This window comes from Paractinoplanes atraurantiacus (assembly GCF_900215205.1).
Taxonomy (GTDB): domain Bacteria; phylum Actinomycetota; class Actinomycetes; order Mycobacteriales; family Micromonosporaceae; genus Actinoplanes; species Actinoplanes atraurantiacus.
The window spans coordinates 166211-220752 of record NZ_OBDY01000003.1; the positions used below are offsets into that span (position 1 = coordinate 166211).

The 54542-nt window shown below is 70.6% G+C and carries 61 protein-coding genes and 1 tRNA gene (2 of these 62 running past the window's edge); 25 read left to right on the plus strand and 37 right to left on the minus strand.

The genetic code is table 11. The annotated features are described in order from the left end of the window. The 6 genes in view from CRP55_RS52890 to CRP55_RS10030 are tightly spaced (at most 13 nt apart) and all read left to right on the plus strand, a layout consistent with a single transcriptional unit that may run on beyond the window. On the plus strand, positions 1-1210 hold the 3' portion of the coding sequence (locus CRP55_RS52890) for a phage tail family protein (RefSeq protein WP_097319409.1). 878 nt of this gene lie to the left of the window's left edge; only the last 1210 of its 2088 coding nucleotides appear in the window; its start codon lies off the left edge, out of view; its stop codon occupies positions 1208-1210. 10 nt (positions 1211-1220) lie between these two features. Then, positions 1221-3926 (plus strand): hypothetical protein, encoded by a 2706-nt coding sequence (locus tag CRP55_RS10010; RefSeq protein ID WP_097319410.1) that lies wholly within the window; start codon positions 1221-1223, stop codon positions 3924-3926. Then, on the plus strand, positions 3923-4411 hold the full coding sequence (locus tag CRP55_RS10015; protein ID WP_097319411.1) for a hypothetical protein: 489 nt from the start codon (positions 3923-3925) through the stop codon (positions 4409-4411). The genes CRP55_RS10010 and CRP55_RS10015 overlap by 4 nt, the downstream gene beginning before the upstream one ends. Before the next feature lie 9 nt (positions 4412-4420). Beyond that, complete coding sequence (locus tag CRP55_RS52030) at positions 4421-5161, plus strand: hypothetical protein (RefSeq protein WP_097319412.1); 741 nt, start codon at positions 4421-4423, stop codon at positions 5159-5161. A gap of 13 nt (positions 5162-5174) precedes the next feature. After that, positions 5175-5462 (plus strand): hypothetical protein, encoded by a 288-nt coding sequence (locus CRP55_RS10025; RefSeq protein ID WP_097319413.1) that lies wholly within the window; start codon positions 5175-5177, stop codon positions 5460-5462. A gap of 4 nt (positions 5463-5466) precedes the next feature. Next, positions 5467-5745 carry a hypothetical protein gene (locus CRP55_RS10030; protein ID WP_097319414.1) on the plus strand — a complete coding sequence of 93 codons (279 nt, stop codon included), beginning with the start codon at positions 5467-5469 and terminating at the stop codon, positions 5743-5745. A gap of 75 nt (positions 5746-5820) precedes the next feature. On the opposite strand, the gene CRP55_RS10035 is transcribed toward CRP55_RS10030, so the two are convergent. From CRP55_RS10035 to CRP55_RS10045, 4 genes are all read right to left on the minus strand, one after another. Beyond that, a complete protein-coding gene (locus tag CRP55_RS10035) occupies positions 5821-6069 on the minus strand; it encodes a hypothetical protein (protein WP_097319415.1) in 249 nt (82 codons plus the stop codon). 92 nt (positions 6070-6161) lie between these two features. After that, positions 6162-6353 (minus strand): hypothetical protein, encoded by a 192-nt coding sequence (locus CRP55_RS10040; protein WP_097319416.1) that lies wholly within the window; start codon positions 6351-6353, stop codon positions 6162-6164. Continuing rightward, positions 6350-6514 (minus strand): hypothetical protein, encoded by a 165-nt coding sequence (locus CRP55_RS52895; RefSeq protein WP_179855114.1) that lies wholly within the window; start codon positions 6512-6514, stop codon positions 6350-6352. Before CRP55_RS52895 ends, CRP55_RS10040 begins: the two co-directional genes overlap by 4 nt. A 33-nt stretch (positions 6515-6547) precedes the next feature. After that, positions 6548-6892 (minus strand): hypothetical protein, encoded by a 345-nt coding sequence (locus CRP55_RS10045; RefSeq protein ID WP_097319417.1) that lies wholly within the window; start codon positions 6890-6892, stop codon positions 6548-6550. A gap of 18 nt (positions 6893-6910) precedes the next feature. Here CRP55_RS10045 and CRP55_RS10050 point away from each other — a divergent pair, with 18 nt between their 5' ends. Together CRP55_RS10050 and CRP55_RS10055 are read left to right on the plus strand one after the other, a co-directional pair. After that, positions 6911-7147: a holin gene (locus tag CRP55_RS10050; RefSeq protein WP_245922903.1), complete on the plus strand. Its 237-nt coding sequence runs from the start codon at positions 6911-6913 to the stop codon at positions 7145-7147. Continuing rightward, positions 7144-7743, plus strand: coding sequence for a DUF5662 family protein (locus tag CRP55_RS10055; RefSeq protein ID WP_218854275.1), 600 nt, complete (start codon positions 7144-7146; stop codon positions 7741-7743). Before CRP55_RS10050 ends, CRP55_RS10055 begins: the two co-directional genes overlap by 4 nt. Before the next feature lie 154 nt (positions 7744-7897). On the opposite strand, the gene CRP55_RS10060 is transcribed toward CRP55_RS10055, so the two are convergent. Continuing rightward, positions 7898-8122, minus strand: coding sequence for a hypothetical protein (locus tag CRP55_RS10060; RefSeq protein WP_097319418.1), 225 nt, complete (start codon positions 8120-8122; stop codon positions 7898-7900). Positions 8123-8295: 173 nt separating this feature from the next. Continuing rightward, positions 8296-8517, minus strand: coding sequence for a DNA-binding protein (locus CRP55_RS10065; protein ID WP_097319419.1), 222 nt, complete (start codon positions 8515-8517; stop codon positions 8296-8298). 160 nt (positions 8518-8677) lie between these two features. Between CRP55_RS10065 and CRP55_RS10070 the strand changes: the two genes are divergently transcribed. Together CRP55_RS10070 and CRP55_RS10075 are read left to right on the plus strand one after the other, a co-directional pair. Beyond that, a complete protein-coding gene (locus CRP55_RS10070; protein ID WP_097319420.1) occupies positions 8678-8920 on the plus strand; it encodes a hypothetical protein in 243 nt (80 codons plus the stop codon). Then, positions 8917-9264 (plus strand): hypothetical protein, encoded by a 348-nt coding sequence (locus CRP55_RS10075; protein WP_143234523.1) that lies wholly within the window; start codon positions 8917-8919, stop codon positions 9262-9264. The genes CRP55_RS10070 and CRP55_RS10075 overlap by 4 nt, the downstream gene beginning before the upstream one ends. 68 nt (positions 9265-9332) lie before the next feature. On the opposite strand, the gene CRP55_RS10080 is transcribed toward CRP55_RS10075, so the two are convergent. Continuing rightward, positions 9333-9548, minus strand: a complete 216-nt coding sequence (locus CRP55_RS10080; RefSeq protein ID WP_097319422.1) for a DNA-binding protein — start codon at positions 9546-9548, stop codon at positions 9333-9335. A gap of 267 nt (positions 9549-9815) precedes the next feature. On the opposite strand from CRP55_RS10080, the gene CRP55_RS10085 reads away from it, so the two are divergent. Further along, on the plus strand, positions 9816-10166 hold the full coding sequence (locus CRP55_RS10085) for a hypothetical protein (protein WP_097319423.1): 351 nt from the start codon (positions 9816-9818) through the stop codon (positions 10164-10166). On the opposite strand, the gene CRP55_RS10090 is transcribed toward CRP55_RS10085, so the two are convergent. Beyond that, positions 10141-10965, minus strand: a complete 825-nt coding sequence (locus tag CRP55_RS10090; protein ID WP_097319424.1) for a tyrosine-type recombinase/integrase — start codon at positions 10963-10965, stop codon at positions 10141-10143. The two genes, CRP55_RS10085 and CRP55_RS10090, sit on opposite strands and share 26 nt — an antisense overlap. Next, positions 10962-11228: a hypothetical protein gene (locus CRP55_RS10095; protein ID WP_097319425.1), complete on the minus strand. Its 267-nt coding sequence runs from the start codon at positions 11226-11228 to the stop codon at positions 10962-10964. Before CRP55_RS10095 ends, CRP55_RS10090 begins: the two co-directional genes overlap by 4 nt. Positions 11229-11608: 380 nt before the next feature. Between CRP55_RS10095 and CRP55_RS10100 the strand changes: the two genes are divergently transcribed. Beyond that, positions 11609-12166 (plus strand): YqgE/AlgH family protein, encoded by a 558-nt coding sequence (locus tag CRP55_RS10100; RefSeq protein ID WP_097319426.1) that lies wholly within the window; start codon positions 11609-11611, stop codon positions 12164-12166. Positions 12167-12246: 80 nt separating this feature from the next. Further along, positions 12247-12319 (plus strand) — tRNA-Ala (locus CRP55_RS10105). A 43-nt stretch (positions 12320-12362) separates the two neighbouring features. On the opposite strand, the gene CRP55_RS10110 is transcribed toward CRP55_RS10105, so the two are convergent. The 5 genes from CRP55_RS10110 to CRP55_RS10130 all read right to left on the minus strand — a co-directional run bounded on the left by CRP55_RS10110 (position 12363) and on the right by CRP55_RS10130 (position 16048). Beyond that, entirely contained in the window at positions 12363-13640 is a 1278-nt protein-coding gene (locus CRP55_RS10110; RefSeq protein ID WP_218854278.1) for an ATP-binding protein, read from the minus strand. Positions 13641-13762: 122 nt separating this feature from the next. Continuing rightward, on the minus strand, positions 13763-14374 hold the full coding sequence (locus CRP55_RS10115; protein WP_097319427.1) for a TetR/AcrR family transcriptional regulator: 612 nt from the start codon (positions 14372-14374) through the stop codon (positions 13763-13765). Beyond that, entirely contained in the window at positions 14371-15057 is a 687-nt protein-coding gene (locus tag CRP55_RS10120) for a DsbA family oxidoreductase (protein ID WP_218854281.1), read from the minus strand. Before CRP55_RS10120 ends, CRP55_RS10115 begins: the two co-directional genes overlap by 4 nt. Positions 15058-15224: 167 nt before the next feature. Then, on the minus strand, positions 15225-15665 hold the full coding sequence (locus CRP55_RS10125; protein WP_097319429.1) for a response regulator: 441 nt from the start codon (positions 15663-15665) through the stop codon (positions 15225-15227). Next, positions 15662-16048, minus strand: coding sequence for a response regulator (locus CRP55_RS10130; RefSeq protein ID WP_097319430.1), 387 nt, complete (start codon positions 16046-16048; stop codon positions 15662-15664). The genes CRP55_RS10125 and CRP55_RS10130 overlap by 4 nt, the downstream gene beginning before the upstream one ends. Positions 16049-16194: 146 nt before the next feature. On the opposite strand from CRP55_RS10130, the gene CRP55_RS10135 reads away from it, so the two are divergent. After that, entirely contained in the window at positions 16195-17028 is an 834-nt protein-coding gene (locus CRP55_RS10135; protein ID WP_097319431.1) for an LLM class flavin-dependent oxidoreductase, read from the plus strand. On the opposite strand, the gene CRP55_RS10140 is transcribed toward CRP55_RS10135, so the two are convergent. The 10 genes from CRP55_RS10140 to CRP55_RS10185 all read right to left on the minus strand — a co-directional run bounded on the left by CRP55_RS10140 (position 17025) and on the right by CRP55_RS10185 (position 26731). Then, positions 17025-17672 carry a GntR family transcriptional regulator gene (locus CRP55_RS10140; protein ID WP_097319432.1) on the minus strand — a complete coding sequence of 216 codons (648 nt, stop codon included), beginning with the start codon at positions 17670-17672 and terminating at the stop codon, positions 17025-17027. The two genes, CRP55_RS10135 and CRP55_RS10140, sit on opposite strands and share 4 nt — an antisense overlap. A 76-nt stretch (positions 17673-17748) precedes the next feature. Continuing rightward, positions 17749-18366, minus strand: a complete 618-nt coding sequence (locus CRP55_RS10145) for a type 4a pilus biogenesis protein PilO (protein ID WP_097319433.1) — start codon at positions 18364-18366, stop codon at positions 17749-17751. After that, entirely contained in the window at positions 18366-19055 is a 690-nt protein-coding gene (locus CRP55_RS10150) for a hypothetical protein (protein WP_097319434.1), read from the minus strand. The genes CRP55_RS10145 and CRP55_RS10150 overlap by 1 nt, the downstream gene beginning before the upstream one ends. After that, positions 19055-20080, minus strand: a complete 1026-nt coding sequence (pilM, locus tag CRP55_RS10155) for a type IV pilus assembly protein PilM (protein ID WP_097319435.1) — start codon at positions 20078-20080, stop codon at positions 19055-19057. Before pilM ends, CRP55_RS10150 begins: the two co-directional genes overlap by 1 nt. Before the next feature lie 10 nt (positions 20081-20090). Further along, positions 20091-20873, minus strand: coding sequence for a prepilin peptidase (locus tag CRP55_RS10160; protein WP_097319436.1), 783 nt, complete (start codon positions 20871-20873; stop codon positions 20091-20093). A gap of 37 nt (positions 20874-20910) precedes the next feature. Beyond that, a complete protein-coding gene (locus CRP55_RS10165; RefSeq protein WP_342751535.1) occupies positions 20911-21438 on the minus strand; it encodes a type IV pilin protein in 528 nt (175 codons plus the stop codon). Between the two features lie 36 nt (positions 21439-21474). Beyond that, complete coding sequence (locus CRP55_RS10170) at positions 21475-22707, minus strand: type II secretion system F family protein (protein ID WP_097319438.1); 1233 nt, start codon at positions 22705-22707, stop codon at positions 21475-21477. 4 nt (positions 22708-22711) lie between these two features. Further along, positions 22712-23845 carry a type IV pilus twitching motility protein PilT gene (locus CRP55_RS10175; RefSeq protein WP_097319886.1) on the minus strand — a complete coding sequence of 378 codons (1134 nt, stop codon included), beginning with the start codon at positions 23843-23845 and terminating at the stop codon, positions 22712-22714. 111 nt (positions 23846-23956) lie between these two features. Then, positions 23957-25621: a GspE/PulE family protein gene (locus CRP55_RS10180; RefSeq protein WP_097319439.1), complete on the minus strand. Its 1665-nt coding sequence runs from the start codon at positions 25619-25621 to the stop codon at positions 23957-23959. A 75-nt stretch (positions 25622-25696) separates the two neighbouring features. Further along, positions 25697-26731 carry a GlxA family transcriptional regulator gene (locus CRP55_RS10185; protein ID WP_438865776.1) on the minus strand — a complete coding sequence of 345 codons (1035 nt, stop codon included), beginning with the start codon at positions 26729-26731 and terminating at the stop codon, positions 25697-25699. Position 26732: 1 nt separating this feature from the next. Between CRP55_RS10185 and CRP55_RS10190 the strand changes: the two genes are divergently transcribed. Next, positions 26733-28073 carry an MFS transporter gene (locus CRP55_RS10190; RefSeq protein WP_179855130.1) on the plus strand — a complete coding sequence of 447 codons (1341 nt, stop codon included), beginning with the start codon at positions 26733-26735 and terminating at the stop codon, positions 28071-28073. A gap of 54 nt (positions 28074-28127) precedes the next feature. On the opposite strand, the gene CRP55_RS10195 is transcribed toward CRP55_RS10190, so the two are convergent. Then, positions 28128-29822, minus strand: a complete 1695-nt coding sequence (locus CRP55_RS10195; protein ID WP_245922904.1) for a putative bifunctional diguanylate cyclase/phosphodiesterase — start codon at positions 29820-29822, stop codon at positions 28128-28130. 213 nt (positions 29823-30035) lie between these two features. Between CRP55_RS10195 and CRP55_RS10200 the strand changes: the two genes are divergently transcribed. Both CRP55_RS10200 and CRP55_RS10205 read left to right on the plus strand, forming a co-directional pair. Further along, positions 30036-30461 carry a YbaB/EbfC family nucleoid-associated protein gene (locus CRP55_RS10200; RefSeq protein ID WP_097319442.1) on the plus strand — a complete coding sequence of 142 codons (426 nt, stop codon included), beginning with the start codon at positions 30036-30038 and terminating at the stop codon, positions 30459-30461. Further along, positions 30442-30840: a hypothetical protein gene (locus tag CRP55_RS10205; RefSeq protein WP_245922905.1), complete on the plus strand. Its 399-nt coding sequence runs from the start codon at positions 30442-30444 to the stop codon at positions 30838-30840. Before CRP55_RS10200 ends, CRP55_RS10205 begins: the two co-directional genes overlap by 20 nt. 21 nt (positions 30841-30861) lie before the next feature. Here CRP55_RS10205 and CRP55_RS10210 read toward each other — a convergent pair whose 3' ends face one another. After that, positions 30862-31146 (minus strand): DUF427 domain-containing protein, encoded by a 285-nt coding sequence (locus CRP55_RS10210; RefSeq protein WP_097319443.1) that lies wholly within the window; start codon positions 31144-31146, stop codon positions 30862-30864. A 137-nt stretch (positions 31147-31283) separates the two neighbouring features. On the opposite strand from CRP55_RS10210, the gene CRP55_RS10215 reads away from it, so the two are divergent. From CRP55_RS10215 to CRP55_RS10230, 4 genes are read left to right on the plus strand one after another with little or no spacing between them, the layout of a single operon-like run. Further along, positions 31284-31844 carry a hypothetical protein gene (locus CRP55_RS10215; protein ID WP_097319444.1) on the plus strand — a complete coding sequence of 187 codons (561 nt, stop codon included), beginning with the start codon at positions 31284-31286 and terminating at the stop codon, positions 31842-31844. After that, entirely contained in the window at positions 31841-32872 is a 1032-nt protein-coding gene (locus CRP55_RS10220; protein ID WP_097319445.1) for a PDDEXK family nuclease, read from the plus strand. The genes CRP55_RS10215 and CRP55_RS10220 overlap by 4 nt, the downstream gene beginning before the upstream one ends. After that, positions 32869-34281: a hypothetical protein gene (locus CRP55_RS10225; RefSeq protein ID WP_097319446.1), complete on the plus strand. Its 1413-nt coding sequence runs from the start codon at positions 32869-32871 to the stop codon at positions 34279-34281. The genes CRP55_RS10220 and CRP55_RS10225 overlap by 4 nt, the downstream gene beginning before the upstream one ends. Positions 34282-34336: 55 nt before the next feature. After that, on the plus strand, positions 34337-34768 hold the full coding sequence (locus CRP55_RS10230) for a DUF6232 family protein (RefSeq protein WP_143234525.1): 432 nt from the start codon (positions 34337-34339) through the stop codon (positions 34766-34768). Here the strand turns inward: CRP55_RS10230 and CRP55_RS10235 are convergent. The 7 genes from CRP55_RS10235 to CRP55_RS10265 form a co-directional block, all read right to left on the minus strand. Beyond that, a complete protein-coding gene (locus CRP55_RS10235; protein WP_097319448.1) occupies positions 34754-35083 on the minus strand; it encodes a nucleoside triphosphate pyrophosphohydrolase family protein in 330 nt (109 codons plus the stop codon). The genes CRP55_RS10230 and CRP55_RS10235 overlap by 15 nt on opposite strands. Positions 35084-35217: 134 nt before the next feature. Then, complete coding sequence (locus CRP55_RS10240) at positions 35218-37005, minus strand: GAF domain-containing SpoIIE family protein phosphatase (RefSeq protein ID WP_245922906.1); 1788 nt, start codon at positions 37003-37005, stop codon at positions 35218-35220. A 561-nt stretch (positions 37006-37566) separates the two neighbouring features. Continuing rightward, positions 37567-38241: an SRPBCC family protein gene (locus tag CRP55_RS10245; protein WP_097319450.1), complete on the minus strand. Its 675-nt coding sequence runs from the start codon at positions 38239-38241 to the stop codon at positions 37567-37569. 81 nt (positions 38242-38322) lie between these two features. Next, positions 38323-39177, minus strand: coding sequence for a bifunctional DNA primase/polymerase (locus CRP55_RS10250; protein ID WP_097319451.1), 855 nt, complete (start codon positions 39175-39177; stop codon positions 38323-38325). Positions 39178-39199: 22 nt separating this feature from the next. After that, positions 39200-39928 (minus strand): hypothetical protein, encoded by a 729-nt coding sequence (locus tag CRP55_RS10255; RefSeq protein WP_097319452.1) that lies wholly within the window; start codon positions 39926-39928, stop codon positions 39200-39202. 10 nt (positions 39929-39938) lie between these two features. Next, entirely contained in the window at positions 39939-40943 is a 1005-nt protein-coding gene (locus tag CRP55_RS10260; protein ID WP_097319453.1) for a beta family protein, read from the minus strand. A 13-nt stretch (positions 40944-40956) separates the two neighbouring features. Further along, the gene (locus tag CRP55_RS10265) at positions 40957-42279 is read right to left on the minus strand and encodes an AAA family ATPase (protein ID WP_097319454.1); all 1323 of its coding nucleotides are present in this window, start codon (positions 42277-42279) and stop codon (positions 40957-40959) included. Between the two features lie 475 nt (positions 42280-42754). Between CRP55_RS10265 and CRP55_RS10270 the strand changes: the two genes are divergently transcribed. Beyond that, positions 42755-43423 (plus strand): hypothetical protein, encoded by a 669-nt coding sequence (locus CRP55_RS10270; RefSeq protein ID WP_097319455.1) that lies wholly within the window; start codon positions 42755-42757, stop codon positions 43421-43423. Beyond that, positions 43420-44202: an SDR family NAD(P)-dependent oxidoreductase gene (locus CRP55_RS10275; RefSeq protein WP_245922907.1), complete on the plus strand. Its 783-nt coding sequence runs from the start codon at positions 43420-43422 to the stop codon at positions 44200-44202. The genes CRP55_RS10270 and CRP55_RS10275 overlap by 4 nt, the downstream gene beginning before the upstream one ends. Here the strand turns inward: CRP55_RS10275 and CRP55_RS10280 are convergent. Next, the gene (locus CRP55_RS10280) at positions 44199-45146 is read right to left on the minus strand and encodes a hypothetical protein (protein WP_143234527.1); all 948 of its coding nucleotides are present in this window, start codon (positions 45144-45146) and stop codon (positions 44199-44201) included. The two genes, CRP55_RS10275 and CRP55_RS10280, sit on opposite strands and share 4 nt — an antisense overlap. A 117-nt stretch (positions 45147-45263) precedes the next feature. On the opposite strand from CRP55_RS10280, the gene CRP55_RS10285 reads away from it, so the two are divergent. After that, the gene (locus tag CRP55_RS10285; RefSeq protein WP_097319462.1) at positions 45264-50180 is read left to right on the plus strand and encodes an arginase family protein; all 4917 of its coding nucleotides are present in this window, start codon (positions 45264-45266) and stop codon (positions 50178-50180) included. Between the two features lie 122 nt (positions 50181-50302). Here CRP55_RS10285 and CRP55_RS10290 read toward each other — a convergent pair whose 3' ends face one another. The 3 genes from CRP55_RS10290 to CRP55_RS10300 all read right to left on the minus strand — a co-directional run bounded on the left by CRP55_RS10290 (position 50303) and on the right by CRP55_RS10300 (position 53702). After that, positions 50303-51043: an alpha/beta fold hydrolase gene (locus tag CRP55_RS10290; RefSeq protein WP_097319464.1), complete on the minus strand. Its 741-nt coding sequence runs from the start codon at positions 51041-51043 to the stop codon at positions 50303-50305. 127 nt (positions 51044-51170) lie between these two features. After that, a complete protein-coding gene (locus tag CRP55_RS10295; RefSeq protein WP_101536177.1) occupies positions 51171-51995 on the minus strand; it encodes a calcium-binding protein in 825 nt (274 codons plus the stop codon). Between the two features lie 99 nt (positions 51996-52094). Then, complete coding sequence (locus CRP55_RS10300) at positions 52095-53702, minus strand: restriction endonuclease (RefSeq protein WP_097319468.1); 1608 nt, start codon at positions 53700-53702, stop codon at positions 52095-52097. A gap of 384 nt (positions 53703-54086) precedes the next feature. Here CRP55_RS10300 and CRP55_RS10305 point away from each other — a divergent pair, with 384 nt between their 5' ends. Continuing rightward, positions 54087-54542, plus strand: the start of a protein-coding gene (locus CRP55_RS10305) for an EAL domain-containing protein (protein ID WP_097319469.1). 1239 nt of this gene lie beyond the right edge of the window; only the first 456 of its 1695 coding nucleotides appear in the window; it begins with the start codon at positions 54087-54089; the stop codon falls past the right edge of the window.

Consider the following 54542-nt stretch of genomic DNA (forward strand, 5'->3'; position numbering starts at 1 on the left):
CGACATCGCGTCGACGGGTGGGCACATCGCCCAGGCGGTCGCCCCGCTGGCGCCGATCTCACTCGCGATCGCGAAGGGCCTCGCCGCGGTGATCGCCGCGCTCCCACCGGGTGTGCTGACCGCGCTGGTCGCCGGCTGGGTGGCGTACTCGGCGGCGGTGAAGGCGTACCGCGCGTACGTGGTCGTGGCCGGCGTCGCCACGAAGGCGTGGGCGGTGGCCCAGTGGGCGCTCAAGGCGGCCCTCGTCGCCGCGAACTTCGCCCGCGCGGCGGCCCAGGTCGCCCTCTACGTCATCAAGGTGACCGCGGTGTCGGTGGCCACGAAGGCGTGGGCGGCCGCGCAGTGGATCGCGAACGGCGCCATGGTCGCGGCGAACTTCGCCCGAGCGACGGCGCAGATCGCCGCCTACCTGGTGAAGATGGCCGCCATCCAGACGGCCACCAAGATCTGGGCCGCAGTGCAGTGGGTGCTGAACCTGGCGATGTGGGCCAACCCGATCACCTGGATCATCGCGGGCATCGTCGCCTTGATCGCCGTGATTGTGTTGATCGCTACCAAGACTGACTGGTTCCAGCGCGCATGGAAGGTCGCCTGGAACCTGATCAAGACGGCGGCGATCATCGCGTGGAACGGCATCAAGGCGGCCGCGTCGGCCGTGTGGAACTTCCTGAAGATGATCGCCGGCTTCTACATCAAGGTCTACGTCGGCGCCTGGAACGTGGTCCGCAACGCCGCCGGCGCCGCCTGGAACTGGATCAAGGGCAAGATCAGCGACTTCCACAAGGGAGTCGTGATCATCGCTGGGAAGTTGTCGTCGAAGCTCGGCTCGATGTGGGACGGGATGAAGAACGGCTTCAAGAGCGCGATCAACTGGGTGATCTCGAAGTGGAACTCGATCTCCTTCAAGATCCCCAGCTTCTCCGTGTTCGGCAAGTCCTTCGGCGGTGGCACCATCGGCGTGCCGAACATCCCCTACCTCGACGTCGGCGGCCACGTCCAGCGCTCCGGCATGGCGGTCATCCACAAAGGTGAGACGGTCACTCCGGCCGCCAAGGTCACGAAGTACGAACGCGGCCGCGGCGGTGGCGGCGGTGTGCTGACGATCGACCTGCGCGGCGCCGACACCGAGTTCGGCCGTTTCTTCCTCAAGTTCCTGCGCGATCACCCGTCGGCGGCGGCGACCGCCCGGGTCACGATGCAGAAGGCCTGAGGGAGGCGCCGTGGCGTTCCCGCAGACCCCGCTGCCGATCACCGTGTGGGCGGCGCCGGGCAACAACCCGGCCGACCCGACGACCTGGGCGTGGTCGGAGATCAGCGGCGACGTCCGCGAGGCCGACGGCGTCGAGATCGTCGTCGGCCGCCAGGACGAGACCAGCAAGGTCGACGCCACCCAGGTCGGCTTGACGCTCGACAACCGCACCGGGAAGTACTCGCCGCGGAATCCGGCCGGGACCTGGTACGGGCAGCTGGCGAAGGGCACCCCGATCCAGGTGCGGGTCCGGCGCATCGCCGACACGTTCACCCGCACCACGTCGAACGGCTTCGGCACCGACCCCGACTCGGGGCTGACGTGGACCGCTCCCCAGTCCGCCTCGCTGCAATCGACGAACGGGTCCGCCGCGATCGTCGGGCTCACCGCCGCGAACCAGGCCACCCAATCGATCCTGCCGGGCGCGGCCGCCGACGACGTCGACGTGACCTCGGTGGCGTCGCTATCCGCCGTGACCACCGGTGCGGCCTGGGTCCATGGCACCCTCGTCCGCTGGGTCGACACCGGCAACTACTACCGGCTCCACACCGAATTCACCACGGCCGGCACCATCGCCTGCAAGATCGTACGGTCGGTGAATGGCTCGGGAACCGACCTGTCCGGGCTGATCTCGACCGGGCTCGCCTACTCGGCCGGTACGAAAATCCGCACCAGGGTGCAGGCGATCGGGCCGCTGCTGCGCATCAAGGTCTGGCTCGACGGCACCAACGAGCCGACTGCGTGGACGGCCCAAGTCAGCGACGCGGTACTGACTGGCCAGGCGACCGGCCTGCTCGAGTGGCGGATCTCGGGGAACACCAACGTCGGCACCCTGACCGCGACGATCGACGACGTCACCATGTCGGTGATCCGCGCGAGCACCCCGGTGCCGGAGTGGCCGGTCCGCTGGGACATGACCGCCACCAACGTCACCGCCCCGATCACCGGCAACGGCATCCTGCGCCGGCTCAGCCAGGGCCAGTCGGCGCTGCGCTCGCCGCTCTACCGGCAGCTGTCCGCCCTGAGCCCACACGGCTACTGGCCGCTCGAGGACGGGTCGGGTGCGACCTCCGGCGCCGCGACCACACCGAACACGGACCGGGCGATACAGACCGGTGTGGAGTTCGGCTCCAGCGAGGCCCCGCCGGGCAGTGCCGCGTCGGTGACCCTGTCGACGGCGGTCACCAGCCGCATCACCGCGAAGATCCGTACCCCGATCGCGACGGCCACCGGGTATGCGGGCATGGCGTTCTTCAGGTTCGGCTCGGTCCCGGCCAGCTCCCAGAACCTGATCCGCTTCTCGACGACCGGCCGGGTCCGGCTGTGGCAGCTCACCGCCACACCGACCACGATCGGCCTGGCCGGCGCCGACGACACCGGCGCCCTGGTCGTGTCCACCGCAGCCGTCCACGGCTTGGACTACACCAAGTGGTTCGCCCTGCAGCTGGAGACCGAGGAAGTCGGCGGGAACACGAACTGGGCGCTGATCTTCCACCAGGTCGGTTCCGGAGTGTTTACCGCGATCAACGGCAGCTATGCCGGGACGGCTGACACCATCTGGGGCTGGGCGGCCACCGCCCCGGTCGACGACACCAGCCTCTGCCACGTCTGGCTCGGCAGCAACGCTCTCCCGTTCGTCGACACGACGTTTTTGGCGGTCGCGAACGGCTACGCCGGCGAACTCGCGTCGGACCGCATCGCCCGCCTCGCCGCAGAGGCGGGAATCCCGATGGCCATCACCCCGGGCGCCTCGGAGTCGATGGGCGCGCAGAAGTCGGCCACCGTCCTGGATCTGCTGCGCGAGTGCGAGGACGCCGACCAGGGTGTGCTATTCGAACGCGGCGCCGGCCTAGGCTACCTGCCCCGCACGGCCCGCTACATCACCGCGAACACCACCCCGGCGATGGCCCTCGACTTCGCCAGCGGGCACATCGCGGCGCCGCCCGAGCCGACCGACGACGACCAGCAGTTGCGCAACTCGATCCGGCTGTCCCGCACCGACGGCTCCAGCGCACCCGCAGCGCAGGACGCGGCCAGCATCGCCGTGTCCGGCACGTACGAGGACGAGCTGACCGTCAACGTCCAGTACGACGCGGTGCTCGAGCAGCACGCCTACTGGCGGCTGCACCTTGGCACCCTGTCGGAGCTGCGCTGGCCGCGCATCGAGCTGAAGCTGCACCGCAACCCGTCGCTGATCGCAGCCTGGTGCAAAGTCCGGATCGGCTCCCGGATCACCATCGCGAACCCGCCGTCGGCGGTGGCCGGCGGCGCCCTGGACCTGATCGTCGAGGGCTGGACCGAGCGGCTGTCGACGTTCGCGTGGGACGTGACGCTGGTGTGCTCCCCTGCGGAGGCGTGGCGGGTCGGCGCGTACGACGACGGCGTGTCCCGCTACGACTCGGCGACCACCACCCTGAAGACCGGGGTGGCCGCCGGGGCGACGTCGCTGGTGTTCCGCACCACCAACTTGGACGTTCAGTGGTCCACGACTCACGAGCCGTACGACGTGCTGATCGCCGGCGAGCGGATGACCGTGACGAACATGGCCGCGGCGGCGCTGGTGTCCGGGGCGTGGGAGCAGACGGCCACGGTCACCCGCAGCGTGAACGGCGTCAGCAAGGCGCTCACGGCGGGCGCTGAAATCCACATCGCGACCCCAGGACGGTGGGCTCTGTGACGGTTTTCGCCGGTCAGCCGATCATGGCGGACGACCTCAACTCGATGTTGCGGACCGTCCGAAAGGGCGCCGACCAGGCCCTGCCCGCCAGCACCATCGCGCTGCAGAACGACAACGAGCTGCTGCTGTCCGTCGAGGCCAACACCACGTATTACCTCGAGGCATGGATCCGCTACACGGCCGCGTCGAACACGCCTGACCTGCGGATCAACTACACCTACCCGGCCGGCGCGACCTTCGCCCGTAGTGACTGGGGTGCGCCGTCCGCGTCGACGGTCGTTCAGGACACGATCGACACGAGCATCGCCACGACCGGTGACAACGGGCGCGGCGCCGGCACGGCCGAGCGGTCTCTGTACGTGAAGGGCGAGCTGATCGTGAGCGCGACCGCTGGCACGTTCCGCTGCCAGTTCGCGCAGGTCACCAGCTCGGTCGACGTGGTCACGATCAAGGCCGGTTCTCGGATCACCCTGCAACGACAGTAGGAGGACGTCATGGCCGACTGGAGCCTGGTGCCGTGCCTGGTCAAGCTGCGCTCCGAGTTCAACGGCATCGCGCCGAACCGCGACCGGGAGAGCGACGGCTCGAAAGGCGACGCCGCACACGCGGCCCGCGACTCCGACCACAACCCCGACCGCCGCGGCCTGGTCCACGCCATCGACGTCGACGTCGACCTGCGGCAGCCCGGCCTGGTCATGGAGGACGTGGTCCAGTTCCTCGTCGACCGCTGCCGCCGAGGCCTCGAACGGCGCCTGACCTACATCATCTCGAACCGCCGGATCTGGTCGGCCGCCTACAGCTGGCGGGAGCGGTCCTACAGCGGATCGAACGCGCACGACAAGCACACCCACTTCTCCGCCTCGGACGCCCCGGCGCTCGAGGCGTCCACCGCTAGCTGGCACCTGGAGGATCTCGTGGCGCTCACCGACGACGACATCAAGCGCATCTGGGCGTACAACATCGGCTCGGCGACCGGCACTGCCAGCCAGTCCGCCCAGGGCGCGCTGGTCACGGCGAACGTCCGCGCCGGCGGGATCGCCAATACGCAGTTGCCCGCGCTGGCCGTGCGCGTCGCCGAGCTGGCCGGCAAGGACTTCGTCGACGAGGCCGCGATCGTCAAGGCGGTGCTGGCCGGCTTCGACCCGAAGGCGCTCGCGGCCGCGGTGGCGGAGGCGCTGCCGAGGGAGCAGGCGCGGCAGGTGGCCGACGAGCTCGCGCAGCGGCTCGCGGCGTGATCGCGGATCATGAGTGAGCACACAGGACAGGCCATCACTGCCTGGAGCCTGGACGCTGGCGCGGGACATCCTGTCCTTCGCCGGCGGCTGGCTCCTGATCTTTCTAGAGGTGACGCGGCCGGAGATCCGGGAGTCGGTGCTGGTGCTGGCCGGCTCGGTGGTCGGGGTGCCCGGGGTGGCGCTGGGGGCGCGGTCGGTGGTCGACGCGGTCCGGTCCCGCGCTGGTACGCCTGGACCGTCGGAGCCGCCTCCGGCGGATCCGTCGCCCTCGTCGCCGTCGTCCTCGTCGTCCGGGGCGTGAGCGGGTGAGCGGCCGCGCCTACCGGAGCGTGCGGCTGCCGGTGTATGTGGTGCTGGTGTGGGTGGTCGTCGGCTTCGTCTCGCCGATCTTGGCGGTGGTCGCGGCGGTGAAGATCTCGTCAGCGCGGGCGGCCGATCAGCAGGCGCAGATCACCCGGGCGCTGTGCGCGGTGGTGGTGACGATGGACGACGCGTACCGGGAGACGCCGGCGTCGACGGCGGCGGGGCGAAACCTTCAGGCGTCGATCGCCGAGCTCCGGCACGGGCTCCGATGCCCCGAATGAAACGCATCAATACGATCGCGGGGAAAGCGGTTACCTGGATCAAGGAGGACGGGCCCCTTCCGGGGCCCCGCTCCCTCAGTACCAGGCGATCAGGTGCCGGTCCTCGCCGCCGATCTTGACCGCGTAGCGGCGGGACTGCTCGGTGATCCGGTGGCCGAAGGGCTGGGGCTCGGCCCGGAAGTGCTCGTCGGTGTCGACCAGCTGGCGGATCTTGTCGGCCAGCTCCCGGAAGCTGCCGCCGATCATGGCGTGGAGGGTCTCGATGCTGACCCAGTCGCTGCCGTTGTGGGCTCGGATGATGTCGTACGCCTCGCGGATCTCCATTTTGTTGCCCCTCTCTCGCTCTCCCTTATGTAGACTAGTCTACCGCAAGCGGTAGTGTTGTCTACCAGAAAGAGCAAGATTCTTTGGGCGGCCTACTTGCCCAGCAGCTTGCGCACGTACATCCGGTCAACCTGCGCCTCGGTCGCCGCCTGGCGCTCGCTCTTGCCAGCCGCCATGTCCTCGCGAATCTTGACCTCGATGCGCTCCATGAGGTCCTTCAGTTCGGCCCGCAGGGCGGCGCGGCGGGCGCCCAGCTCGGCCAGGGTGGTCTCGTTCTTGGTCACCAGGTCTCCTCGATCTGAATGCGATAGGTCTGCCCGTCCGGGGTCTCGATGTTAAAGAAGGCGAACCGGTCGTTCGGGCTGCCGTTCACCCGGGACACCCGGACGCCCTGAGTCTTGAATGCCTCGGCTGCGATCTTGGCGACCTCTTCGCTGTTCTCCATGTAGACAACACTACCGCGCGGCGGTAGACATGTCTACCCCTTATCGAGGAACCAGCTTCCGCCGCGCTTCACCCACGGCAGCCCGTCGTCGATCGGCTGGCCGTCGCTGCCGTACGCCGCCGGCTCCGGCCGCCACTCGCCCTCGCGCATCCACGAGTACGCCAGCCGCAGCGCGAGCAGGTGCCCCTGGTCGTCGGCGCCGTACACGTAGGCGTCGGTGTCGCCGTGCGCGCCGTGCCCGAGCCGGACCGCGAACCAGCGGCCGTCAGCGAGCTTCCCGAACGTCACCGACGTCCGGTCCCACGTCTGCGCCCCGCCGCGAACCCAGTGCCGTTGCCGGTCGGTGCCGTGTACGTGCGCCAGGTCGACCCGCTCCATCACCCCATCCTGCCCATCGTGGAGGTCATCATGTTCACTGCCCGGTTCTGGCGCGAGACTGCTGAGCGCGCCGTGAAGTCCAGCGCGCAGGCGCTCATCGGCCTGTGGGCCCTCGACGGCGCGTTCAACGTCCTGTCCGTCGACCTCAAGCTGGCCGGTGGCGTCGCGGCAGGCGCGGCTGTCCTGTCGGTGCTCACCTCGCTGGTGACCTCCGGCATCGGCGAGCCGAACAGCCCGAGCGCGGTCCGCGAGTGACCGACTACGACAGTACGGCCGACACCCTGAAGCACTCGCTGCGCGTCGGCGAGCTGATGGGTCAGCCGGTCAAGGAGCTGGTCGACCGGTCCGTCCGGCACGACCGGAGCAAGACCGAGGACCCCGAGCTGGCCGTCTTCAACGAGTTCACCCCGAAGCTCAAGGACTCGACGTACGGGTCCGAGGAGTACAAGGGCTTCCTCGCCTCGATGAAGGTTGGCCTCGACCATCACTACGCAAGTAACCGGCACCACCCGGAGCACTTCGCCGATGGGGTGAACGGGATGACGCTGGTCGACCTGATCGAGATGCTGGCCGACTGGCGCGCCGCGACCGAGCGGCACGCCGACGGCAGCCTCGTGAAGTCGCTGGCCATCCAGAAGGAGCGGTTCGGGATCTCCGACCAGCTCGAAGCGATCTTGTGGAACACCGCCCGGCACTTCCGGTGGCTCGACAGTCAGCCGTGCGGCGAGAAGCACACCGCCCCCGACGGCACCAAGATGGTCTGCAACACGCCGGTCACCGGGCCGAGTGGACACCCCGGCACCCGGCACTGCGACGGGCACTTCGAGCCGTACGACTGGCCGAACGAATGACCGACCGGCCGCCGCACGACGCGGACCGCCAGGCGCAGGCGACGCGGGAGATCTACCGCGAGCCGCGCGTCTCCGCCCGCATCTAGGCCGAACAGCAGGCCGCACGGGACCGGGACACCATGCACGCCCACCGCGAGCAGGCGCGGGCGGACCGCTAGAACCAGCGACGGGCCTCCTGAGCGCAGATCCGCACCACGTCGTCGACGGTCAGGATGCACGTGCCGTCGGCGCCGGTCTCGTCGAACAAACCCAACCCGCGATCGGTGACGACGCCGCGGCCGGCGCCCGCCTCCCGGTCGAGCTCGTCGTGCAGCCGAGCCTTCATGCGCTCTTCGAGCGTGGTGTCCGGCGGAACGTGCCGGGTGCCCAGTGCCTGCATGCCCTCACGGTAGACCGACCCACCGACATCCCGCTCCGGCCTGTGGATAACGCGAGAGCCCCCTCTGACCTTCGGGTCGGAGGGGGCTCTTTTCGCGTCTGCGGCTGGGAGTTGTAAACCCCTTCACCGGGGATCTAGCCCCGGAAGGCGCCGCCGGCCCGCCTGTGGACAGCCTACGCCTCGCCCTCAGGGTCCTCGGCGATCTTCGGCTGCCGGGCGAACCACGCGTCGACGTCCTCGATGAGCCAGACCTTGCCGCTGCGCAGCTCGTCGAACGGCTCGGGGAAGCCGCGCCGCCGGTCGTTGACGATGCGGTCGGCGTACTGCCGGGTCACCCCGCCGAGCATCTCGGCGATGTCCCCGATCGTGTAGAGCTTCTTCCCCCGCACGGCCATGTCGTCACGCTATGGACAGCTGTGGTTGAGATGTGACGTTTACTGATGCTGTCCACAGGTGTGGTTGCTGGGTGTAGCCTCATCGACTCAGGAGGTGGCGGGCCCAGCACGACCTGGATCCCCCGCCCCTCCGCCCATCCGTCGTGGGAAGGGGCACAGCATGGACGTCGTCGACCGGCAACCGAACCTCATCCGGCACCTGCCGAACCGGCCCGGCTGGAACTGCATCGCCTGCACCGAGCCATGGCCATGCGAGGTGGCCCGGGTCGAAGTGCCCCTCGCGATGCCCGACCCAATCCAGCTCGCCATGTTCCTGTGGGGCTACCTGGAGGAGTTCCTGTTGGAGCACCAGACCGGCGCGTTCGGCGAGGCCCACGAGCGGTTCCTGGCGTGGTCGCGATGAACGACGACCTGGTCTCACGCAACGGCCTCTGGTGGCCCAGCTACCAACTGTTCTGCCGCAACCGAGCGCTACTCGCCGAACGCTGGCACTGGCCGGACGGCACCCTCAGGGCCTGCGAGCGGCTGGAGGCCGAGCATCCCGACTGGCGGGTCATGTGGCTGCGGGAGAACACCTGCCCCGACTTCGAACGGCCCGCGTGCTTCTGGGCGGTCCGGCGCCTGGACCTCGACGAGGAGCGCGAGGTGTACGCGCCCGACGAGGCCGGGCTGACCGCCGGAATCCGGGCCACGCCGCCGCCGAGGCAATGGCGTGCCCCGCGCTCGATCAGGCCGCTGCCGTACTGACTTCACCGGGAGGGCCGGGGGAACGGGCCGCTCTGGGGTGATCCCCGCCCAGGGCGGCCCGCCTGCGTCTACTGGCCGGCGTCGCCCTCGGCCGGCTCGGCGACATCTGGCCGGTTCGCGGCGATCCACGCCTCGACCTCATCCGCGAGCCAGACGCGTCCGGTGCTCAGCTCCCAGACCGGCTCGGGGAAGCCGGGCCGCTTGACGATCACGCGTGCCCGGGTCTCGCCGACGCCCAGGCGGCCACGGATCTCCCCGATGGCCATCAAGGGGATCCGGGTCATGGCTCCCGAAGCTATGGAGTTGCGCAGTGCGGGATACCGCAGTGCGTCAGGCCGCTCTAGTCGCGCGCACCATGCCAGAAGGTATTGAAAGATTCAAGTATTAGGGATCGGTCTGACCGATCGGCCGACCTAGGTCTACCCGGATGCGCCTACCCAAGCGTGGCGCCCGTGCGTGATCAAGCCGTTACGGGGAGGTGTGCCAGGGTCGATGGGAGCAGGATCGTGAGCCTGTTTCACAGATCATCAGCGCCTAGGGGAAGGGCTCTCATGAAACCCGTAGAAGCGATCGTCTTCGTGCTGTCAGGCCACCTGCTACCCGACGCCGATCGCTGCATCCGCTACTGCCTCAGCCGCGGATACAACATGATCGGTGTCGTCCGCGACGACTGGCGAGCCGCCATGGAGATGCTCGCAGACGGCCGGGCCGAGGTCCTGGTCGTCGCCGACCCCCAGCACCTCGACCCCAACCGCACTCCTCGCGTTGAGTACGTCTCCCATGCCGAGCCAGCGGTTGCCGCCGCCGTGCCCGAGCCCGACCGCCCGGCCGGCGCGACCGCGCGTCAGCCGAAATCGCGTACCGAGCGGACCCGCGTCATTCGGCGAACCGCGGCAAGGTAGCCCGCGCCGCCCGCTGCTGCTCGTCGCTGGCGTCGACGTAGATCTGCGTCGAGGTCAGCGACGAGTGGCCCAGCATCGCCTTCGTCACCGCGATGTCCTTGTACCGGGCCTGAGCGTTCACCCCGAGCCAGTGCCGCAGCTGGTGCATCGACACCGGCACCCCGAGCTGGCGCCGGAAGTACGTCGACGCCATCGAGCTGACGTACTGCGCGGACACCCTGTCGCCGCGCTGCTGGTGGCGGGCGATCGGCCCGGCCGGCCGATCCTTCAGGATCGCCCACACCGCCTCGTCGGTGTCGTGCACCCGCGGCTTGCCGCCCTTGCCCTTGACGACGAACAGCTGCTTCTCGGTGACGTGCTCCCGGTCGAGGCGGCTGATCTCGATGCACCGCAGACCCTGGTAGGCGGCGATCGTCGCCCACGTCCGGTACGGCTCCCGCGCCCGGGTGAGGATGATCCGCAGCTGCTCGTCCGTGCACGGCCGGGCCACGCCCTTGACCGCCGACACCGGCTCAAGGTTGACCATCGGGTTCGCCGTGATCCACGGGTCGCGCGGGTCGGCCGCCCAGCCGTAGAAGTCCTTCAGCCCGGAGTAGTAGGCGAACTTCGTGTTCTGCGACCACTCGTCCCGGTAGAGCCACGCCTTCAGCTCGTCCTCGGTGACCTGCCCGATGCCGTACTCCATCTCCCGGTCGAGTCGGGTCAGCAGGTCGCGACGCGAGTCGAGCGTGGAGTCCTGCTTGCCGGCCCGGCGCAGGTGCTCCAGGTACTCGTCGATCATGTCCTGGTTGTCGCTCATCGGCCGACCGCCGCAGCCGCCTTGGCCGCATCCCGGCGGGCCTTGCGCTCGCGGCGCACCAGCCGGAGCGCGGCGATGATGTTGCGGATCTCGGCGAGCCGGTCGGAGTCGGCGTCGCCCTGCGGGTCTGCGGCGAACTGGACCTTGTCCATGGCGCAGACCTCGACGTGCAGGAAGCCCTCGTACGAGTCGTCTCCGGCCGCGATTAGGCGCAGCTCGGCTGCGTAGTCCTCAACGGTCTTGCGGGTGGTTACGGTGCTCATGGGTCGCAGGTCCTCTCTGCGGTCCGGGCTCCGGCGTGCCAGCGTCGGGGCCCTCCTTCGTTCTGGCTCGATCGTTTCCGGTCGCGACCCCGGAAGCGATCGACGAAACGGCAGCTCTTCGCGCTCGGATTAAGAGCGGTGGGCCGTTCAGGTGGTGCGGCCGCGGCGAGCTCGGGGCACCCTGGCCGTTCGGCCGGGGCCGGTCGGGGCGGCCGTCATCGGATGGCTGATCGGACGGTTGTCACGCGGGCGGGGTGCGTGATCGGTAGTACGAACGGTCACCCCGAAGTAATGTGCGTTCATGGCGTTGGTGGAAGCGTTGTGCGTGACGCTGCGGACTGCCCGTGTATAGCGAGGGTCAGCGGATCGGAGGCCGGTCGATGGAGTCCATGACCGGCCGGCTCCTCGTGGCGACACCCACTCTCAAAGACCCTAATTTCGACCGTACGGTCGTGCTGCTCGTGGCCCACGAGACGGGCGGCGCCCTGGGCGTGGTCCTCAACCGCGCGACGGAGGTGCCCGTCTCCGACGTGCTGGGCACCTGGGGCGAGCTGGCGGGCGACCCGGCGGTCCTGTTCGAGGGCGGCCCTGTGCAGCCCGAGTCGGCGATCTGCCTGGCCCGCACCCGCCCCGAGGTGAAAAAGAGGGTGTCCGGCTTCCATCAGGTGTCCGGCGCCCTGGGCACGGTCGACCTCTCCACCGACCCCGAGCGCCTGCGCGACAGCGTGGCCGGCGTCCGCGTCTTCGCCGGCTACTCCGGCTGGTCCGCGGGCCAGCTGGAGGAGGAGATCGCCTCAGGCTCGTGGTTCCTGCTCGACGCCCTCCCGGGCGACCCGTTCATCAACCGCCCGGACGACCTGTGGGCGATGGTCCTGCGCCGCCAGGGCGACATCCTGGCGGCCGTGGCCCACTTCCCACCCGACCCCGCGATGAACTGAGGGGGAGGGGGTCCCGACGGGCACCCGCCGAGGGTGTGTAGTATTTCCTCCGTGCCCGGGTGAGCCGGGGACAAAGGCAAGGGGCTGTGGCGCAGCTGGTAGCGCACCACACTGGCAGTGTGGGGGTCAGGGGTTCGAGTCCCCTCAGCTCCACCCTTGCGAAACGCCCGGACCATCGGTCCGGGCGTTTCTTGCGTCAACCCATGGGCGTCCAGAGCCGGTCGACGGGCATGACGTGGATGCGGTCCTCGTAGGTGAACGAGCGCAGACCCGTGCTGAGCGCCACACCGGCGATGAACCTGTCGCCGAGTGCGTCTCGCAGCGTCCGGAGGCCTTTGAGGTCGGGCCCTGTGACGCGTTCGTTCGCCTTGACCTCGAACGCCAGGACCTGTCCGTCCCCGAACTCGATGACGTAATCGACCTCGTCGCCGTCGTGGGTGCGCCAATGCCCTGTGGAGACCTGCTCGTCGAGCCAGGAGACCTGCTTGCGAAGTTCGCCGACGACGAAGGTCTCGAGCAGGTGCCCGAATTCCGCCAAGGCGGTCGGGTCGAGGGTGGCGAGCTTGGCGGGTGTGATGCGCATGAGCCGAGCGGCCACCCCGGTATCGATGACATGCACCTTCGGCGCTGCGGCGGCCCGCGCGCGTAGCGTCTTGCCCCATGCCGGAAGTCGGTCGACGAGGAAGAGATCTTCGAGGAGCCGGACGTAATCCTCGATGGTCCTGCGTTCACCCGTGAGGCCCTGAGATGCGTTGGTGAGATTCAGGACCTGCCCGGTTCGCCCGGCGAGCCGGCCCAGCAGCTCACGCAGCATGGTGCGCTGGCGTATCCGGACGAGCTCGACGGCATCGCGTTCCAGGGACTGGCGGATGTAGTCGTCGAACCACCGATCTCGTGCGGCGCCGATACGGCGAAGGGCCAGCGGGAATCCTCCGGCGCAGAGTCGGTTGACGTACTCCGCCCGGGCGGTCGTCGAGGACGGGCGGGCTGCTACGGCCGCAGCGGGGTCTGTTCGAAGCGCCGGCAGGAAGTCTTCGTTGACGCCGCTGATCTCGCCTTGTGACAGTGGCCAGATGGTCATGGTGTGCAGCCGGCCGGTGAGCGCCTGTGCGGTACGGGGCAACGCGTCCTGACGAGTCGAACCGGTGAGGACGGCGGTGCCCGGCAGGGTGCCTTCGCGATTGAGCCGAGCCTTCAACGCGTCGAGAATCTGCGGGGCATGCTGATATTCGTCCACGCATAGCAAGCCCTGGCCGGCGACAGCCGTCTGCGGGTTGGCCACCACGGCATCCCTGATGCCGATGTCGTCCAGATCCAGAACGGCTACTCCTCGCGCGCCGGCCAGCGCCCTCAGCACCGTGGATTTGCCGACCGAGCGCGGGCCGTGAAGAGCGATGACCGGCTCCACTTGGAGCAAGTCGTCGAGCAGCGTAGCGACGCGCCGTTCCGCGATCCTGGTGAGCGGTTCCGTCACGGCTATCCCCCGAGGTCGCGAAGTATCAAAACTCAGGACCCGGAAACTACCAAAATCAGAGGACCGCAACTACCAAAATTTGAGAGATCGAAGTGCCAAATCTTGAGGCCCCTGCGCCGGGTTCACGTGTGTGACCGGAGGCCGTGGAGGAGGAAGTCCAGGCGGCGTTCGTAGTCGGGGCGGGTCTGTTTGGCGCAGGCTCGCAGGGCGGCGCCTCGTTCCAGGATCAAGTAGGTGAGGTCGGTGGGGGTCAGGTCGGGGCGGATGACGCCGGCCGACTGGGCCTCCTCCAGGAGGTTGCGGCCGAAGCGGCTGGCCCGGTCGCACAAGGTGGTCAGCTGTTCCGAGTCGGGCAGGGCGCGGACCAGCACGTCGTTGGCGGCGGGCTCGTCGTATTGCAGGAGCCACATGCGCAGCAGGTATTCCTCGAAGCGGGCCAGCGGATCAGCCAGAGCCGAGACGGCCTCGATGATGTCGGCGATGCGCTCGGCCACCAGGTCGTCGACCACGGCGTCGATCAGGCCCCGGCGGCTGCCGAAGCGGTGGTAGATGGTGCCCTTGCTCACGCCGGCGGCCTTGGCCACCTCGTCGAGCGGGGTGGTCAGGCCGTGGACGCGGAAGACGTCGAGGGCGGCCTGGCGGATGCCCTCGACGTTGCGTCTCGCGTCGGCGCGCAGCCGTGGCTGGCCGGGGAGTGTGCCGCCGGCCGGAGCCGGCGGCTCGGAGCGGGTCATGCCGGCTGCGTCTGCCGGTCCTGCCAGGCCAGGTCGAGGGCGCGGCGGAACAGCTCGACGGGCTGGGCGCCGGAGACGGCGCGCTTGTCGTCGAAGACGAAGAACGGGACGCCGCTGATGCCCAGCTCGCGGGCGCGGCCCAGGTCGGCGCGGATGTCCTTCTCGTAGCCCTTGGTCGCCAAGGTCGTGACCGCCTCGGCGCGGTCGAGGCCAAGTTCCGCCGCGAGGTCGGCCAGCACGCCGTGGTCGGCCAGGTTGAGGCCGTCGGTGAACTCGGCCCGGAACAGGCGCTCGACCATGGCGGTCTCCTGGCCGTGTGCCTTGGCCAGGTGGATGATCCGGTGGGCGTCGAGGGTGTTGACCATCTGCGCCTTTTCGAACTGGTAGTCGAGGCCGGCGTCGGCGCCGCGGGCGGCCAGCTGGGCGTGCGAGGCCTCGATCTGGGCTTTCGGCATGCCGTGGCTCGTGGCCAGGTAGTCGTCGGCCAGGACGGCCTCGCCGGGCGCGAAGCCCGGGTTCAGCTGGAAGCTGTGGTAGCGGATCTGCACCGCCGAGCCGTGCGGGTGCTGCTCGACGGCTTCGGCGAGCACCGCGTGGCCGAGGTAGCAGAACGGGCAGACGACGTCGCTCCAGATGTCGATCACGATGGGCTCGGCCGCCCGGCCGAACACGCTGCTGGTCATCAGTCGCACCATCCATCCACGGAGCACGCGCCGGCGTCGTCCGCCGACTCCAACAAGATCAGGCCGGCCGCCGGGATGGCCGGATCCGCAACGTCATCGGGTTCTTCTATGACCTCAACCTCGGGTTCCACCAGTGAAACGTAGCTCAACTTGACCCGGCCGACAATTTAGCTCGACAGGAGCAGCCAGTTCACGCGGCGCATCATCTCGCGGGAGCTGAACGGCTTGGGCAGGAAGTCGTCGGCGCCCGCGGCCAGCAGCCGGGACGGCTCGGCGTGGCCGCTGATCATCAGGACCGGGATCTCGGCCGTGGCCGCCGAGTTGTGCAGCTCGGTGCAGACCGCGAGCCCGTCGAGCTGGGGCATCGTGACGTCGAGGATGATCACCTGCGGGCGGCGCTCGACGGCCAGGGTCAGCGCGGAACGGCCGTTGTCGGCGGTGAGCGTGCGGAAGCCGGCCACCTGGAGGCGGTACTCGATCACGTCGCGCACCTCGTCATCGTCGTCGGCGATGAGGATGCTGGGCGCCACCGGCATGGTGAACGGCCGGGAGGTCATCGCCCGGGTGAACGCGTCGGCATCCGTGGGGCGATCGAGAAGCGCGGTCATAGGTCTTTCCCTTCAAGAAGGTCGCGCAGTTCGGCGACGACCCGTTGGGGCGAGAGCGGCTTGGGCAGGTAGCGGTCGGCTCCGGCGCTGAGCCCGGCGTCGATGTCGTGTGCGTGGGTGTTGCCCGAGATCATCAAGATCGCGGTGTCGCGGCTGGCGGGGTCGAGCCGGGCTATCTGGGTCAGCTCCATTCCGTTGAGGGCGGGCATGCGGACGTCCGTGACGAGGCCGATCGGGCGGGCGACCTTGAGGATCCGCGCCGCCGTGTTGCCGTCCTTGGCGGCGACGGTGCGGAATCCGGCCGACTCCAGCGTCACCGTGAGCAGGTCACGGATGTCGCTGTCGTCCTCGGCGATGAGGATGAGGTTGTGGCGCTGAGGCATCGGGGGGAGGCCTTTCTTCTCGGACACCCGCCCCATCGGCCGCGTCGGGGTGACCTCCAGGGAGAACCAGGTTGCAGACCGGTAGCGCCTTCGCCGATCGCGAAAAAGTCTTCACGCGAGGTGTGGCCGGCGGGGAGGTTGGAGCGATGGCGACCTTCTCCCTGCAGGCACAGCCCACCACCGCCGCCGCGTGGCTCGATCTCGCCCACGAGGCCGAGCGGCTCGGCTTCGACGCACTCACCGTGGCCGACCATCCCGGCGCGTGCGCGTCGCCGTTCGTCGCCCTCGCCGCGGCCGCCGCCGTCACCTCACGGTTGCGGCTGGGCTCGTACGTCTCCAACGCCGGTGTCCGCGAGCCGATCCTGCTCGCCTCGGACGTGGCCACCCTCGACGTGGTCTCCGGCGGACGCGCGTTCCTCGGCCTCGGCGCCGGGCACACTCCGGCCGAGTGGGAGGCGATCGGCAGGACCAGGCCGGATGTACGGGGCCGGGTCGATCACTGCATCGCGGTGGCCGAGGCGACCACGCGGCTGCTGGCCGGCGACGGCCTGGACAAGCCGCGGCCGGTGCAGGGGAAGGTGCCGCTGCTGATCGGCGGCGGCAACACCCGGTTGCTGCGCTGGGCCGCGAAGAACGCCGACCGGATCGGCCTGTCCGGGCTGGGCCGCACGCTGGCCGACGGCCACACCCACGAAGCCCGCTGGAGCACCGCCGAGATCGACGCTCAGGTGGAGCTCTGCGGTGACACGCCGACCGAGGCGCTCGTCCAGCGCTTCGAGATCACTGACGACGGCGGGGCGGGCTACGCGGCGTACGCCAAGGAAATCGAGGAGAAAGAGAAAGACCTGATTGCTGGGCCGTACGCCTTCTTCGGCACCAAGAGCGAGATCTCGGCCAAGCTGGCCGAGATCGAGCGACGGTGGGGCATGACCCATTTCGCCGTACGGACGACGACGGCGGCCGAGGTTTTCGGAGGTTAGTCGAAGAGCTCGCGCTCGACCCGGGCCCGGTATTCGGCGAAGAGCTCGCGGTACCGGGTCAGGACGCCCGGGGCGTCGCCGGCGTCGAGAAGCCGCAGGATGTCGTCGTGGCCCTCGATCCACGTGCTCCAGATGTCACTCTCGGCGGTCATCGCGAGAATGCGCATCGTACGGGCGACGACGAGATCCACCATGGACTGGAGCTCTCGGTTGCCGCTGGCCAGGATCACGATGCTGCTGAAGTCGGCGCCGGCGGCGCTGGCCGCGAGCACGTTGCCGCCGCGCAGCGCCTGGACGAACTCCTTCTGCCGCTGGCGCATCAGCTCGACATGGGTGGCGGTGAGGTTCTCGACGCCCCACTCGAAGCCCGCGCAGGCGAGCACACTCATCACGTCGATCAGCTCTAATGCGTTCTTCTGGGTGACACGGGTGACGTGGCGGGTGCGGTTGGGCGCGATGTCGATCAGGCCCTCGACCGAGAGCTGGGCGATCGCCTCGCGGACCGGGGTGATGCTCACTCCGAGGCGCTGGGCCAGCTCAGCGTCCTTGATCAGGGTGCCCGGGGACAGCTCACCGGTGACTATCTCGTTGCGCAGCTGGCGGACGACCGCGGCGGTGCGGGTCGGCGGGACCGCGTAAGACATACGGGCAGGGTACTCACGGTGACAATCAGGTGTGCCGCCTACCCACCGAGTTCACCCGTTGTACCCGCCGTGAAGATCAGCTGCCGGCCTTGCAGGCATCGCTGCCGGTCGGCTTGCCGTCGCTGTCATCGATCTTCGCGGTCGTGCAGAAGGCGGTCAGGTTGAGGTCGGCGTTCAACCTGCCCGCGTTGTCGGCGTCGGTGCTGCTGGAGAGGCTGACCGACGTCACCAGGACCGCTCGGTCCTGCACGCTCTGGAGGCTGACCAGGAACTTGTCGACGTTGGACTGGGTGCCCGTCGCGGTGAGCGTGATCGGCACCTCGACGGCCGTCGGCACGGTCGCCGACGCCGCCGGGTCGCCCGCGGTGAAGTTGCTGATCGTCACGTTCGTGGCGGCGCCGGTCGTCTGGAGCATGCGCAGGAAGTCGGGCTCGCCGTAGCTCTCGGGCAGGTTGGCGGCGAGCTCGTCCACCGACGCCTGATGGGTGGCCCGTTTCTTGTCCTCCGCGGCCAGCTTGGCCACCTCCTTGTTGAGGCGCAGCAGCTGGATGTTGACGTCGTCCGCCTCGGCCTGCACCGCGTCGGTGTCCGAGAGCTTCGGCGAGATCAGCAGGAACCATGTGCCCAGGACCAGCAGGATGATGGCGGCGATACCGCCGGCCAGCCAGACCTGGTTCGCACGCCGTGCGTCCATCAGTCCCCCGTTCCGCAGGTGGTGGTGAAGCGACCGCAGAGGGCCTTGGCGGTGAGATCGACCTTCAGGGCGAAGCTGTAGTTCTCGGCGGTCGCCTCGTATGACACCGACGACGCGTACGGCCGTGTGAGCTCCTCCCGGGCGGCGAGTTTCTCGATGAACGAGGCGATCTTCTTCTTGTCCGATCCGGTTCCGCCCACCGTGATCGACGCGACCGAGGTGGCGGTCGCTGAACCGGACGACGACTCCGTCAGCGTGCCGCTGAGCTCGGTCAGGGTGACGCCGGCCGCGGCCGCGTCGGTGCGGATGTAGCCGAAGTCGGTCGACCAGGGAGTGTCGGACGCGAGCAGGGACTTGAGCTCCGCCTGCACCCGCGTCTCGTCGTTCATGAGACCGGTGACCTTGGAGTAGTCGCTCTTCCTGTCCGTTGCCTGCTCGACCATGCCGTTCGCGGTGTCGAGGTTCGTCTGCGCGTCGCTGTGCTGCTGGTAGGCGTAGGCGTACCAGCCCGCCAGCACGCCGATCACCACGACCACGGCGCCGATCAGCAGGAATCTCGTCCGGCGGGCGTTGCGGCCGGCGGTGAGCTCGCCCGGCAGCAGGTTCGCGCGGATCGGCAGGACGCGCGAGGCCTGCTCGGGCGAGACCGCGGGGTCGATCGGCATCAGGGTCGTCGTCGATGTCGCCATCAGGCTGCCGCTCCCAGGGTCAGGCCGATCGACACGGCGGCCGACGGCACGAAACTGTCGAAGCCGCGTTCGCGGCCCTTGCGCGTGTCCCGCAGGCGGCTGGCGCTGTCCGCGTACATCACGGTGATGCGCAGCTGGTCCTGCAGATGCTCGGCCAGGCCGGGCATGAGCGCGCTGCCGCCGCAGAGCGCGAGCCGGGTGACCTGCTTCTGCCGCTCGCCCGAGGCGAGATAGGTGAACGAGCTCCGCAGCTCGTTGACGAGCGGCCGGACCGCCTCGACCGCCGCCTCGACCGTCTCCGGGTTGCCGTCGCCGTGCAGGCCGAAGCGGCACTTGAGCATCTCGGCCTCGGCCGGCGGCAGGCCGAGCCGGCTCGCCATGGCGTCGGTGATCTCCTGGCCGCCGCGGGGCACGGTCCGCACGATCAGCGGCTCGCCGTCGGCGTGCACGATCACGCTGGTCACGTCGTAGCCGACGTCGACGATGGCCTCGACTTGGGTGTCGAGGCGGGAGGCGGCGCGCAGCATCGCGAACGAGGCGAGGTCGACCGCTTTCACATGCAGGCCGGCCTTCTCGACGGCGGACACCGAGCTCAGCACCGCGTCCTTGGGCATGGCGATCAGCAGTCCGCGGACGGTCTGGTTGTCGCCCGGCGCCTCGAGCGGATAGAAGTCGAGCAGCGAGCGCTCGACGGCCAGCGGCAGCGCGTCCTTCACCTGGAACGGCAGCGCCAGCTTCATCTCCTTGGGCGGCAGGTTCTGCAGGCTCATCTCGCGGACCACGAGCTGCGGGCTGGTCACCGCGATGCTGACGTTCTTGGAGCCGAACTTGCAGGCCGCCCAGAGCTGCTTGACGGCCGAGGTGACCATCATCGGGTCCTGCACGACGCCGCCGGTGACCGCGCCCGGCGGCAGCGGCACCTGGCCGAAGTTGGTCAGCGAGTAGTCGTCCTTGCCGCGCCGGACCTCGACGGCCCGGATGGAGGACGAGCCGATGTCCAGCCCGATCGGCGGTGCGCCTGCCATCGGAGTCCTTTCAGGCGGAGGGTACGAGGAGGGAGGAGTACCAGTCGGCGATCGGCGCACCCGCGAAGACCGCGAGGAAGGCGCCGGCCAGCATGTACGGCCCGAACGGGATCCGGGACTTGCGGCCGGCCCGGTGCATCGCCATGAGCGCGGCGCCGACCACGCCGCCGAGCAGGAACGCGGCGAACGCGCCGATCAGCACCGAGCTCCACCCCAGCCAGCCGAGGTAGAAGCCGAGCAGCGGGGCCAGCTTCACATCGCCGCCGCCCATGCCGCTGGGCAGCATGGCGAAGACGAAGTAGACCGCGTAGAGGACGGCCGCCGCGATCAGGCCACGGCCGGCCTGGGCCCAGCTGTGGTGCGCGATCACGGCCGGCGCGATCAGGACCAGGGCCACCACGTACGACGGCAGCACGATCTTGTCGGGCAGGCGCATCACGTCGAGGTCGATCGCGGCGAGAGCCACCGCGATCGCCGCGAGGTAGAGGTAGGCCGGCAGTTCCCAGGTGAGCCCGAACTTGGCCGCCACGGCCACGAAGAGAACGGCGGTCAGCGTCTCGACCAGGGGATAGCGGGGGCTGATGGGCGATTCGCAGTCGGCGCACCGCCCGCGCAGCATCAGCCAGCCGAGCACCGGGATGTTGTGCCGGTTGCGGACCTCGGTGCCGCAGGCCGGGCAGTGCGACCGGGGGTGGATCAGCGACTCGTTGCGTGGCACCCGATAGATGACCACGTTGAGGAAGGAGCCGACGGCCAGGCCGAGGAGGGCCACCACGATGAGCACGAGCAGCATCGTCGTCGCCCTCCTCCAGTGAGCCGGTGTGCCGCGATCAGGCGCAGGTGGTGACGCTGGCGCTTGAACTGGTCAGCGCCTTCACCGAGCCGCCGACCGAGCTGTCGTAGGCGTAGACCTTGCCGGTGCCGCCGCTGTTGGTCGCGCAGACCTTGTACGAGGCGCCCTTGTTCGGGGCGGTGCCGGTCGCGAGGTAGGTCAGCGTGGTGCCGTCGGAGAGGTTGATCAAGCCGGGCGTACCGGTCGTCGCACTGGCCGTCCCTCCGCTTGCGGCGGCGGTGTTGGCGACAGTGAAGCTGGCGGTCTTGCCCGGGTAATCGGTCGCCGGGTACGAGTTGTTGTTGTCGGTGTAGAACTGCTCGACCTGGCTCACCGCTGCTCGGACGTCCGACTGCGCCGCCTTGTCCGCCGCGCCCTTGCGGTAGTTCAGGTACACCGGCACGGCGATCGCGACCAGGATGCCGATGATGACCACGACGACCAGCAGCTCGATGAGGGTGAAGCCCTCGTCGGCCTTCTTGTTGCGGAGCCGGTTGATGACGTCCTGCATAGGGGGTGCCTCCATGGCGATGTGGGGTAGGGAGCGACGGCGGGGTGTCCGTCAATTCGTCTGGATCTGCTGACCGATGCTGAACATCGGGAGGTAGAGACAAATCACCATCGAGCCGACCACGGTGCCCATGACCAGCACCATGATGGGTTCGATCGATGCCGTCAGTGACTCGGCGGCGCTGTCGACCTCTCTGTCATAGAAATCGGCAACCTTGTCGAGCATCTGACTGATTTGACCGCTTTCTTCGCCGACCTCGATCATTTGGGTGACCATGGCCGGGAAGATCGGGTGGGTGCGCAGGGCCGAGGACATGGTGTTGCCGTCCCGAACGGCGTTCTGCACGTCCTTCATGGCGGCGTTGATGACCTCGTTGCCGGTGGTCTCGCCGACCACGGTCAGCGCCTGCATCACGGGCACGCCGACGTTGAGCAGCAGCCCCAGGTTGCGGGAGAAGCGGCTCATCGCGAGCTTGCGCAGCAGCGGCCCGAAGACCGGCGTCTTCACCTTCAGCTGGTCGACCTTGAAGCGGAAGTCGGCGTTCGTGCGCATCTGCTGCTTGTAGGTGACGGTGCCGGCCACGCCCAGGATGATCACCAGCGGCCCGATCCACACCATGTTGTGGCTGGCCGTGACCAGGAACTGGGTAGGCGCCGGCAGTTCGCCGCCGAGGCTGGCGAACATGTTCTCGAAGATCGGCACGATCCAGATCAGGACCGCGGCGATCATGATGAAGGTGAACGACAGCACGATGACCGGATAGGTCATCGCGCTCTTGATCTTGCCGCGGAGCGCGGTGTCCTTCTCCAGGCTGTTCGCGATCTGCTCCAGCGCCTGGTCGATCATGCCGCCGGTCTCGCCGGCCCGGACCATGGCGATCATGAGGCGCGGGAAGACCTTGTCGTGCTTGGCCATCGCGCCCGACAGGGACGCGCCGGCCGACACCTCGGCCCGCAGCTCGCCGATCGACTTCTTCAGCGCCGGCGCCGAGGTCTGCTCCTCGAGGATCGCCAGCGACCGCAGCAGCGACATGCCGGACGAGGTCATCGTGGCGAACTGCCGGGCGAACAGCGCCAGGTCCTTGAGCTTGACCCGGCCACCAACTCCCGGGATCTTGAGTTCCCGGTCGAGGCCCTTGCCCGCCTCGCTCAGCTCGAGCGGCGTCTCGCCGCGCTGGCGGAGCAGGTGGCCGGCGGCCGCCTCGTTGGGCGCCTCGACGGTGCCCTTCCCCCGGTGGCCGGCAGCGTCGATGCTGCTGTACCGGTAGATCTTGGTGACCGGCATGTGATCACATCCGTCCCACGAGCCGTTTGAGCTCTTCCTGGGAGTGGCAGAGCTCGAGAGCGGTCGCCATGGTCACGGTCTGCTCGCGCACCTTCTCGGCCAGGTGCTGGTCGAAGGCGAGCATGCCGTCACCGGCGCCGGCCTGCATGAACGAGGGAATCTGGTGCGACTTGCCCTCGCGGATGAGGCTGCGGATGGCCGGGGTCGCGGTCAGGATCTCGGCGACCACGACGCGGCCCTTGTTGTCGGCCCGCGGCGCCAGCGCCTGGGTGACCACACCCTGCAGCGAGGCGGCCAGCTGAGCGCGGATCTGCAGCTGCTGGTGCGGCGGGAAGATGTCGATGACACGGTCGATGGTCTGGGTGGCGCTCTGCGTGTGCAGGGTGGCCAGCACCAGGTGGCCGGTCTCGGCCGCGGTCAGCGCGGTCGCCGTGGTCTCCAGATCGCGGAGTTCGCCGACCAGGATGACGTCGGGATCCTGTCGCAGGGCGTGCTTGAGCGCGCTCGAGAAGTCCTCGGTGTCCGAGCCGACCTCGCGCTGGTTGACCACGCTGCGCTTGTGCGGGTGGAGGAACTCGATCGGGTCCTCGATGGTGATGATGTGCGCCGCCCGGCTGCGGTTGATCAGGTCCAGCACCGAGGCCAGGGTGGTGGTCTTGCCGGAGCCGGTCGGGCCGGTGACCAGCACCAGGCCGCGGGGCAGTTGGGCGAAGCGGGCCACCGAGTCGGGCATGCCGAGCTCGTCCAGCGGCTTGATCTCGTGCGGGATGGCCCGGAAGACCGCGCCGCACGAGTTGCGCTGCACGTAGAGGTTCCCGCGGAACCGCGAGACGCCGGCGATGCTGTGCGCGAAGTCCAGCTCCTGCTTGTCCTGGAACGTTCCCCACTGCTCGGCGGTGATGGCGGCGCGGGCCAGCAGGGCGGTGTCGGCCGAGTTCAGGTTGCCGTAGCCCTGGATCGGGCGCAGCGAGCCGTTGACCCGGATCATCGGCGGGGTGCCGACGGTCAGGTGCAGGTCGGAGCCGCGCGACTCGACCAGGGTGACGAGCATCTGGTTGAGCACGGCCAGGTCGCCCGGCGCGGGAGCGGCCGGCTCGAGGGGCGCCATCTGCTGGGGCACCTGCTGGGTCGTGGACATCTGCTGCGGCATCCTTTTCGTTCGGTGGCGCCATCTGTATTCGGCACGCCGGGTGGCCGGTTGAGGGGCTCTTTGGGGCTATTCGGGTGAAGCGCTCAAAAACCGGATAAGCTAGATCGCCACGCGGGAGACCTCTCGTACCGAGGTCAGTCCGCCCGCCGCCTTGGCCAGGCCGTCGGCGCGGAGGTCGTACATGCCCTGGTAGAGGGCGACCTCGCGGATCTCGTTGGCCGAGGCGCGGCGGATCGTCAGCGACTCGATCTCGGGGCTGATCGGCATCACCTCGTGCACGGCGATGCGGCCGCGATAGCCGGTGTTGGCGCAGTTGCGGCAGCCCTTCGGCGCGTACAGCACCTCCGGCGCGGCCAGGTCCTCGAACGGCCAGCGGGCGCCGACCAGCTCGGCCTCCGTGGGCTTGTAGGCCTCCTTGCACCAGTCGCAGAGCCGCCGCGCCAGCCGCTGGGCCAGCACGCAGTCCAGCGACGAGCCGACCAGGAAGGGCTCGATGCCCATCTCGGTCAGACGGGTGACCGCGCCCGGCGCGTCGTTGGTGTGCAGGGTCGAGAGCACGAGGTGACCGGTGAGCGACGCCTCCACCGCGATCTGCGCGGTGGCCGCGTCCCGGATCTCGCCGATCAGCACCACGTCCGGGTCGGAGCGCAGGATGGCCGGCAGCACCGCCGCGAAGGTCAGGCCGGCCTTCGCGTTCACCTGCACCTGGTTGACGCCGCGCAGCCGGTACTCGACCGGGTCCTCGACGGTGATCACGTTGACCTCGGGCTTGCTGATCCGGCCCAGGGTGGCGTAGAGCGTGGTCGACTTGCCGGAACCGGTCGGCCCGGTCACCAGCACCATGCCGTGCGGCTTGGTGAACGACGCCGCGAAGCGGTCCAGGTTGTGCTGGGTGAAGCCCAGCTTGTTCATGTCGAGATCGATGCCGCCGGTGTCGAGCACGCGCAGGACGATCTTCTCGCCCCAGACGGTGGGCAGGGTGGCGGTACGCAGGTCGACCGGCCGGTCGCGGATCAGCGCCGTGATGCGGCCGTTCTGCGGAACGCGCTTCTCGGTGATGTCGACGCCCGACATGATCTTGATGCGGGAGGTCAGCGCGGCCATGACGCCGCGCGGCACCACGTCGACCTCGTGCAGCACGCCGTCGATGCGGTAGCGCACCCGCATGTCGTCCTCGGTCGGCTCCAGGTGCAGGTCGGAGGCGCGGTTCATGACCGCCTGCTCGATCAGGTTGTTGACGTAGCGCACGATCGGGGCGTCGTCGGCGCTGGTGGCCTGGGCCGCCATCGCGGACTGGTCGTCCTCCTGGTCGACCATCTCGCCCAGGTCGCTGGCCTCGCGCTGGAGACGCTCGATGATCCGGCGGACCTCGCTGCGGGCGACCACGGCCGGGCGCACAGTCATGCCGGTCGCGGCCCGGACGTCGTCGAGGGCGACCACGTCGCCGGGGTCGGTCACGCCGACCACGAGTTCGCCGTCGGACATCGACAGGCCGATGACGCGGTGGCGGAGCACGACGGGCAGCGGGATGCGCTTGAGCGCGGCCGGGTCGGGGGTGAAGCTGACCAGGTCGACCGTGTTGATGCCGAAGGCGGCGGCGGCCGCGGTGGTGAGCTGGTCCTCGGTGACGACGTTGTCGTTGATCAGGACGGCGCGGACGGACCGGCCGCTGCGCTGGGCCTCCTCGGCGGCCGCGTCGACGGCGCGCGGATCGATCCCGATCTGCTTGAGCGCGTCCAGCAGCGGGCGGAAGGTCTGGTCCATGACGTCCTTTGCATCGGCTATCGGTGCTTGCCTCTGCCCATCGGACGTACGCGGACCTAGCTGAGCCGCGCCCGGTTAGGACCCGGTTGGCACGGGTTGCCGGAAGGTTCGCCGGTAGGCGGTCGGCGCCACGCCCATCGACTGCTGGAAGTGCTGCCGCAGGGCGGTGGCGCTGCCCAGGCCCGAGCGGCGGGCGACCGTATCGACGCCCAGATCGGTCGACTCGAGCAGCATTTGAGCGTGGGTGACCCGCTGCTGCAGCAGCCACTGCCGCGGGCTGGTGCCGGTCTCCTCACGGAAGCGCCGGGTGAAGGTGCGCACGCTCATGCTCGCGTGGGCGGCCATCTCCTCCAGGCTGACCGGCTCGGCCAGGCGGTCGAGGGTCCAGGCCCGGGTGGGCGCGGTGCCGGTGTCGGTGGCCTGGGGGACCGGGCGCTCGATGTACTGGGCCTGGCCGCCCTCGCGCCAGGGTGGGAGCACGCAGCGGCGGGCGGCACGGTTGGCCACCTCGGCGCCGAAGTCGCCGCGGACGATGTGCAGGCAGAGGTCGACGCCGGCGCCGACGCCGGCCGAGGTGAGCACGTCGCCGTCGTCGACGAAGAGGACGTCGAGGTTCCAGTGCACCTGGGGGTAGAGAGCGGCCACCGTCTCGCCCCACGCCCAGTGGGTCGCGGCCGGCCGGCCGTCGAGCAGGCCGGCGGCCGCGAGGACCGTCGCGCCGGTGCAGATCGAGACGATTCGCGCGCCGCGCGCCGCGGCGGCCAGCAAGGCTTCGCGTACATCATCCCTCAAAGTCCCATCTGTCACGGTGGTACCCGCGTCGACACCGGGAACGACGATCGTGTCGGCCTCGTTCAAAACGGACAAATCGTGATCGGGCGTGATGGTGAAGCCTGATGAGCTGCGAACCGGCCCTGGGCCGCAGACCACCGTTTTGTAATGGCGGCGGAGGTCGGCGTCGCGGGCGGCGCGGAAGACCTGGGTGGCGGTGCCGAGATCGAAGGGAACAAGTCCGTCTAAGACAAGGACTGCAACCAAATGACGGTCTTCAGTCCGGTCAAGGGCGGTCGGTGGGGTGGTTGGATGGGGCATGGCCCGATTCTTGCGCATGATGGCCTCTCGGCCACTCGTCGGAACGGATGAGGATTCGCAGACTGTGTACGTGCTCAAGACCCGCATACATCCGGCCTGGTTCGTCGCCGTGGTCGCCTTCGTCGCGCTCGTCGGCGCGGCCGGCTTCCGTGCCACACCCTCCGTGATGCTCCGCCCGCTGCACGACGAGTTCGGCTGGTCGCTCGGCACGATCTCGGCCGCGGTCTCGGTCAACCTGCTGCTGTACGGCCTGACCGCACCGTTCGCGGCCGCCCTGATGGAGCGCTTCGGCATCCGCCGCGTGATCATGGCGGCCCTGGTGCTGGTCGCGGCCGGCTCCGGGCTCACCGTCTTCATGCGCACCAGCTGGCAGCTCGTCCTGCTCTGGGGCGTGCTCGTGGGCCTCGGCACCGGCTCGATGGCGCTCGGCTTCGTCGCCACCATCACCGGTCGCTGGTTCGTCAAGCACCGCGGCCTGGTCACCGGGATCCTCACCGCCGGCGGCGCGGCCGGCAACCTGGTCTTCCTGCCGGTGCTGGCCTCGCTCACCGAGAGCCACGGCTGGCGGGCGGCCGCGCTCACCGTCACCGGCGCCGCGCTGCTGGTCGTGCCGCTGGTCTGGTGGCGCCTGCGTGACCACCCGGCCGAGCTCGGCATCGGCCCGCTGGGCGGTGAGTACCAGGAGCCGAAGCCGATCGCCCCGCAGGGCGCGGCCCGGATCGCGCTGCGCTCGCTGCGCGACGCCGCCCGCACCCGGCCGTTCTGGCTGCTCGCCGGCGGTTTCGCGATCTGCGGGGCGACCACCAACGGCCTGGTCGGCACCCATTTCATCCCGGCCGCGCACGATCACGGCATGGCCGAGACGACGGCCGCGAGCCTGCTCGCGCTCGTCGGCCTGTTCGACATCGTCGGCACGATCCTGTCCGGCTGGCTGACCGACCGGGTGGACAGCCGCATCCTGCTCGGCGGCTACTACTTCCTGCGCGGGATGTCGCTGCTGGTGCTGCCGTCGCTGTTCGCGGCGACCGCGCACCCGAGCATGGTGCTGTTCATCCTCTTCTACGGCCTGGACTGGGTGGCGACCGTCCCGCCGACGGTGACGCTGTGCCGGGAGTACTTCGGCGACCGCGGGGCCGTGGTCTTCGGCTGGGTCTTCGCGTCCCACCAGTTCGGGGCGGCCGCCGCGGCCACCGCCGCCGGCCTGGTCCGCGACCAGCTCGGCGCCTACACCTGGGCCTGGTACGGGGCCGGGGCCCTGGCCGTGCTGGCCAGCCTGCTGAGCCTGATGCTGTTCGCCGGCAAGCGCATCAAGCCGATCGCCCCGGGGATCGGCCTGGCGGTCGAGCCGGCGAAAGCGTAAGAGAGCGGGCCACCCGGCCGGACGGTGGCCGGGTGGCCCAGGAGGAGCGAGCGCCTACCCCCGTTGGAGGGCGCTCTGCTTGGTCAGCAGGCCGGTCAGCTCGGCCGCCGGCATCGGGCGGGCGAAGTGGTAGCCCTGCGCGTGCACGCAGTCCAGCTCGCGCAGGCGATCGGCCTGCTCCCGGTCCTCGACACCCTCGGCCACCGGGGCCAGGTTGAAGGTGCGGGCGATCTGCAGGACCGCCTCGGCCACCGAGCCGCCGACCGAGCTCTCGTGCATGGCCTGCACGAACGACTTGTCGATCTTCACCACGTCGACCGGGAGGGCGCCCAGGTGGCTCAGCGATGAGAAGCCGGTGCCGAAGTCGTCCAGGGCGATCCGCACGCCCAGGGTCTTGAGCGAGGCCAGGATGCGGGCCGACTCCTTGAGGTCGGTCAGCGCGACCGTCTCGGTCAGCTCCAGCACGAGCAGCTCGGACGGGATGCCGGTCTCCTCGATCACCGCGCGGATCTCGTCGGTCAGCTCCGGGTTGGCCAGCTGTGAGGCCGAGAGGTTGACGTTCAGCTCGAAGCCGGGGTTCTGCCGCTGCCACTCCACCGCGCGCAGGCAGGCCTCGCGCAGGATCCACAGGCCCAGCTTGGGCATCATGCCGATCGTCTCGGCCAGCTCCAGGAAGGCGCCCGGCGGCAGCAGGCCGCGGTTGGGGTGCTGCCAGCGGACCAGCGCCTCGACGCCGACCGTGTGCTCGCCGTCCAGGTCGACGATCGGCTGGTAGAAGACCTCGAACTGGCCCTCCAGGAATGCCCGGCGCAGGTCGGCCTCGTCGCGGCGGCGCTGCTCCATCTCGGCGAAGCGGGCCGGGTCGAACCTCCGTACGACACCTTTGCCGTCTTCTTTCGCCTGGTAGAGAGCCTCGTCGGCCTCGCGCAGCAGGGTGTCGACGTCGTGTTCGCCGCCCTTGGTGATGGCGATGCCGGCGCTGGCCCGGATGGTCAGCACCACCTCGCCGATCTCCAGCGGCTGCTCCAGGTCGCGCAGGATCCGGCCGGCCACCGTGTCGGCGATCGCGTCGTCGACCAGCCGGGGGAGCAGCACCACGAACTCGTCGCCGCCGAGCCGCGAGACGGTGTCGTTGGCCCGCACGTTCGCGTTCAGCCGCTCGGCGGTGACCTTGAGCAGCTCGTCGCCGGCCGCGTGGCCGTACGTGTCGTTGACGCCCTTGAACCCGTCGAGGTCGAACAGGACGACAGCGGTCATCGTCTGGTCGTCGTCGGCCAGCGCGTCAGTGGCGTGGTCCATGAACATGGCCCGGTTGCCGAGCTGGGTCAGCGGATCGCGGAAGGCTTGCCGGGCCAGGATGGCGCGCTGCCGGGTCAGGTCCCGCATCAGCCCCTCGTTCGTGTGCGAACCGAGGAACTGCCGGACCAGGATGATGCCGGCCACGATGATGATCAGCCAGGTCAGCTCGGGATCGGCGCCGCCGAGCCGGCCGTGCTGCACCGCGGCGGTGATGACGGCCGCCGCGACCGGTGCGTACTGCACCAGGGGCCAGGCGTCGGCCAGCCGGGCCACCGCCGCGCCGACCAGCACCACTCCCGCAATCGGGAGGATCCAGCCGACCACGCTCGCGTTCTCCTCGGTCAGCCGCTCGAAGACCAGCGGCCACGCGAGCGCCATGAGCGAAGCGAAGATCAGGGCGTCGTCGACACCGCGCCGCACCCTGTCCATAGCCTTGCCGGAACGAACCATGGCCGTTCCATCGACCACTCGGGTGAGGACTTGAGCAGAGTCGCGTAACCCGTCGGTGCTAACAGCGGAGGTCGATGTGTTGCGTGGAGGTTACGGTGGTCGCCAGGTCGAGTGATGGCCGAGCGGGCGGGGTAGGGGTGTGCGGCGCGACGTTGCGTCACCGTGATCTCATAGAACGCCAACAGCACGAATGTCGGCAACGGAGGACAAACTGTGCCGAGTGGAAATATCGCGGAGCGCCTCGCGACGCTCAGCGCGACCGCGACGGACGACGACGGGGTCGTCACGGTCACGGTGGCCGGGCCCGGTGTCGTCACCGGTTTGCGGCTCGACGACCGGGTGCGGCAGCTCAGTGGCGCGGCGCTCTCGTCGGAGATCCTGCGGACCATGCGCCGGGCGCAGGCCGCGCTGGCCGAGCGGGTGACCGCCACCGTCGACGAGACGGTCGGCGCCGACACCGAGGACGGTAAGGCCCTGTTGGACAGCTTCACGCAGAACTTTCCCGAAGAGATCGAGGAGCCGCCGGCGCCGGTGATGCCCGCGGCGCCGCCCTTCCCCACCTTTCAGAGCACGCCGTCGCTGCCGCACCAGGCGCCCGGCAACGGATACGAGAGCGGTCGTGACAGTCGTGCCCGGTGACAAGCCCTCGCTCCCGCAGCGCGGACCGGCGCCCGCCGTCGACCAGATGTCGAACGCCGAGCTGGCCCGGATGGTCGAGGCCGAGCACCCCTACCGGGGCAAGGCCCTCTTCGAGCTGTCCGACCGGATCGCGCTCGACGACGACGCGGCGACCAAGGTGGCGATGCTGACCCGGCTGACCTCGCTGCGCCGGGCGCGGCTGTTCGACCGGGTCTCGCTGGCCTGGTCGGGGATCATCGCGCTGCTGGCCGCCGAGACCGAGCACTCCCGGGAGGTCGCGTACGAGGCGTTCGGCGCGCTCGATGCGGAGGAGCAGCGGGACATGCTGGACTATCTGGAGGTGTCCTCGATCGAGGAGGCCCACCCGCGCATCGTGTGACGTGAGCGGGCCCCCGTCCGGTCACGCTTCGACGCGAACGTCCTTCCAGAAGGCGACGCGATCGCGTACGGCCTTGGCGTCGGGCTTGGGCTCCGGGTAGAAGAAGACGGCGTCGGGGGTGGTGTGCCCGTCGGCCGTGAGCGTGTAATAGGACGCCTTGCCCTTCCAGGGGCAGACGGTGTGAGTGTCGGAGGGCGTCAGCACATCCTCGCGCAGGGACGCGCGCGGGAAGTAGTGATGTCCCTCGACAACCACGGTGTCGTCGCTCTCGGCGATAACTTCGTCGTTCCAGATGGCCTTAGGCATAGTCCGAACGTAGCGCGGACCGGGCCGGTCGTCCGATATGCGGAAGTTAATCGCTATCGGGAGTGAAAGGTGATGATCCGTCCACAGGGTGCCGATGCTTGTACGAAGATCTACCCTTCGACCCGAAGAGATGCGGCATGAAGATCCCGATCACGCTACCCACCGCCGGTGAGCAGGCGCGGCACGCGCTTCTGCTGCTCGGCGCGCCGGCGCCGGCCCGGCTCGTGGCGCAGGTGCACGCGGCCCTGTTCGACGGGGACCTGTCGGTGCCGGCCCTCGCCGCGCTCGTGCGCGACCGGGAGGCGGGGCTGTGCGCGGCGCTCGACGCCGATCTCGCCGCGGTGCCGGGGCTGATCGCGCTGGCCGACTGGCCGCTCGAGCGCCGGCTGATGACGCCGGTGGCGCGCCGGGCCTGTTCCTTGGCGATGATCATCCGAGTGGCCGAGTTCATCGCGATGCGCGCCTCGCTCGGGCCTGCGGAGCATCGGCTGCTGCGGGAGCTGGCCCAGGACGTACCCCATGGGCCCGAATCCCTTGATCTTGCGGAGAGGGCGCGGGTGGCGCTGGAGTCGCTGTGCGCGGCCCAGGCCGCCGAGGAGCCGTTGCGCGCGGCTGCGCTCTCGCGCGCCGTCTCCCTCGAGGCCGAGCAGCGGTTGTACGGGATTCCGGCCGTTCCCCACCAGCGAGGACGCGAGTGAGCCGAGTAGATCAGCTGCGGGGCTCCGGGCCCCGCAAGCGGCACAACGCGCGGACGATCGCCGCGCTGACCGGCAACCCGGGCTGCACCCGCCGGGCCGTGCTGGACGCGGCCGGCGTCGACAAGCCGCGGCTGGCCGAGACGATCGGCTTCCCCGGCAGCTTCGGGCAGTCACGGTTCGCGCTGGCCCGGGGTAACGCTTTCGAGGCGATGCTCAAGGCCGACGACTGCGCTCTGCTGCGGTCGGTGCTCTCCTTGCCGGAGGGCCGCTACGAGGACCTGGGCGAGGACAGCGACGACACGCTGACCGCCCGGCACACGCGGACGCGGGACGTACTGGCCGACGGTGACGCCGGGCTGCTCGATCATCCGCTGCTGACACTCTCGGTGGCCGGCCAGACCGTCTTCCTCGAGCCCGACCTGATCGCGGCCCAGCGGGGCGACGTCCTGCAGGTCGTCGAGATCAAGTCGTTCGCCATCGTCGACGGGCAGGCCGAGAGCGCCGCCGTGTCGTCGGCGGCCGTGCAGGCCGCGGTCTACGTGCTCGCGCTGCGCCAGTTGCTCGGCGACGACCGGGTCAGCCACGACGTCGTTCTCGTGTGCCCGGAGAATTTCTCGCTTCAGCCGACGGCCGTGGTTCTCGACGTACGCAAGCAGCTGTCGACCCTCAAGCGGCAGCTCTCCCGGCTCGCGTCGGTGTCGTCGCTGATCGACGAGCTGCCCCCGTCGGTGACGTTCGACGTGGCCCAGCCGGTGCCGGCGCTGCTCGAGTCGCTGACCGCGGTGGAGGCGCGGTACGCGCCCGAGTGCCTGTCGGCCTGCGAGCTGTCCGTCTACTGCCGGCACGAGGCGACCGGGGCGACGGCCGCGCTGGGCCGACCGGTGCGCGATGCTCTGGGCGGGGTGGCGACGGTCGACGAGGCGCTCGGTCTGGCCGCCGGCACGGTGCTGCCGACGCCGGAGCAGACCGAGGCGGCGGCCCTGCTGGCGGCGGCGGCCCGGCTGCGCAACGAAGCCCTTTCCGCGTGAGTACGCTCGTCGCGCTCGCCCGGGCGCAGGCGTTCGCGTCCGGCAAGGCGCAGCCCATCGCCACCGTCCGCCACCTGCACGTGAGCGACGATCCGCTGGTGCTGATCCCGCTCGCGATGGCCGGCGAGGCCAACGCGCCGCTGGCCGCCATGATCGGCACGTCGCTCGAGAAGCCGCGCCTGCTGGTCGTCTCGCAGCCGCGCAACCGGGACGAGCGGTTCGCCTTCACCGCCGCGCTGGCCGGGGAGCTGCTGCCCTATCTGGAGTCGTTCGCCACCGAGACCGAGGCGGTCGCGGTCGACCGGGGCCGCGACGTGCGCTACCGCTATGTCGACGCGCCGCAGGTCTGGGTGCCGAACCCGGGCGGTGTCGACTTTCTCCGGCTTCTCGGTCGTTCGACCCGCTTTCGGCGTACGGACGGTGACTACCCCGTTCCGCCGGCCGTCCCGCTGCTCGGGCAGTGGCTGACCTTCCTCGCCTCGGCGGCCGAGATGCCGGGGTCGGCGTTGCTGTCCAACACGGTCCAGGCGCTCGGCATGCACTGGACGACGGGGCAGAGCGCGGCCGAGGACGCCCAGCTGGGATCGCTCTTCGCCTGGATCACCGAGGGCGCGGCGGCGGCCCGCGAGGCCGAGAACGGGCCGGTGGCCGGGCCGGCCACCGATCCCGGGTTCGACAACAAGGTGCTGGCGCCGCTGATCGCGGAGTCGTCCCCGGAGCTTGAAGAGGTGTTGCGCGACCTGCTGACGCCGACCTGGGAGCGGATGTGGCGCTCGCTCGACCTGCTGCGGGCGCTGCCGGCCGGGGCCCGGGTCGGCACGCGCTGGGACAGTGACCGGGACACGTACTCCGCCTTCGTCGAGCACCTGGCCGAGGACGGCGCCCCGCAGCCGCGCCGCGACGGGGCGGTGGCCGCGGCGTCCCGGCTCCAGCGGCTGGAGAACGCGGCCGCCCGCTACGCGGTGCAGCGTGCCTTCGACGATCCGCTGGTCATGGCCGAGCATCGGCTGACCGGCGCCGCCTTCGCGGGCGTGGTGACGCTGGCCAATCCGGACCGGATCGACGACACCGGCAAGCGGCCCGTCCTGCGGCCCCGGATCATGGTGGCCACGACCGAGCCGGTGCGGGTCGAGGCCGGCACGAATCTGACGTCGCCGGCCCGGCCGTCGCAGAAGGCGAAGGTCATCTCGGTGGCGCCGACCGCGGACGGGTGCGATGTGCTGTTGGAGCTCTCCGGCGGGATGGGCCGCAAGCTGGTCGCCGAGCCGGGGAGCGTGCCCGCGGTGGGTGAGCGGATCCTGCTGACGACCTTGAGCGAGGCCTACCGTCCCGGAGCGGCCTTCCCCGATCCGGCCGACACTCCCTGGACGCACGGAGGGCCCCCAGCGGCTGCCGTAACATCCGCGTAACACGCCCTGTCCGGACGCTGTCGATCATGGAACGGCGTCGATAAGGTGACGCTGTGTGCTCCACAACGATGTTGGGCTCGGCGGATTCATGACGGTCTACTACCGCGGACCGGCCGGGACGGTGACCGAAAGTCACTTCGTGACGCATGCGCCCGACGGCTCGGCGTACGACCTGAACGATCTTCGTAACATCATGCGCGTGCGGCGGCGCGGCCCCCGGTTCGCCGCGGTGCTGGCCGCCGCGGTCGCGGTGATCCTGGCCGGGGTGGCCGTGGGCTGGCTCATGAGCGACATGGGCAGCCTGCTGGTCGTGCTCGTGGCCGTGGTGGCCGCGGTCTTCGTGCTGCGGCTGGCCAGCCCGGTCTACACGCTGCGAGCCGACCATCGGGACCAGCCGGTCGAGTTGTACTCCACCCGGGACAAAGTCGACTTCGAGCGGGTGTGCCGCAACCTGGAGAGAGCCCTCGAAGACTTACGACCGGCCTGACTCCAGATAGCGCTCGATGCCGTCGGTCATCCGCTGGAACTCGGTGACCAGGTCGACGTCGTAGTGCCTGGCCAGGACCAGGACGGACCACAGGCAGTCGGCGAGCTCGTGACCCAGGTTGTCGCGGACGTCGCCCTCCTGATCGCCGCGGCGGCCCTCGGCGGCCATCACCAGCTTGGCCAGGTCGCCGACGTCGCCGACGAAGCCGGTCATGAACTGCTCGGGGCCCCAGGTCCCGCGGCCCGCCGCGAGATTGTGCCGGTCGTAGAGGGCGGCGATGGCCAGGGCGCGCTCTTGCATCTGCTGAAGGTCCACGCGGGTCTTCCTTTCGTTGCAGGACAGCCCGGCAGCCGCGGCAGAGAGGGTGACCACGACGGCGCCGGGCCGCCGAAGCGTAACGGCGCGCGGGCGGCGCCGTGGCGTGCCGGGTGCGGCGAGAAGGCGTACCTCTAAAGGAGTCTGGCCAGGAGAAGAGCGATGTCATCGTCCCGGCGAGGGGCGGTTTTAATGAGTTTTGTGCAGATTTCCTCGGCGGGGCGGGTGGGTGCGCCGCGCAGGACGTGGCCGAGGCGCGCGATGCCCTCGTCGATGAGGTGGGCGGGATCCTCGACCAGGCCGTCGGTGTAGAGCAGCAGCGTGGAGCCGGCCGGCACGCGGCGGAGATGGGTGGTGCGCGGATCGCGGGGGAGCAGGCCCAGCAGCGGCTCGGGCGTCTCCCACCAGATCTCCACCTCGCCGTCGGGCCGCAGCAGCAGCGGCGGGGGATGGCCGGCGTTGGCGAAGGAGACCAGGTAGTCGTCGCCTTCGCGGCGCAGGCGGGCCAGGACGGCGGTGGCGGCGGCCGGCACATGCAGGCCGTGCAGGGCCCGGTCGAGCTGGGCGAGCAAGGGGCCCGGGGCGTCGTCGCGGCCGTAGGCGTCGCCGCGCACCAGGTTGCGGACCTGGCCCATGGTCGCGGCGGCTTCGATGTCGTGTCCGGAGACGTCGCCGACGGCGAGCATCAGGCTGCCGTCGGGCTGGGCGAAGGCGTCGTACCAGTCGCCGCCGACCTCGGCCCCGGCCTGGGCGGGAAGATAACGACCGTGCAGGTCGATGCGGTCCACAATGGGCAGATCGGGCAGCATGCTCTGCTGGAGGACCTCGGCGACGTGCCGCTGGTGACCGTAGAGCCGGCTGTTGTCGACGGCCATGCCGGCCCGGCGGCCCACCTCGGCCGCGGTCTGCTCGGCGGCGCCGGTGAACGGGACGGCGCCGTTGGCCAGCAGGACGAGACCGAGGACGCGTTTGGTGACGGGCGCGGTGATCGGCACGAGGAGCAGGGACGAGCTGCCCAGCTCGGCGGCGGCCGCGGCGAGTTCCGGTGCTTTCGCCCGCAGCAGGCCGCCGCCGGTGTCGTCACGCCGGATCGAGCCGGCGCTCTGCACGTCGCGGAGCAGAGGCTTGAGATCGGACTGACGGGCTCGGCCGGTGAGGTCGGCGGCGAGTTCGGCGTACGCGGGGTCGTGGTGGGCGGCCGACATGTGCCGGATCGAGCCGGACGGGTCGGCCAGCGCGATGAAGCACCAGTCGGCGAGGCGCCCGGCGACGAGGTGGCCGAGCTTGGTCAGCGCGGCGTCGATGTCCATCGTCCCGGCGAGCGCGTCGGTCAGTTCCCCGAGCAGGATGAGCTGGTCGTGGGCGGACTCGGCATGCCGGCGGGCCTCGTCGGCGATCTCCCGCGCGATCCGCAGGCGCAACTCGGAGGAGCAGACCTCGCCCAGCTCGACGAGGAGCGCGATCTCGCTGGGGGTCCACTTCCGCGCCTCACGGTCCATCACCGCGAGCGTGCCGAGCACCAGTCCGTCGGAGTCGGTGAGCGGCACCCCCGCGTAGGCAACCGCCCCCAAGTCCCGAATGGACAGATTGTCCGACATGCGGGCGTCGTCCCGCACATCGGCAACGATCAGCGGCTCGCCGGCATCGACCACATGCCGGCTGAACGAATGCTCCAGCCCCATCTCCCGCGTCCCGGCGAACGGCGCGGGCAGCCCCACCTGCCCCGGAAGATGCTGACGGTCGGCGGTCAGCACGGTCACGACGGCCACGGGCGCGTCGATGAGCCGCTCGACGATGGCCGCGATCCGGTCGAACGCCGGATCGGCCCCGCCCCCGAGCCCCAGCCGCGACACCGCTCGCAGCCGCGCGGGATCGCCGATCACACCGTTCGGCGCACCCGCGGCCAAGTCTTCGCGCAGCACCAATCGCTCCCGGACAATGACCGCCCTCTGCTAGCAGGTCGGACCTGTCAGGCTACCGGGGCTTCACCCTGATCAACGACTCTGAGCCCGCTCCTCCCACATCCCGCGCCATCCCCCATCCCCCCACCGTCGCCGCAGGCACCCGCGCTGCCCGCGCGGCACTTACCCCAACCCACCTCCGCTTCTCGGGCTGCGCGGCGCCTACCTCGGCCAGCCCTCGCGTTGCTTCGCCACCCACTCTGACCGCGCCGGACCCGGCGTCGCGCTCGCCCCGCGCTCCGCGCACGCGCCGTCCCGCACGCGCACGCGCCGGCCCGCACGCGCACGCGCACGCGCCGACCCGCACGCGCCGTCCCGCACGCGCAAGCCCCGACCCCGCGCAAGCCCCGACCCCGCGCAAGCCCTGCGCTCCGCGCACGCCCTGCGCTCCGCGCACGCGTCGACCCAGGCAGGTGTCGCGCTTGCGCCGGCGTCGATCTCGGCCCGCGTAGGGCGTTGCGCGGGCCGCGCGTGCTGCCCGGCGCAGCCTCCGTGTCTGCGCTGGGCCGGTCTGTGGGCGGGTCAGCTGTTCGGGGCGGGGTTTTCCGCGGTGGTCAGGTTGGCGTCGGCGGCCAAGGGGGCCCAGCGCTTCGCCCAGGTCTCACGGACCGTCTCGAAGGCGGGGTCGTCCAGGCCGAACGTGGAGATGGTCACCTCGAAGCGGGCCGCGGCCAGGGCGTCCAGGGGCAGGTGGCCGGCCACCACGACGAGGTGACCCTCGTCGTCGACCGTCGAGGCCACGCGCGGGCCGAAGCGCTGCCAGTCGCCCGTGGCCAGCGTCAGAGCCTGACGGCCCGTGGTCTCGCCGGTCAGGTAAACCGTGCGGCGCCGGCCCTCCGGGCGCTCACGCAGCAGGAAGGCGAGCTGGGTCAGGAACGCGCGCCACCCCTCCTCGATCGCGTCGTACACCTCCTCGGCCACCGGGCCCGAGCCCTCGCGGGCCACCCGGATCCGCGACCTGTCGTCGTCGCCGTCGACCTCCAAAGAGGAGCCGTCGGCCCATCCCATCCGCTCCGGCGCCCAGAGCGTCGCCTCGTCGATGAAGATCTGGCGGATCTCCGCGTCCAGCCCGTCGTAGTCCCACCCGAACCACTGGCGCAGTACCTCGGGCCGGGTGACGGCCTCCCAGGCCTCGTCGCGCCCCACCGGCACGGAGATCTCGACGTCGTAGGGCTTGAGCGGGCGTCGGTCGGTCATGCCGGGCCCCCGGCTGTAGTCACGTCGGTCATGCCCCCATCTTTGGGGTAATCGGCCGATCACGCCACGCGGCGGTCAGGCTCATGCGGCTCGGGGTGTGCGGTCGATGAAAGGCGTGCGGCGGCCCGCGGTCATGCCCGAGCGGATCGTGGCCCGGGTCTCGGCGCGACCCAGGCCGGCGAAGCCCGCCGCCGTCTCCAGGGCGCGCGTGGCCTCGGCCGCGTCCAGCAGGCCGGCGCCGACCAGCCGGCCCAGGGCGAAGGCGGCCCGGTTGAGGGTGTCGTTCCGGGTGCCTGTGTGGGCTCGGGCCACCCGGTCGCACTCGGCGGTCAGCGCGGCGCGCGCGTAGCGGTCGGGGTGGGCGATCAGGGCCTGCCGCTGCCGGCGGTGGGGTGGTGGAGGTGGGCCCTCGATGAGCTCGCGCAACGCCGGTGGGCCGCTCGGAAGGTCGTCGACCGGGCGGTGCACCCAGCGGTAGTCGCCGCCGCTCACGTGGCGCGAAGGCGGGGCCACCACATAGCCCCCGGAGCCGCGCCAGTCGAGGCCGGGGAGCAGGCGGACCCGGTTGCCGAAGCCGGTCGGGTGGAACCAGAAGTGCCAGCCGCCGCTGCCCGTGCGTACCAGCGGGCCGCCGGGCAAGGAGCCGCCGAGCACATGACACAAGCCGTGCCAGCCCTCCTCGGAGTCGACGTCGGCGACATCCATCACGACTCCGGTGCGTAAGCCGACGTTGGCCTCGGGCCAGCGATGCCACCAGAGATCGATCAGGCGCGGGTCGGTGGTCGCCTCGGTCAGGCCGTGGCGCAGGTGAGGGTGTTTGCCGGGGTGATCGCATCGGGCTCCTCTGTCGCAGGAACAGCCGCCGGGGCCAGCCGTATGCACCGGCAGGACGGGTATCCCGTGCCGGGCGTAGGCCAACGCGGCTGTCAGCAACATTAGAACAAGCGTACGACAAAAATCAGCCCCGTTCGGGCCGGAAGCCGCCGAAGGCCAGGCGGAGGGCGGACCTTCGCAGGCCGCGCGGCATGCGGGGCGCGTGGCGGCGGGCCGGATCGATCTCGGCGAGTCTCGCCCGGAACCGGTCGGGGACCCATTCGCCGTGGCCGCGGGCATGGAACAGGCCGCCGGCGAGGGGTTCGGCCTCGATGTGGCGGCGGAGCAGCCGGGTGTAGCCGGGGCCGAACCAGCACCAGAGCGGCGGCTCCGGGGGCAGGCCCAGCCAGTCGCCGAGTGGAGCCAGATAGGGCTCCTCGCGGCGGCGGTCCTGGCCGTAAAGGGTGTCACCGTCGAGCTCCATCGTGGAGGCCGACGCGGAGACGTAGATCGTGCCGGTACGGGTCATCGCCAGGGCGAACTCGCGGACCTGGGGATCGGCGGGGTCCAGGGCGCCGGTCATCGTGTGGGCGGCTACCGGGCCTCCGAGGCGGGGGTTCGCGGCGGCGAGGGTGGCGTGGTAAACGGGCGGGGATCCGGCCAGGAAGAGCATGGGGTCGGCCTTCGCGTACGCCTCCTGGAGGGCGTTGTCGTCGCCGCGGCCGCGCAGCGGCTCGCTCTCGCCGAAGCGGCGCGGCACGGCCTCGGTCAGGTGTGCGCGGGCGGCGCTCAGCCAGCGGGCGACGACGTCGGTGGCGTCGGTGCGGCGCTCGTACCAGCGGATGACCAGGGCGTCCAGCTTGCGTTCGGTCACGGGGCCGAGCTTAGGGCCGGACCAGGGTCTGCAGAACGTGGGCTATGTGGTGGCTCGTGCTCCAGGACATCCAGCTGGCCGAGCTGCCCGCTCCCCGTGCCGTGCGGGCTCGGCGGGCCAGCTCGGCGTCGCCCCAGGAGAAGCGGGGGCCCGGCCAGTGCGGCGAGCCGACCAGTGTGCGGCACAGGTCGTGGCAGCGGTCGTCGCTGCGGCCGCCCCGGCGGGACCAGCGGTAGATCCACCAGTCGTGGTCGTCGGTGTAGCGGAGGGTGGGTAGCTGGCGATGCTTTTGTACGCCCCGGCGGCGTACCGGTGACGTGACCCCGTAGTCGGAGTAGCCCACGCCCGGCTCGCCCAGTCGCTGCCAGACGCGGGCGTCCAGGCGGCCCACCGTGACCGGGCGGTCGGTGGGCAGGTCGTCCAGGTTGGGCGGCATCGCGCCGGAGGCGACGCTGACCGAGCGCCACGGCATCGAGCGGGCCCAGCGGAGCACCCGGCGGCACTGCTCCTCGACCTTGTCGGCGTGTGACAGGCAGGCCGTCTCGGCCAGGTCGATGAGCAGGTCGACCGCCTCGGCCTGCAGGTTCGCGCCGCGCAGCACGTGGCGGGTGACCTCGTCGGCCTGGGCCGGGTTGGCCGCGTCGATGTGCGGCTGGAGGCGCAGGACGGCCCGGCCCAGGTGCATGCGGGCGGCCAGGCCGTGCGCGACCAGGCGGCGCCGGCTCTCGTGGGCGCGCAGCACCGGCAGCATGGCCACGCCCAGGGCGGCGAGCTCGCCGGCCAGGTCGAGCGAGGGGAAGTCGCTGGAGTCGACGGCGACCGCCCCGGTGCGTGGCGGCAGCTCGCGGAGCAGGGCCACGATGCCGGGACTGTCGTCCAGTTCGAGGATGGGCATGACCCGGAGGGCGTCGCCGGGCGTCAGGTGGGTGAGTGCCGCCAGTTCGCCTCGGCGCGGGCGCAGGATGGGCCGGTAGACACCGTCCTGCGTGGACCCCGCCGTCGTGAATACCGCCATTCACTTAAAGTAGCTATCTTTGTCGGCTAAGTGACACCGCTCGATGCAAATAAGCTAGAATAGCCTGATTTGCCTCCCAGCCGTCGGGGAACTTCACGGGCACGTTGAGATGAACCGGCTCGGTTGAGGGATGCGCGTCGAGCAGTTCGGCGATGCCCTTTCGGGCCACCACGACGCAGGCGTGGCGGTGGCGCGAGGTGAGCACGCACAGCCGGCCCGACTCCAGGTGGAACGCGGTCGCGTCCTGCCGGCCGGAGAGCGGGTGGAGCACGACGGTCAGGTCGTACTCGCGGCCCTGGAGGCGGTTGGCCGTGTCGACGGTGATGCCGGCCGCCTCGGGCGGCAGCAGCGAGCGGATGACCGCGACCTGGTCGCGGTGGGCGGCGCCGATGGCTATCCGGTCGGCGGTCAGCGGGCCGGTGCCCGACTCGGAGGAGGCGGCGCCCTGCCGGGCCAGGGCCCGCACGGCCAGCGTGGCGCAGGCGGAGGCGGCCTCAGCGTCGGTGCGCACGGTGAAGCGGGCGGGCAGCTCGTGCAGGCCCCAGCCGGTCTCGGCGGCCACGTCGAGCACGTCGTCGAGAGCGCTGGTCGATGGCCCGGAGAACCTCAAAGAGCGATCGCCCGGTCCGGTGCCGGAGCGGAAGCCGGTGAAGGGGTAGAAGGCCTCGGCGACCACCGGGGCCGCCGTATGCGGCAGGCGCCACGAGACCGGCAGGCGGTGGACCGGCAGGTCGGGGTTGTGCCGCAGCAGCACGTTGACCGCGCTCAGCATCGGGTCCCAGGACAGGCCGGTCCAGCGGTCGGTCTCCACCGTCGAGAAAGGATCGAGTTGGCCGGGATCGCCGACGAACAGGGCCCGGACGAAGCGGGGGGCGACGCGGAGCAGGGCGTCGGAGCGCATCTGGTACGCCTCGTCGACGATCGCCCAGGGCCAGGAGCCCTCGCTGACGGTCGCCCACTTCGCGGCCGTGCCGATCGTGACGGCCGGGGAGTTCAGCTCGGCCACCTTGGCCCCGACGCGGCAGCGGGGATGGTCGCGCACGCGCTCGCTGGGCTCGTAGTCGACGGCGGAGAGGCGGCCCACCTCGACCTCGGGCGACCGGGCGCCGAGCCGGGCGATGAGGTCGTCGACCTGCTCGTTCGTCTGCGCCACGATCATCAACGGCTCGCCGGAGGCGGCCAGCTCGCCGGCCGCGCGCACCACCAGTGTGGACTTGCCGGCGCCGGGCGGTGAGTCGACCACGACGCCGCGGTGGTCGCCCTCGCGCAGATCGCGCAGCACGGCGTCGATGACGTGGGCGGCTTCGGCGGCGGGAGTCAGCGGGTGCGATGTCACCGGGAAAGTGTCTTAGGTTTCGGGCACTTCCGTGAAGGTGGCACTGACGGAAATCTGACAGCGTGGCGGTCGGGGATCGTCTAGCGGTCCCGGCCCCGCCGGGTGCGCCGCGGCAACTGATCGAGGGCGCTAAATTGGGAGCGTTCACAAATCCGTGATCGAAATACGGTGCCGCAGGTGGGTGGAAGTTTGCTTGCTGGTCACGGCTTCGAAATATCTGAGTGATTCACTGTACGCACTGGTCGAATTGCGAAGCCGACATGCAACTTGCATGTGCGGTTCGCCGTGCAAGTTGCATGTTTCGCCGCGTTCCGACCTGCTGCTCCGTCGCCGTAGCAACGTTTTGATCGTCGCTCCCGATTTCATTCACGGGCGTTTCTGGGATCAAGCAAAGGGAGCCCTTCCAGTCGATCACCGGAAGTGGAACTCTTCTAGCCAGCAGTAACGCCAGCGACACGGACGGTGGTGGTAACGAATGCGCCCAGACGTTCTGGTCGGTCCGAGCGAGTGGGTGGTCGAGCAGTTCGGCGACAAGGTTGCCGGCGAGCTGTGGACCCGGGTGCCGGAGGCATTGAGCACCGCGATCGATCGCGAGGTTCACGCGCACCCCGCCATGACGCAGACTACGGAACGAGTGCTCGCCAATCCCCGGTGGCCGCTCCCGTACGAGGAATTGGTGCTCTTCCTGGGCACGCTTCCCGGCGCCGAGATCATCAGCGTACCGAAATCGGTGTATCAGCTGGTGGTTCTCAACGGGCACGTGGTCGTGCCGTGGTGCTACGGGCAGTCGGCCCGCGACTCGATGCGCGACGCGGCGGTCGGGCGCTCGTTCGGCCGGCTGGCCCGCGAGCTTCTCCGCCGGTTCGGCCCGCCGTGGCGGCGTTCCCAGGCCGAGCCGCCGCTGCCGCTCGACGCGGTCGACGAGCGCGAGGTCGCCAAGATCTGCGCCGCGATCGCGGGCATCGAGCCGAAACCCGAGGTGATCATCGCCGGCTACGCGGGCGCCCCGAACCTGGGTCTGCTGCGCGCCTGCCTGGGCGAGGTCAAGTCGACCGACAACGGCTCGCTCAACTGGAGTCACCTCGACGACCTGCCCCTTCCTCCACCCGTCATTCCCCGCCCACGTCGCATGCAGTTCCCGTGATCTCGAGGACGCCCCGGCCGACCGCCGGGGCGTTCCATGTGGTCACCGGGGGTGGCCGGGGGATAGGCCGGGCGATCGTCGAACGGCTCCGTTCGGCGGAGGCGACAGTGGCGGTCATCGAGTTCGAGCGTGACGCGCTGAGCTGGGCCGCCGCCGACCCGGGAATCATCCCGATCATCGGTGACGCCCGCGACGAAGAGGTGGCGCGCCGGGCGGCCGGGGCCGCGGGCCCGCTCAAGGGCTGGGTGAACAACGCCGCGATCTTCGCCGACGCCTGGCTGCACGAGACGCCGGCGGCCGAGATGAGTGCCCTGATCGCCCGCAACGTCGATCCGGTGCTGACCGGCTGCGCGGCGGCTCTGCGCGCCTTCCTGGCCGGTGGTGACGGCGGCGCCATCGTCAACATCTCGTCCCATCAGGGACAACGGCCGGTGCGGGGCGCTTTCGCGTACGCGACGGCCAAGGCCGCCGTCGAAGGACTGACGCGTGCGCTCGCGGTTGATTACGGTTCTTCGGGTGTACGGGTGAACGCGCTGGCCCTGGGCTCGATCGCGACCGACCGGTCGGCGTCCTACCGGGCCGGCCTGCCCGATGAACGGCGGGACGCCTTCGACCGTGAGATCCGCCTGCTTCAGCCGCTGGGCCGGATGGGCCGCGCCGAGGAGGTCGCCGACGCGGTGGCGTTCCTCCTCTCCGACCAGGCCGCCTTTATCAGCGGCGCGGTCATCCCCGTGGACGGCGGCCGATCGGCGGTCGGCCGCGATCCCGAGGAAGCCTAGGTCGCGAGCTGGGCCGTGGTGAACGGCTCGTAGCGTGCGCGCAGGTCGGCGTACGTGGTCAGCAGGAACGGCGCCAGGAAGACGCCGGTGCCGATCGCGAAGGCGACCGAGACCGCGATGCTCGTCACCCCGCTCGGGTCGAGGCCGGCGATGATGCCGACGACGCCTTCGGCCACGCCGAGGGCGAGCTGCACGCCGAACAGGGTGGCGATCCGTGCCGCCGAGGCGCCGAAGTCGGCGTGGAAGAGGTGGAACGCGCGGCCGATGACCCGGCCCCGCTCGGCCAGGATGATCACCGGCAGCGTGACCATGACGGCGGCCACGTAGATGCCGGGCAGCAGGCAGAAAATCGAGCCGAGCGCGATGAGAAGGCCGGCCGGAATGCCCCAGCCGATGAACGCGGGCAGGCGGCGCAGGCCGGTCAGCAGGGCGGCGCCGACGGAGACGGGCCGGCCGGTGACGTGCTGGGCCACGATCTCCACGGTGGCCAGCTGGACGATCAGGGTGACCAGGATCGCGATCAGGACGACCGGGATGACGACCGGCAGCACGACGGCCGGGTCGTCGAGCCACTGCTGGTCGGAGAGGCCGTTGTAGGTGACCGGCACGGCGGCGAGACCGCCCAGGACCACCAGCGGGCCGTTGCCGGCCAGCTGGACCAGGGCCATCGGCTTCCAGAGCGTGCGCAGCAGGAAGATGCCGCGCTGCCACCAGCCGCTGTAATCCCCGCTGACCAGCGGGTCGTACGGACCGGCGTGGTAGGCGGCCCGGGCACCCTTCGACCAGTTGGGCGGCGGAGTGTAGGCGGGCGGTGGCGGGACGTGGCCGGGCGGGATCGGCTCACGAGGTGGCGGCGGCAGGTAAGCGGATGGCTCGTCTGAAGGCGTCCTATTGGTTGAGGGGTCATCGTCCTCAGGTGAGGGGTTGTCATGACGGTCATTCACGCGGCCACGCTCCGGATCAAGATCAGCGGCCGTCACCCTAGCGGTTGCGGAACCGGGCGTGGGGGCGCGCGGGTCACGAGACCTCCGGACGGGCCCGGGCGTCCTAGACTTCGGAGGATGTCCGAGCAGATCGAGTCGCCCACGACGATCCGGGACAGGGCCGTCGCGGTCGCCGACTATCTGCTCGCCGTCCGCGCCCAGATGGACCGGCCGGCGCGGGTGACACCGGCCGACGCGTACCGCCTCGATGCCCTGCCCGACCATCCGGCCTGCCAGATCGGCCCGGTTGCGGACGATCCGTCGTGGCTGCGTGTCGGTCTGCCCTCCCTGCCGCCGCCGGTCACGGTTCCGGCCGCGCTGCGCCGGCGTCTCCGCGGCGATGTCACGGCCGGTGAGGAGCCGACCTCCGAGGAGGCCGGTGACGACTTCGAGACCTGGCGCGACCAGGTCTGGCGGCCGTGGGCGCACGCGACGGCCGAGGCCGAGAAGACCCGCGCGCTGCACCGGCAGCTGTTCGACCTCATGCATCAGATCGACATGACCGCGGCCACCACCGAGCTCGTCTGGGGGCACGGCCTGCTCGAGACCGTCGTCAACGGCGAGCGAGTCCGCTACCCGTTGGTCGCCACGCCGGTCCTGATCGAGTACGAGCCGGACCGTTCCCTGGTCACCGTCTCGCCGGCCGGCCCGTCGCGGTTGCAGACCGACGCCCTGGCCGGGCTCGACGAGCGCTACCTGAGCCAGCTCCTGGGCCTGGCCGGGCCGGCCGGCACGCTCGAGGTCGACCTGTGGAGCGACCTGGAGCGGCGCGAGCTGTTCGAGCGGGCGCTGGGCCGCCTCGGCTACGACCGCCTGATCACTTCCGAGGAGACGGCCGAGCCGCACGTCAGCGACGTCGGCGTGCTGTTCGCCCGGCCCAAGCAGCGGCTCCTGCGCGGCTTCCTGGAAAGCCTGCGCAACCGGTTGCTGGCCGGCGACACGGCCAGCATCGGCGCGCTCGCCGCCATCGTCGCCCACGAGCCCAGCAAGCTGCGAATGCCCGACGACCGGCCGGAGAGCTGGCACCGGGTCGGCGAGCGGCTGCTCATGCCACTGCCCACCAACGAGGCCCAGGAGTCGATCGCCCGCCGCCTGGCCCAGCATCGCAACGTCGCCGTCCAGGGCCCGCCCGGCACCGGCAAGACCCACACGATCCGCAACCTGATCTGCCACCTCATGGCCAACGGCAAGCGAGTGCTGGTCGTCGCGCAGAAGGAGGACCCGCTGCGGGTGCTCCGTGACGGCCTGCCCGAGGAGATCCGGGCGCTCTGCCTGGCCGTGCTGGGCCGCACCACCGACCAGCTCGTCCAGCTCCAGCTGGCCGCCCGCGAGCTGGCCGACCGGGCCGCCACGCTCGACAGGGAGGCCGAGGCGCGCCGGGTCGAGCGGCTCACCGGGCTGCTCGAGGAGGCCGAGCGTGAGCTGGCCGCCGCCCTCGGTGGCCTGCGCGCGATCGCCGAGAACGAGGCGGTCACCTATCCGATCGACGGCGCCCCGCTCACCCCGGTCGAGGTGGGCGCCTGGCTGCGGGAGCGGGCCGCCACCCGCAGCGGCATCCCCGATCCGGTCGACGGTCCGCCTCCTCTCGACGGCGCCGGGTTCCAGTCGCTGCTCGAGACGGCGGCCCGGGTCTCGCCGGCCGACCGGGCCGCGGCTCTACGGCGCCTTCCGCCAACCGATGATCTTCCCGATGCCGCCGAGGCGGCAGCGGCGCGAGCGTCGCGGGACTCACTCGCCGTCCGCGTGTCGCGCTTGGCGTCGGCCGGTCTCGACCTTTCGGCCGTACGGGGTGAGGACGTCACCGCCGTACGATCCGACCTGCACACCGCGCTGACCTGGCTGCGCCGCCGCGAGGGCTCGTGGACCGACCGGCTGGGCCGGCTGCTCAACGACCCGCACTGGCGGACGGTCTGGGCCGATCACGTCGGGGCTACCGAGGCGCTGCTGGCCGAGCTGGCCACGCTGACCCGCACGCTGGCCGGTCATCCGGTGACCGTTCCCGCGCCGTGGGCGGCCGAGCCCAAGAAGCTGCTGGCCCAGCTCGACGAGATCCGGCAGCGCTTCGCGAGCGGCCGTGGCCTGAGCCGGCTGCTCCAGGCCGGGCTCTACCGGCTCGCCGACGAGGTCCGGGTCGACGGCGAGCCCCTGCGCACGGTCGAGGACGTCGACGTGGCGGCCGCGTGGGTCCGGCGTGAGCGGGCCCGGCAGCGTCTCGGTGGCCACTGGACGGAGTGGATCGGCCGGCTGGCCGTTCCGGCCCCGTCCGGCGACCCGGAGATCTGGGCCGGTTCGCTGTTGGCCGAGGCCGGGCAGTCGCTGGACTGGGACGTGCGGCACTGGCCGGTGCTGGCCGGGCGCCTGGGCCGGCTCGTGCCCCAGCGGGAGCTCGATCTCGACTCGGCGCGGCTGGCCGAGGTGGCGGAGCTGCTCGACGCGGCGGACGTCGTGGCCGAGCTGGACGCGCTCGACCGGCGGCGCCGTGAGATCGCCGAGCGGGTGGCGCCGTGGCGGCCGCTGGCCGACGCCTGGGCGGCGCTGGACGGCTGGGACGCGGAGCTGGCCGAGGTGCGCCGGCTGGAGGGGCTGCGGGCCGAGGTGGAGAGATATGCCGCGCTCCGCGACCGGCTGGCCCCGGCGGCGCCCCTCTGGGTGGCGTCTATCGAGGCCGGGCGGGTGCCGGCCGTCTCCGGGAAGGCCTGCCTGGAGGCCTGGCAGTGGCGGCGGGCGCAGACCTGGTTCGACGAGGTGATCGGCAGCGTCGACCCGGCGGTGCTGGCCAAGCGGGTGGAGAGCGCCCGCGAGAAGATCCGGCGGCGTACGGCCGAGCTGGTCGTCGCGTCGGCCTGGCTCGAGGTGTCGCGCAGCCTGGACGACCGGCGGCGGGCCGCGCTGGCCGACTGGACCACCGCCCTCCGCAAGATCGGCAAGGGGACCGGGCGGACGGCCGCGACCTGGCAGGCGCACGCGCAGCGGGCCATGGAGCAGGCGGTCGACGCCGTGCCGGTCTGGGTCATGTCGGTCGACCGGGCCATCGAGCAGTTCGCCGGCGGCGCCCGGTTCGACGTGGTGATCGTCGACGAGGCGTCGCAGGCCGACCTGTTCGCGCTGCCGGTGCTGTCGCTGGCCGAGCGGGCCGTCGTGGTCGGCGACGACCAGCAGATCGGGCCGCAGCTCGGCTTCGTCGGCCAGGTCGGCGGCCTGATCCACAGCCATCTGGGTGATGTTCCGTCGGCCGAGCACTTCGATCCGGAGTCGTCGCTCTACGACCACGCGGTGCGGCGCTCGCCCGAGCGGATCCTGCTCACCGAGCATTTCCGCTGCGTGCCGCAGATCATCGAGTTCTCGTCGCGCCACTACTACGACGGCAAGATCATGCCGCTGCGGGCGGACCGGCCGTCGCTGGCCCCGATCCGCACGGTCTTCCTGCCCGACGGCGTGCGCCAGCCGATCTCCGGCTTCGGCGACGTGAACACGGCCGAGGCGCACGCGCTGGTCGAGCAGGTCGCGGCGATCGTGCGCGACCCGGCGTACGCGGGACGCACGCTCGGCGTGATCTCGCTGCTGAGCACGAGCGGCCAGGCGTCCTATCTGCTGAGTCTGCTCCGCGCGGAGATCGGCGAGGACGAGATCCAGGCCCGGCGGTTGCGGGTCGGCGACGCGTATACGTTCCAGGGCGACGAGCGCGACGTGGTGCTGGTGTCCATGGTGGTCTCCGACAACGACCCCCGGATCGCGGCCTTCACCAAGCGGGAGTACCACCGCCGGATCAACGTCGCCGCGTCCCGGGCCCGCGACCAGCTCTGGATCTTCCATTCGGTGCGTCCCGGCTCTTTGCTCGCCGACGACGCGCGGGGGCTGCTGTTGTCGTACGCGCTCAACCTGACCCCGGCCGAGGAAGCGGCCGACCTGGCCGGGCGCTGCGAGAGCGACTTCGAGCGTGACGTGCTCAAGCGGCTGCTGGCGCGCGGGTACCGGCCCGTCCCGCAGTTCCGGATCGGCGCGTACCGCATCGACTTCGTGCTGAACGCCCCCGACGGCCGTCGCCTGGCCATCGAATGCGACGGCGACGCCTATCACGGGCCGGAGCAGTGGGAGAGCGACATGCGCCGCCAGGCGGTGCTGGAGCGGGTCGGCAACTGCGTCTTCGTGCGCATCCGGGGCAGCATCTACGCCCGCGAGCCGGAGGCGGCGATGAGCCCGGTCTGGCAGCGGATCGACGAGCTCGGCATAGTGCCGCCGCCGCGCCGCACGGTGCTCGAGGTGGGTCAGTGGCAGGGCTCCGGCTCGCCGACCGCGGAGCGCCTGGCCGAGGGGGCGGCCGCGCTGGCCCGGATGATCCCGGGCGACCGGCGGGTCCGGGTGCCGGCGACCGGCTCGCCGGCGGACAACCTGGCGGCGATCCGGGCCGCGATCACCGACCCGCCGATGGTCACGGCGGGCGGCGACTGCGGGGTCGAGCTGGCGCCGATCGAGGCGGCGCTGGAACGCCACGGCGACGGCCTGGTGGTGGTGTGGTTCGACGCCCACGGCGACCTCAACACCCCCGAGTCGTCCCCGTCGGGCGCGTTCCACGGCATGGTCCTGCGCACCCTGCTCGGCGAGGGCCCGGCCGACCTGAAGCCGCGCCGGACCCTGCGCCCGGCGCAGGTGGTGCTGGCCGGTGTGCGAGCGCTGGACCCACCGGAAAAGGAGTACATTTCCGACAACGCCGTCGCGATGGCGGCCCTGGACGATCTGCCCTCGGTGGTGGCGGCCGCGGGCGCGCGGGCTGTCTACATCCACATCGACCTCGACGTGCTCGACCCGTCGTCCTTCTCATCGGTCGGCAGCCCGGCGCCGGGCGGCGTCACCCCGCGTCAGCTGGCCGCGGCGGTGCGGGCCTTGACCGAGCGCTTCCCGCTCGCCGGCCTGGGCATCACGGAGTACGAGCCCACCACCCCGCCCGACCCCGCCGACGAGGAGGTCCTGGCCCACCTGATCCGCGCGATCTGCTGACCCCACGAGCCGACCGCCGGCCGGCCAATCATCGGCGCCGCGAGGGCGATGCGGTGCCGCGAGGGCGGTGCGGCGAGGGCGGTGCGGCGAGGGCGGGGCGGCGAGGGCGGGGCGGCGGCTGATTAAAGATGGGACAAGTAGGTGGTGATTGCGGTGGCGGCGCGGTGAGGGGAAGTGGTCAGGGCGTTGTGGGCGGCGCCGGGAATGGTGACCGACGTGCCGGCGGTCATCTCGGCTACGGCGGTGCGCCAGGTCAGTGGGGCCACGGAGTCCAGGGAGCCGCCCAGCACGAGTGGGGGGACCGGTAGGCGCAGCAGGTCCTTCTCGACCTCGTTGCGCACCGAGTGGCCCACTGTGGCCAGGACGCGCCAGGGCTTGGCGTCGGCTACGTCCCGGGCCAGGATCGGGGCCTGCCACGGGGCCTCGACCAAGGTGTCCAGGAGCCAGCGGCCGATCAGGCCGCGGCGGGTGCGGGCGCGGGGGTCCGTCGTGGGGCTGGCCAGCACCACACCCGCGACCACGTCGGGGCGGTGGACGGCGAGCCGGGCGGCCACCTCGGCGCCGAAGGAGTGGCCGACCAGGCAGACCGGGCCCATGGTGCGGGCGTCCAGCCAGGCGGCCAGGTGGTCGGCGTGCTCGCCCACGTCGTAGGCGCCCGACGGCTTGTCGCTCAGACCGAAGCCGGGCAGATCCGGGACCACGACGGGATGCCGGGCGGCGAGCGCGCGCGCCGTGGGCATCAGGTAGCGGTGCGAGACGGCCAGGCCGTGCACGAGGACGACCGGCACGCCGGAGGCTTCCTCCGCCGCGACGTCGTGGATCCGCAGCCCTCGCGCGAGGGTCCAGCGGCGGTGGAAGATCACGGTGTGGCTGTACCCGCCGCGTCGCCGGATATGCGAATAGGCGCCGGATATGCGCACTTGGGCCGGGCCGAAATGACCGGTGCCCAGGCTCGTGGAGCCTGGGCACCGGTGCCGGAGGGCTGGTGGGTTACTGGGTGATGGTGTTGCGGCCGGCGCCGCCGACGAGGATGTCGGTGCCCGGGCCGCCGTTCAGGCGGTCGTTGCCGTCCTGGCCGTACAGGGCGTCGTTGCCCTCGAAGCCGTCCAGCTTGTCGTTGCCGGTGCCGCCGTAGAGCTTGTCGTTGCCCTTGTGGCCGACCAGGCCGTCGTTGCCGGGGCCACCGAAGATGACGTCGTCGCCGTCGATGCCGTTCAGCGCGTCGTTGCCGTCGCCGCCGTAGATGTAGTCGTCGCCGTAGCCGCCGATGACCGTGTCGTTGCCGGAACCGCCGTCGATGATGTTGCCGCCGGACGGGTCGTCGAGGTAGTCGTGGCCCGGGCCGCCCGACAGCGAGTCGTGGCCGGCTTTGCCGTAGACGAAGTCGTTGCCGGTGCCGCCCACCAGCCGGTCCCAGCCCGTGCCGCCGATCAGGGTGTCGCTGCCGGCGTGGCCCTCGGCGTACAGGTGCACCGCCGTCTTGTTGGTGACCTTGTCGTTCTTGTCGCCGAGCAGGACGTTGACCTCGACCGGCTTCTGAGCCGTGGTGCAGCGGACCTTCGTCCGGTCGCCCTTGACCGCCTGGCAGCCCTTGCCGGCCTTGACGGCGACCCGGTCGTCGAGCGTGATCGTGCGGCCCGAGAGCGTGACGATCAGGGAGTTGGCGTGGCCGGTGGCGGCGGTGAACTTGACGACGCTGCCGTCGACCCGCGCGTTGCCGGCCGCGGCGGCGGCCTGGGCCGGGGCGGCGAACAGGGCCGTCGCCGCGACTACGGCGCCGACGGTGGCCAGCGCTTTTCCGTTGAGCAAGAACATGTCATCCCCCATGGATATTCAGGTCACGCGGCCTCGGGCGCCGCGATGCCGAAATCCTATGAAGACTGATCACTTGCTCAACTCACCGTTTCGTGCCACTCACGCTCTGACTGTCTCGGTCAGCTCGATGCGGGCCTTCACCCGGCAGTAGTTCGACAGCAGGGTCACCAGCGCCGGTCCGTCGATCAGCTCCAGCGGGCGGCCGGCCAGCGCCTCGTACGCCTCGGGCTCGATGCCGCCCAGCGAGACCAGGATGCCCTTGGTGGCGCCGGCCGCACTGACCGCGCCGGCCAGGGCGTGCACCGCCGCCGAGCCGGCGGCCGGGCCCCGGGACGCGAACAGGACCACCGGGCCGCCGAAGATCGGGCGGGGGTCGGTGCACAGCCAGCGGGTGCCGGCGCCCGTCCGGGTCGGCGCGCCCATCTGCAGGCCCATCACGCCGAACAGGTCGGCCAGCTGCTGCTCCCAGGCCGCGTCGGGCAGGGTGACCAGGTTGGGGCGCTCGTCGATCTCGGCCAGGACGTTGAACTCCTCGGTGAAGTCGCGGTCGGCGTCACGGTCGAAATCGATCTTCGGGGAGATGCCGGCCAGCTCGTCGGGGCTGGGGGACAGGGCTCCTTCGAGGTGTTTCACGCAGGCCACCGGGTCGACCCGGCGCAGCTTGATCGCGGCGAACGTGTCGCGGCCGGTCTTGACCGAGACCAGGCACGGGCGGACGAACCGGCCGGTGCGCTTGTCGATGCTGTCCACAATGCCGTTGAACGACACCTGCTGCACGAGGCCACCGCGGTCGGCCTCGATGATCTCGTGGATCGTGCGCAGGGTCACCCGGGCGATGACCTCCACGTACCGGCTGCGGATCTCACCCTCGTCGCGGGGCACCGCGGTCAGGTCGTCGCGGGTGCGGTCGTAGCGGTACTCCTTCACGATCGGCACCACCTCGATCGGCGGCAGGTGGTACTCGATCAGCAGGTGCTTCTGCTTCGGCAGGTAGGCCAGGCGGAAGTGCTGCGGGAAGTCGTCCGGGTAGACCGAGTTGCCGAGCACCATCGCGAAGTACTCGACCACCGACGCCGGGTCGGCCCCGGCCACCGCCGTGGCGAAGCGGTCCACCTCGGCGTTGTAGGCGGCCATCTGCTCCTGGTGCTTGCGGACGCTCTCCTCGTACTGCCGGCGCCGGGCCTCCAACTGCCGCTTGCGCCGTTCCTCGGCCTCGGCCCACCGGGCCCGCGCGTCCTCGTAGGCCCGGCGGGCGCTGGCCGTCTGCTGCGCGCGCACCCGGTCACCGCCGAGGATCTTGCCGACGCCGCGCTGCGGCGGCGGCACGTAGCTGTCCCACCTCGGCTCGGGCGCCGGCCGGCCCAGCGGTCCCGGGTCGAACGGCGGCACGACCACCGGCTTCTTGAAGATCTGAAGGTCGATGTGGTCGTCGACGTCCAGCGTGGAGATCAGCAGCGCGTCGAGGTCGCTGAGCCGGCCCCGGATCTCGGCGTTGGCCGCGGCCGCGTCGGCGTTGCGCGCCTCGACGTAGAGCCGGCGGCGCTCCCGCTGCCGGTCGGTGTCGGAGGCGGCCTGCTGCGCGGCCGCGATGGCCAGGTCGGCATTGCGCCGGATCAGGTCGCGCTGCTGCGCCGCGGCGGTGTTGGCGCGATGCTCGGCCGCCGCCTGCGTGGCGTGCACCCGCTGCATGTTCCGAATGATGCCCATGCCCTGCCCTGCCCCTTGCCTCACTTACATGTCCGATCGCCACCATATCCATCCTTTCCGGATCTGGTTACGCGGCGCGTCCCCCGAAGCGCGTAGCGTGCATGCCAGCCGGCCGGGACGGGTAGGAATCGCAGTAGGTTCCACGATCGGCACGCGTAGTGACTGTCCGTCATGGAACCGGCGATATTTGCCAGCAACAATCACGCAGCGCAGTGGTCAACCGATCGGCTAATTCCCTACTCTGATCGGGCGAGAACCAGCAGCTCGTGGTTTTGTTGGCAAGCCGCGCAAAACATTGGAGCGGACGTCCACTGTTATATCGACCCCGTGACGGGTCGTAATAGTCAAGGGTTTCCGGAGACGCCGGGGGAGGTGGCGGGGGCGATGGTGGCACCGGATGAGCACCGGCATGTCCCGCCGAGGCTTCCGGAGCAGCGCGCACCCGCCGACGACGCTCCCGGTGAGCGTTCGGCCTGGTTCTCGTACACGGCCAGCGGTGACCGCATCGTCTGGTCGGCCGCTTTGCGCGCCATGCTCGGCCACCCGCCGGCGCAGAACGAGGTGAGCCGCAAGGTCCTTGTGCGCTATGTGCACCGTGACGACCACGCCCGGGCCCTCGGCGCGATCACCTCGGCCTGGACCAGCGGCTCCACGGTGCGCACCACGCTGCGGCTCATGCGGGCCGACGGCGGCTGGTTCGACGTCGACTGCCGCATCGAGCCGGTGAAGAGCCCGGACGGCACGGTCCGCGGCATCCGCTGCACAGTGACCGATGTCTCGGCCCGCGAGCGGGCCCGCCGCGAGATGGCACGCCTGGCCCGCCGGGGCGAGACGGTGCAG

Excerpts from the sequence above, each read along its gene's own strand:
- CRP55_RS52030 (WP_097319412.1), top strand. The coding sequence starts at position 4,421 with ATGGCCGACTGGAGCCTGGTGCCGTGCCTGGTCAAGCTGCGCTCCGAG.
- CRP55_RS10035 (WP_097319415.1), bottom strand. The coding sequence starts at position 6,069 with ATGGAGATCCGCGAGGCGTACGACATCATCCGAGCCCACAACGGCAGC.
- CRP55_RS52895 (WP_179855114.1), bottom strand. The coding sequence starts at position 6,514 with ATGGAGAACAGCGAAGAGGTCGCCAAGATCGCAGCCGAGGCATTCAAG.
- CRP55_RS10045 (WP_097319417.1), bottom strand. The coding sequence starts at position 6,892 with ATGGAGCGGGTCGACCTGGCGCACGTACACGGCACCGACCGGCAACGG.
- CRP55_RS10060 (WP_097319418.1), bottom strand. The coding sequence starts at position 8,122 with ATGCAGGCACTGGGCACCCGGCACGTTCCGCCGGACACCACGCTCGAA.
- CRP55_RS10065 (WP_097319419.1), bottom strand. The coding sequence starts at position 8,517 with ATGGCCGTGCGGGGGAAGAAGCTCTACACGATCGGGGACATCGCCGAG.
- CRP55_RS10070 (WP_097319420.1), top strand. The coding sequence starts at position 8,678 with ATGGACGTCGTCGACCGGCAACCGAACCTCATCCGGCACCTGCCGAAC.
- CRP55_RS10075 (WP_143234523.1), top strand. The coding sequence starts at position 8,917 with ATGAACGACGACCTGGTCTCACGCAACGGCCTCTGGTGGCCCAGCTAC.
- CRP55_RS10080 (WP_097319422.1), bottom strand. The coding sequence starts at position 9,548 with ATGACCCGGATCCCCTTGATGGCCATCGGGGAGATCCGTGGCCGCCTG.
- CRP55_RS10085 (WP_097319423.1), top strand. The coding sequence starts at position 9,816 with ATGAAACCCGTAGAAGCGATCGTCTTCGTGCTGTCAGGCCACCTGCTA.
- CRP55_RS10090 (WP_097319424.1), bottom strand. The coding sequence starts at position 10,965 with ATGAGCGACAACCAGGACATGATCGACGAGTACCTGGAGCACCTGCGC.
- CRP55_RS10095 (WP_097319425.1), bottom strand. The coding sequence starts at position 11,228 with ATGAGCACCGTAACCACCCGCAAGACCGTTGAGGACTACGCAGCCGAG.
- CRP55_RS10100 (WP_097319426.1), top strand. The coding sequence starts at position 11,609 with ATGGAGTCCATGACCGGCCGGCTCCTCGTGGCGACACCCACTCTCAAA.
- CRP55_RS10115 (WP_097319427.1), bottom strand. The coding sequence starts at position 14,374 with ATGACCCGCTCCGAGCCGCCGGCTCCGGCCGGCGGCACACTCCCCGGC.
- CRP55_RS10120 (WP_218854281.1), bottom strand. The coding sequence starts at position 15,057 with ATGACCAGCAGCGTGTTCGGCCGGGCGGCCGAGCCCATCGTGATCGAC.
- CRP55_RS10125 (WP_097319429.1), bottom strand. The coding sequence starts at position 15,665 with ATGACCGCGCTTCTCGATCGCCCCACGGATGCCGACGCGTTCACCCGG.
- CRP55_RS10130 (WP_097319430.1), bottom strand. The coding sequence starts at position 16,048 with ATGCCTCAGCGCCACAACCTCATCCTCATCGCCGAGGACGACAGCGAC.
- CRP55_RS10135 (WP_097319431.1), top strand. The coding sequence starts at position 16,195 with ATGGCGACCTTCTCCCTGCAGGCACAGCCCACCACCGCCGCCGCGTGG.
- CRP55_RS10140 (WP_097319432.1), bottom strand. The coding sequence starts at position 17,672 with ATGTCTTACGCGGTCCCGCCGACCCGCACCGCCGCGGTCGTCCGCCAG.
- CRP55_RS10145 (WP_097319433.1), bottom strand. The coding sequence starts at position 18,366 with ATGGACGCACGGCGTGCGAACCAGGTCTGGCTGGCCGGCGGTATCGCC.
- CRP55_RS10150 (WP_097319434.1), bottom strand. The coding sequence starts at position 19,055 with ATGGCGACATCGACGACGACCCTGATGCCGATCGACCCCGCGGTCTCG.
- pilM (WP_097319435.1), bottom strand. The coding sequence starts at position 20,080 with ATGGCAGGCGCACCGCCGATCGGGCTGGACATCGGCTCGTCCTCCATC.
- CRP55_RS10160 (WP_097319436.1), bottom strand. The coding sequence starts at position 20,873 with ATGCTGCTCGTGCTCATCGTGGTGGCCCTCCTCGGCCTGGCCGTCGGC.
- CRP55_RS10165 (WP_342751535.1), bottom strand. The coding sequence starts at position 21,438 with ATGGAGGCACCCCCTATGCAGGACGTCATCAACCGGCTCCGCAACAAG.
- CRP55_RS10170 (WP_097319438.1), bottom strand. The coding sequence starts at position 22,707 with ATGCCGGTCACCAAGATCTACCGGTACAGCAGCATCGACGCTGCCGGC.
- CRP55_RS10175 (WP_097319886.1), bottom strand. The coding sequence starts at position 23,845 with ATGTCCACGACCCAGCAGGTGCCCCAGCAGATGGCGCCCCTCGAGCCG.
- CRP55_RS10180 (WP_097319439.1), bottom strand. The coding sequence starts at position 25,621 with ATGGACCAGACCTTCCGCCCGCTGCTGGACGCGCTCAAGCAGATCGGG.
- CRP55_RS10185 (WP_438865776.1), bottom strand. The coding sequence starts at position 26,731 with ATGCGCAAGAATCGGGCCATGCCCCATCCAACCACCCCACCGACCGCC.
- CRP55_RS10190 (WP_179855130.1), top strand. The coding sequence starts at position 26,733 with ATGGCCTCTCGGCCACTCGTCGGAACGGATGAGGATTCGCAGACTGTG.
- CRP55_RS10195 (WP_245922904.1), bottom strand. The coding sequence starts at position 29,822 with ATGGTTCGTTCCGGCAAGGCTATGGACAGGGTGCGGCGCGGTGTCGAC.
- CRP55_RS10210 (WP_097319443.1), bottom strand. The coding sequence starts at position 31,146 with ATGCCTAAGGCCATCTGGAACGACGAAGTTATCGCCGAGAGCGACGAC.
- CRP55_RS10215 (WP_097319444.1), top strand. The coding sequence starts at position 31,284 with ATGAAGATCCCGATCACGCTACCCACCGCCGGTGAGCAGGCGCGGCAC.
- CRP55_RS10245 (WP_097319450.1), bottom strand. The coding sequence starts at position 38,241 with ATGACCGACCGACGCCCGCTCAAGCCCTACGACGTCGAGATCTCCGTG.
- CRP55_RS10250 (WP_097319451.1), bottom strand. The coding sequence starts at position 39,177 with ATGTTGCTGACAGCCGCGTTGGCCTACGCCCGGCACGGGATACCCGTC.
- CRP55_RS10260 (WP_097319453.1), bottom strand. The coding sequence starts at position 40,943 with ATGGCGGTATTCACGACGGCGGGGTCCACGCAGGACGGTGTCTACCGG.
- CRP55_RS10270 (WP_097319455.1), top strand. The coding sequence starts at position 42,755 with ATGCGCCCAGACGTTCTGGTCGGTCCGAGCGAGTGGGTGGTCGAGCAG.
- CRP55_RS10285 (WP_097319462.1), top strand. The coding sequence starts at position 45,264 with ATGTCCGAGCAGATCGAGTCGCCCACGACGATCCGGGACAGGGCCGTC.
- CRP55_RS10295 (WP_101536177.1), bottom strand. The coding sequence starts at position 51,995 with ATGTTCTTGCTCAACGGAAAAGCGCTGGCCACCGTCGGCGCCGTAGTC.
- CRP55_RS10300 (WP_097319468.1), bottom strand. The coding sequence starts at position 53,702 with ATGGGCATCATTCGGAACATGCAGCGGGTGCACGCCACGCAGGCGGCG.